Here is a 57671-nt window from a genome sequence, read left to right on the forward strand (position 1 = left end):
ATACTTCCCGGTCATCTTCAACGGCTCACGATATGCCGACCGCCTTCCGATCGGTACACTGGGAGTGATCGACACAGCCAGCCACGAAACCCTGAGGCGTTTCTACCGCGACTGGTACCGTCCGAACCTTCAGGCCGTGGTCGTGGTGGGCGACATTGATCCGGCCTACGCAGAAGCCAAAATCAAAAAACACTTTGGCCACCTCAAAAACCCCAAAAGGCAACGCGAACGCACGGTGTTCGGGGTGCCCGACAACATCGAACCCCTGGTAGCGATGGCCACCGATCCCGAGGCTACCAGCAGCGTTTTCAGGCTGATGTACAAGCATCCCCGCAAAACTGTGCACACCTGGGCCGATTACCGCGAAGTGCTGATGCAGCGCCTCTACAGCAGCATGATGGCTGCCCGCTTTGCCGAACTCAACCAGAAACCCGAATCTCCCTTTATCACCGCTTCATCGTTTTACGGGGGCTTTATGGGGCGGGCCATCAACGCACTTACCTCGTTTGCAGCCATCAAGGAAAACCGCATCGAAGATGCCATCACGCGCCTGGTGATGGAAAACGAGCGGGTGCGTCGCCATGGATTTACCCCTCGGCGAACTCGAACGTCAGAAAACCGAACTCCTTGCCTCGGCCGAACGCCGCTTCCGCGAGCGCGACAAAACCAACTCGGCATCGCTGGTCATGGCCTACACCGCACACTTCCTCCAGCGGTCGCCGGTGCCTGGACCTGAGCTCGAACTCCAGATGATCCGCGAATTGCTGCCTACAATCACCCTGCAGGATATGAACGCCCTTGCCCCGGCATGGATTACCGAACATAACATGGTGGCCGTGCTCACCGCACCCCAGCGCGACGATCTCCCGGTGCCCGACGAAACACGCGTATTGGAACTCATCCAGGAGGCCAGGAAGCTCGGGGTGGAACCTTGATGAAGATACATTTACCGATGCGCCTCTGATGAGTAACAAGCCTGAGCCTCTGGCGGTTATGCCGCAGGCTGAAGACAAAGGCCAGGGGTGCGCGAATATGTGCTGAACAACAACATCAGGCTTGTTGTAAAGCCCACCGACTTTAAAAACGACGAAATCCTGATCAATGCCTTTCTGCCCGGCGGCATCTCGCTGGCTCCGGATGAGGCTGTGTTTGCGGCAAGCGTGATGCCCCGCATGATCCAGGGCAGCGGCATAGGCGAATTCAGCGCCGTTGACCTACAGAAGAAGCTGGCCGGACAACAGCTTAACCTGCAGCCTTTTGCCGAAGAGTTCCGCCATGGATTCCGTGGCAACGCCAGTCCGAAAGACTTCGAAACCCTGCTCCAGCTGCTGTATCTGCATATGCAGGGTGCCCGCCGCGATGCTGATGCATTTGAAGCCCTGCGCTCGCAGCTGATGAGTCAGATGCGGTTTGTGCGCGCCAACCCCGAGTGGTGTTCAGCGACACCCTCACCAGACTGCTCGCCAACAACCACCCCCGCGCATTTGCCGTGCCCGATGCCAGCCAGATGGAAAACCTCAGGCCGGAAGTGGTTTATTCCTTGTACGACAAAATGTTCACCGATGCCAATGGCCTCACCGTGATTGTGGTGGGCAACATCAGCGAGGCGCAGTTGCCCATGCTGGCCGCCTACCTCAATGCTTTGCCGGCCGGCCGCCTGCAATTGCAATGGAAAGACCATGGCATGCGTTTTCCGCCGCAAACTATTGATGCCAAAGTGTTTGCAGGCACTGAGAACCAAAGCCAGGTGGCTGTCAACTTCAACAGTCCGTTCGACTGGAACGACCGCAACCGCCTGCTGATGAACCTGGCAACCAGGGCCTACAACATCAAGCTGCGCGAAAACATGCGCGAAGAACTGGGTGGGGTGTATGGCGTCAGCGCCCGCGGCAACGCAAACAGGCTGCCAGCTCCCACCCTGACCATCAGCGTAGGCTGGGGTACCAATCCATCACTGGTGGATACACTCTCCTCCGTGGTGTTCGAACAGATGCGCCAGATCATGCAGCATGGCCCCACGCCCGAAGACCTTGCCAAGGTGAAAGAAACCGCAATCCGCGAACGCGAAACCAACGAAAAACAAAACAACTTCTGGAGCAGCTACCTCGATTTCAGCTACTTCAACAACACCCCCCTGGCAGACTTCGACGAATTCAGGGCTGCAGTGGAATCGGTGAGCATAGCCGAAATCCGCGAATTTGCATCCAGATATTTCAAACCTGAGCACTACCTGCGCGTTACCCTTTATCCGGAGAACATGCGGGAATAAAACATTAAGTTTCTTCTCATAGCCACACGGAAAATCCCTGGCCGATTGATGTTGACCTGTCGTCCGGCAATCCTGCAAGGGGTTTTCCGTATTTTTATGTGAATTTTGGTGCGTTGCTGTAACTTTCAACAGGCACAGGCGTCTATAATTGCATCGAACAACATCGGATGACCCGGAAGGAATACAATCAGGCGGTGCAGCTTTATGCCGACAACATCTATAGATTTGTCCTGAAAAATCTTCGGGATGCCGAACAAGCCCGCGATGTGGTGCAGGATACCTATGCCAAGGTGTGGCTCAAAGTGGACGATATCGAGTTCAGCAAAGCCAAGTCTTATCTTTTACCACAGCCTACAACACCATGATCGACCTGATCAGGCGCGAAGAACGTCGCAGGGCCAATATGCCGCTGCAACAGGCCGGAGTTGCCTACAACCAGTTCAGCGACCTGCAGGAGGTGCTCAGCCAGGCCCTGGCCACCCTGCCCCAGCAGCAGCAATCGCTTGTGCTGCTGCGCGATTACGAAGGCTACAGCTACGAAGAGATAGGTCAGATCACAGGCCTGAGCGAGTCGCAGGTGAAAGTCTATATCTTTCGCGCCCGCCAGGCCATGCGCAATTATATCAGAAGTCTGGATTACGTTTTGGAGGAAAACCATGAGCATCAAGCTGGAAAATTACGAGGCCTTGCTGCTCGACTACATTGAGGGCAGGCTCGACGCGCAAACCGCCCTTGCATTGCAGCGGTTCATCCAACAGCATCCCGAGCTCGGCAGCTGGGAAGAGCTCACCGGGGAGCTTCCGGAACTTGAAGCCGAACGTGTACTATTTGACCAAAAAGAGGCGCTGAAAAAACCTGAGATCATCGCTTGCGAAGGTATCGACGAGTCGAATTTCGGAGAAATGTTTTCCGCCTGGCACGAAGGCGAGCTGACAGAATCCCAACGGCAGGCAGTTGCCAAATTCCTGTCGCTCAATCCCTCTCTCGAGGATGATTTTCGTCTGGCCGGTATGGTGTACCTCAGGCCGGATGAGAAGATTGTCTTTGCCGGCAAAAGCGAGCTGATGCGCAAAGCTGTTGTTGTTAAGCTACTCACTGCCAGATATATAAGCGCAGCAGCAAGTATTGTCTTAATGTTCACCCTCGGGTGGTGGTGGATGGGCCGGACGCCTACGGACAAGCAATCCCCTGCAGGCTGTGGCGGCTGTTGAATTACCCCCGGAAAACGACAGCCCTGCGACGCCAGCCTATGTTCAGGCCGGAGAAACTTTTGGCAACCCATTGCAATCACAAGTTGAGAAAACTAATGTGATCCGGTATGCAGAAGCCGGATTCCCTGCCGGGAATGAGGAACGGCAATTCAGGGAGTATCTTCCTGAATTGCCTAAAAAACAGGCGGTTAACATTGAGTTTGCCCGTGGAGTACAGCCGTTGCGCATTACCGACGACCTCGAAACACGCCTGATGATCGCCATGTTGTTCGAAAGTGAGCCTCAGATGGGAAGTGTTTCCACCGGGTCAAGGTTCAGTAATCTTATCTCTGGACTCGGTCGTGCAATCAACAAGGTGCAGCTGCCCGAGCAAATCCGGCCGGACAACCTGCTTGCAATCGGGATAGGTGTGTACAATACGCTCACTGACAATAATGTAGCTCTTGTGAAGGAATACGAGTCAGGGCAGTTGCAGGCCTTGATGATCGAATCCGACAGGATGGCAATTCGCAGAACAGTCCCATAAAGGACGCCTCTCAGGTAATTTTTTTGGTCAAATAAGTGTTGAAAACGGATTAACTTTCCGGAAAATTTCTTTTACTTTTGCCCGTAGCTAATTTGAAACCCGAATTATTAACCCAAAATCCGTTGTATGATGAAAAAATCTCTACTCCTTTCAGCCTTTGTGCTTTTGACAGGTGGAGCCTTGCTTGCCCAGAAAGCCTACACCTTTAAACAGCCCTTTCCGGAGCACAAGGCAGTGCAGAAAATGATGGTCGGCATTGAGCCTGTGAAAGAAGGCAATATGGCGCAGCCAAGGCCTGTTGACCTCACACCTTTTATGCCCCAGTACAAAAACACCAATGTGGTTACCGTGATCGACCTTGGTACTTCGGCCAATGCTTACGGTTATGGTTATGCAGGTGGCCAGAAGTCGCTGGTGGCTGCTGTTCCTGAACTGAACATTGTAACCAACTTCCATCGCCTTGGTGGTGCCGCAGGTGGCACAGGCAACCAGCTGGGTTACGACATCTCGCTCAATGGTGGCCAAACCTTCACCAATCAGATTCAGATTTATAACCCAGCAGGTGCAACAGAAAACCCCCGCTACCCCCAGCATGGGCTGTATAATCCAGAAGGCAACACCGACATCAATAATGTCTGGATTCAGTATTTTGCCCCAACCCTCGACGGTTCGAACGGTGGATCGTGGGGTGGATATGGTTTTGGTGTAGGCAAAGTGGCCGACCCGAACGTCAAGACAAAACACAATCAAACCAGTACCCCTCCGGCGATTTACCAGTATATACCCGATGCTTACGACATCACCCGTCAGGGTAAAGTATTCGTTGTGGATGTGAATCAGGACTGGACATCTGGCTCCGTTGTTTACCAGGGAAGCTTACTTATCAATAAAGGCATTTGGGATGCCACCGACAACGATTTTGTCTTTACACAGGAATTGCTGCCTGCCCCGGTGGTTGAGGCAACGACAAGGCCAGCTGATGTAAAGGTGGCATTCTCCGAAGATGGCATGACCGGTTATATCAGCATGCTTGGTGATAACAACTCTGTCAACGTGATCAGTAATTCTCCCGGTTACTATCCTATCATCTTCAAAACCACCGATGGTGGCGAAACCTGGAGCGATGGTGTGGGTATCCAGCTTGGTGGGCCTACCGGTCTTCCCGGAATCGTTAACGAACTGCTCAGTGACGACCAGATTGCAGAGCTGTACAACCCACCGCTCCCTGCCCGTACCGAAATTCCCTATACCACCGCATTCGACCACGACATCGTTGTTGATGCCAATGGTAACCTGCATATCGCCGTAGTTGTGGGTGTGGTTGGTAGCAATGACTACAGCATCGTATCGTCTGATTACCTTTTTGCTGCATACGACATCTACACCACCGACGGTGGCACCACCTGGCATGCTGTGAAGCTGGGTAATATCCGCAAATTCCGCGGAACATGGCCCGACGATTATACCGAAGACAACCGCATTCAGATCAGCGCCTCGCCCGACCGCAACACCATCTTTGTATTGTGGCTCGACACCGACCTCGAAGCTGCCGAAGACAACACCAGGCCCAATATCTTTGCCCGCGGTATCCGTCCCAACGCCTGGGGCACGGCTGACCTTACCTGCGAAAACGGCCAGCCCGTGGCTACCAATGTCACCCTGTTCTCGGCAGGCATGTGGCAGGCCAGCTTCCATGCCGTTTCGGCCAAGAGTCTGTTTGCCGACAACAAATACACCATTCCGATCGCTTACCAGCCCATCGACCCGAGCACCAATCCTGTCGATCCCGTGCAGTTTAAGTACATCACCAATTTCTTCTATACCGACAACGATTTCTGTGTGGTAGGTAACAACGAAATTGCCGCCATCGAAGCACTGCAGGTAAGCCAGAACTTCCCGAATCCTTTCTCCGGCAATACCCATGTAAATATTACCCTTGCCAGAGGCAGCCAGGTGAAGCTGGATGTGTACAACCTCACCGGACAAAAGGTGCTCAGCCAGAACTATGGCTATCGCCCCGGCGGTCAGCACACCCTGCAGCTCAATGCCGATCAGCTGCCCACCGGCGTTTATTTCTACACCGTGGAAGCTAACAGCCAGAAAATTACACGTAAGATGGTTGTTAGGTAATACAACCGAAATATCTTTTTTAAGATTAAAGTAAGGCCAGCTAAACGCGGCCTTACTTTTTTTTGTTCTACCTGATTCATGGATCAGAATAACAATGTGCCAAAACAAAAAAAGCTACCCCTTTATGGCAGCCTTTGCATGTTCCCTGTTTTTTTAATAGCAATTTGTAAGATTGAAAGTATTAACATCAATTTGATAATACTCTCCATGTGTGAAGGTGTCAAAAATGGTGTTGCTTCCAAGATAGTTGCAACCATCAAGTTTGAAGCTGACATTTGCCGTAATATACCCCGAATACTGTCCATTTACCCGAAAAGTTATTTCTTGCGGTAATGTGGAGTAACTTAAGGGTTTTTCGATCGATCCAAAGCTGCCATTTCCAATTAGGACAACTTTTCCCTGGGAGAGATTTTGTCCAAAAGGCATGTCAGAAACAACAACTGTTACAGTATAATAGTCGGGCTTTCTTTGATCAAACGAAGGCTCTTTTGTAAAACCGCTTGCCAGTAGTATAATTGATGATAGCATTAAAATAACGGAGAAAGAACGTTTGTTTTTCATAGTGATTAATTTTTAATTGTTTGCAGTGGGGAACATGCATTGCAAATATAAATGAAAGAATGTTGGGAGAATATTTGTTGTTAATTAATAACACTGGGTATTTTGAGAGGATAAATTGCATATCTTGCTAACCTGTTTAACCAAAAACCTTCATCATGAAAAAAACTTTACTCTGCGGTTTAATTGTCACGTTATCAACCGGTTTATTTGCCCAGACCCCATTGCAGCTTCAGATGCAGAAATGGGCTGGCAAAGCCGGGATGGAAATGGCAGCCGATGCAGAGTCTGTTTCCTTGACAGGAGATCTGAATCCTTATGTTTCCGCCCTGGTTCCTCCGGATGTGGTTATCGGTCAGTGCCGCTACGACCGCCAGTCGAACTACTCCATGCAAAGACGCATGTATGTATATCCCGATGGCACCATTGGAGCCACCTGGATGCGGGCCATGAACGATCCCGGATATAGCGACCGCGGTACGGCTTATAACTATTTCGATGGCAACAGCTGGGGTCAGTGGCCAGCAGCCCGCATCGAATCCGTGCGTACAGGCTGGCCTGCTTATGCTCCTTTCGGACCTAACGGTGAAATTGTGGTGGCCCATACCGGAAATGCTACCGGACTAATCTTTAGCCACAGACCCACCAAAGGCACCGGGCCGTGGGAAAGTTTCACCCTTGCCGGTCCCGAGGGTCTTGATTTGCTGTATCCAAGAATCGTAACCAACGGCCCCAACCGTCAGACCATTCATCTGATTGTGCAGGTGCGTTCCACCACACCCTATCAGGGGCTTGCCGGCGCATTGACCTACAGCCGTTCGCAGGATGGTGGCCAAACCTGGGATATCCTGCATCAGGTGCTCGAAGGTATTGATGCCACCCGCTATCCCGGACATGGCGCCGACCGTTATGCCTTTGCCGAACCGGTAGGGGAGACCCTGGCATTTGTGACAGGAGACGGATATACGGACGTGTGTGTGATGAAATCGTCCGACAATGGCACAAGCTGGGAACGTATCGACTATTACAACAGCATCGACCCGTTCATGGATGGTAATATCGAATATCCGCTGCATGGCAGCCTCGATTCATACCACAGCATCGTGATTGATGATCTTGGACAGGTGCATCTAAGCTCCGGAAGACGGATTCACCGTACCGATGGCACGGGAAGTAAGCTGTATCGCCGCCCTTCGGATGGCCTGATATACTGGAACGAAAATATGCCTGCCCTCGATACCACCATCCTGAAGCATACCGATGCACCCGACGGGGTGCCCGAAAGCATTCTGATTGCCCGTGTTCAGGACAATGGCACCGACAGCATCGTTGGTATTCCAACGTATTATGGTTCGCTCACCTCCATGCCTCAGCTGGTGTTCGACCACGAAACAAAGTTTCTGTACGTCTTCTACAGCGCCCTTACCCTTGGTTTTGTGAACAACGACTATAACTACCGCCACATCTGGATGCGCTACTCCGAAGACTATGGCCAGACCTGGAGCCCACCGGTTGACCTCACCGGCGATATTTTCCACCTGTTCACTGAGTGTGTTTTTCCCTCAGCTTCTCCCACAGTCAACAACAAGGTACACCTGATCTACCAATCCGATGACGCCCCGGGCATGAGTGCCACCGACGAACATGCCGTGCGCGACAACAACATCGTCCATCTGACCATCGACCGCGTCACCGTAGGCCTGAATGAGCAAAAGCCCGCACTCATCGGCGTGGAACAGTTGTTCCCCAATCCGGCCAGCGATATAGCCAATGTGGTGATCAAAACCCGTGCAGCTGTCCCGGTAACCGTTCAGCTTTATAACCTCACCGGACAATTGGTTTCGAGCCAGCAGGCCAATCTGGCCTATGCAGGTCCGCACCGGATACAGATTCCACTCCATGGCCTCGATGCAGGATTGTATGTGGTGCAGGTGCGTGCAGGAAATCAAAAACTTGTGCAAAAGCTTGTAGTGAGGTAATTAACTTCTGACCCAACAAGAGCCGGGGCACTTTCCCGGCTTTTTTGTTTTTGTTTCAACAGATTTCCGAAAAACATGTAATAAAAAAAGCCACCCGGGAGGGTGGCCCAATTATGAAAAACAAACAAAACAAGTGTACTATCATTTTAACAAAATTTATGCCGGAAATGTAAGATGTTCATTTTCAATGAACAATTGAGAAGAATATATATCATCGCCTCTCATTATTGGAAGAAATTTCCAAAAAGGGGAAATTTAATGGTTGGTTCATTTTTTCAGAAGATTATTAAACTTTTTCACAGGCAGTTAGGTTATTAGAGCTTCGTGATGGTTTTCGGGAGCTGGATTCCAGAATTGGGAAAACAGGCAGCTGTGGGCTATGTTGTCAATAGGGGCACCTGTGGCCTTTTTAGTAATTTTGCGAAAAAATTCGCCAGATGAAGAAATTAAGGGGGCTATTTGCTCAGACACTTTTGTTGTGGCTCCTGGCCGGACATCATGTGCTCGACGCCCAATCAACCAAACTGGTCAGAGACCATGTGTTTACCTTAGCATCGGAGCAGATGAAAGGCAGGCAGGCAGGTAGTACGGGCGACCTGCAGGCTGCAAAATATATCCTGGATCAATTTGTGGAACTTGGCCTTACGCCCATGACCGGGGACGGATTTCAGCCATTGAGTCTGGTGGTGTCGGTTGAGCCAGGTAAAGGCAATACGCTTAAAATCAGCAATGAAGAACTGACCTACGGGGCCGATTACAGCCTGTATGCTTTCAGTGCTTCCGCCGCTGTAGAGGCGCCTGTGGTGTATGCAGGTTTTGGAATCGCAATGCAGAACGACAGCCTCTCGCGCGACGATTATCAAGGACTGGATGTGAAGGGAAAGTGGGTGCTTGTGCTTCGTGGCGAACCCATGCCGGAACGCAACAACAGCCCTTTTCTGCCATATGCCGATGCCCGCACAAAAGCTATGCTGGCCCGCGACCGTGGCGCCATCGGGCTTATTGTAAGCTCGGGCAAACGCAATAACCCTCAGGATGAACTTGCCCCGCTCGTTTTCGATCGTTCGGTATCGGATGTGGGAATTCCGGTGCTGGATTTGAAACGCAGTGCAGCTGATAAGTATTTGCTTTCCAATGGTATAGGTGCCGACAGCCTGGAGGCGCTAGCCATAGCCGGACAAAATGCAGAAGTCAGGTTTACAACCGGGGTGTCGGCCACAACCATGCTTGTGAAAAACACCGCAGAAACCCGTAACGTAGTTGCAGCTTTGTATGCCCGGCCCAAGTCGGAGGAATGGCTGGTTATCGGCGCCCATTATGACCATCTGGGCATGGGCGGACCGGGTTCAGGATCGCGCAGACCCGACACCCTGGCTGTGCATTTTGGGGCCGATGACAATGCCTCAGGTGTGGCAGGTATGCTCTGGCTTGCCAAACATCTGACTTCACAAAACGAAAAATTAAAACGCAATGTGATGTTCGTTGCTTTCGGTGCCGAAGAACTGGGATTGATCGGATCGCGTCATTTTATGCGCAACCTGCCCGTGCCCAAGGAAAACATCGTCGCCATGATCAACCTCGACATGATCGGCCGGCTCAACGAAAAGCAATCGGTTATGGCCGGAGGAACAGGCACATCGTCGATGTGGGAATCCATGCTTACGCGACTCAACGAACACATCGGCCTGAGCCTTTCGTTTTCTGCTGAAGGATTTGGCGCATCGGACCACGCATCATTTTATGCCGAAGGCATTCCGGTTTTGTTTTTCACCACCGGTGCGCACAGCGATTATCACACCCCCGGCGACACACCTGACAAAATAAATTTTGAAGGCATGCTCAAGGTATTGGATCTTGTGGGCGCAGTGAGCCTTGAACTCACCCAAAGCGCCGATCGACCCGATTTCAAAGAAGCCGGGCCACGCGAACGCGTTTCAGGCAGGCGCGGTTTCAGGGTTACGTTCGGCATTATGCCCGGATTTGCCGACACCGGCGGAAATGGCCTCAGTGTGGACGGAGTTACCAAGGGTGGTCCGGCCGATTTAGCCGGAATAAAGCGGGGCGACCGCATCACCGGCATCAACGGATTGCCTGTAAAAGATATCTACGACTATATGAACCGCCTCAAATCGCTCAAACCCGGCGAGCGTGTCAATGTGGATATCGTACGCAACGATGAGCCAATGATCCTGATTGTGGAGCTTTAAAACAAAACCTTGCAAAGTCTTTATCTTCAGCTTCTTGCCGACAACTTTCTGCTTAAGTTCATCCGTTTTGGTGCGGTAGGATTCAGCGGATTGTTTGTGGATTTCGGCACCACCTGGCTGCTGAAAGAAGTAGTGCGATTGCAAAAGTACCTGAGCAATGCCATAGGATTTATGGCAGCAGCCAGTTCAAACTACCTGCTCAACCGCTGGTGGACTTTTCAGAGTACCAATCCCAATGTGATGATCGAATACACGGGTTTTATTGTCATCTCACTCATCGGTCTGATCCTCAATACCCTGATGCTTTGGGTGCTGGTAAGCCGGCTGAGGATGAATTTCTATCTTGCAAAAGTTTTTGCCACGGCCCTGGTGATGGTGTGGAACTTTGTAGCCAACCTCGTGTTTACCTTCAACGGGATGTCGCTCTGACAGAAATCTGTCATTTTTTCCCAATGCATTATGAATCAATTATTTAGTGCTGCTAATCGGCCTTAAACCGGGGAGGAGCTAGGTTTCATTTTCGAGGAACTGCTCCGCAAGCTGGCACAGCTCGGGCCAGAAAGCGGCAAACGCATCTCCGACCAGTGTATAGTTCTGAAGCAATACCTTCACTGCTTGATCCATGCCGCTGACGAAGCTTGCCCTGCGGTTCATGCCGTTGAACACCCTTTGCAGGTCGCGCAGATTGGCATAACCGGCCAGCCAGTTTTGCGCCACCATCCAGGGCAGGATGCGCTTTGACCGGGCAGGCAGAATGCGGTAGTTGCGCAGCAGGGTGCGATACACATGCAGGGCAAATTCCGTCAGATCGCCCTTGCCATAGTGCGCCCAGCCAATGGCCAGAAAATGATCGAAATAGATGTCGAGCACCACCGGCGCATATTTCCCGAAATCGGCCGAAAGCTGTTGTGAGGTCTGCCGGACAAGCGGATGGTTGTCGGTAAAGGCATCGATGGCCCGGTGGAGTTGCACACCGCTGCGCATGGCATCGGGCAGCCTGGCCAGCATATCGCCTTTCACATGGTCAGCAACCATATTGCCAGTGAGTATCAGGGGCTCATTGCCCGAAAGCAGCGCATGGGCCAGAAAGTTCAGTGGTCAGATTTTTTTTGGCAAAACTAAGCATTAGGGTGCCAGATCACATGAATTTTTTCTTACCGAAACCGGGCAATACTTCTTATGCCTACTTTTGCACACTTTTTACGCAAATTACTGACTTCACCAACTGCTGAATACATGAGAGACCTGACAGCCGGAAAGGAGGGACAGCTGATCCTGCGCTTTACCATCCCCATGCTCATCGGCAATGTGTTTCAGCAGTTGTACAATGTAGTGGACAGCATCGTCATCGGACGTTACCTTGGCAATGAAGCCCTTGCCGCCGTGGGAGCCAGCTTCCCACTCATTTTTACACTTATTTCATTGGTTATCGGGCTTACCACGGGCGGAACAGTTATCATTTCGCAGTACTTCGGCGCGAAAAATTACCCGATGGTGATCCGGGCCACCCACACCACCTACATCGTGCTGTTTTGGGCTTCCATCCTGCTGATGTCGCTCAGCTGGCTGCTGGGAGGAACGGTTTTCAGGCTGATCGATTTGCCTGAAGAGGTGATTCCCCAGGCCGTAACCTACTTCAATTATTATTCTGCCGGCTATTTGTTTTTTTTTGGATTTCAGGGTACATCGGCCATTTTGCGTGGTCTGGGCGATTCCAAAACACCACTTTACTTTCTGATGATCAGCACGGTGGTAAACATTGTCCTCGACCTGTTGTTTGTGGCTGTTTTTGGCTGGGGCATCGAAGGAGTGGCTGTTGCCACCATCATTGCACAGGCCGGCGCTTTCTTTACACTTGTACTTTATCTGAACAGGCGCAATGAATTGCTGAAATTCAATCCCTTACAAATGCGCTTCGATCGGGCTGTTTTCCTCAGGAGCGTGCAGATTGGTCTGCCCACCGGCTTTCAGCAGACCTTTGTGGCCTTGGGAATGCTTGCGCTCTATAAGGTGGTGAACATGTTTGGTACCACGGTGATTGCCGCCTACGCAGTGGCCATGCGCATTGATTCGTTTGCCAGCCTGCCGGCCATGAATTTCTCGGCAGCGCTTTCTTCGTTTGTGGGCCAGAACATCGGTGCCGGGCAGTTCGAACGCGTTCGCCGGGGCCTCAGTGCAACACTGCGCATGACCACCATCTATTCCTTGTCGGTCACAGTGATTGCCTGGCTGTTTTCGGCGCCCATCATGCGGATGTTTACTTCCGACGAAGCCGTGGTGGCCATTGGCCGCGACTATCTGCATATTGTGAGTATTTTTTATGTGCTGTTTTCCGCCATGTTTGTGCTCAATGGCATGTTGCGCGGGGCAGGGGATACCCTCATTCCCATGTTTGTAACCTTGTTCTCGCTTTGGGCGGTGCGTGTGCCTGTTTCGTTTGTGCTGGCAAAACACTTCGGTCCGGTGGGCATCTGGTGGGGCATCCCAATTGCCTGGGGACTCGGTGCGATTTTCTCCTATATTTATTATCGGACCGGTCGTTGGAAAACCAAACGGGTGATGCGCTGAGCAAAGCAGATTGTTTTCTGCAACACCGTTGAGGTATTATTCAATCTGCTATAATCCATTTTGCACCGGTAAAACCTGAGTGTTTTTACATGGTATATTGCCCATTTGATCGAGTGCAAGATTGGCTGGGTTTTGTTGTTTGGCCAAAGTTGCCCGTGCCAATCCTGAAATGCAAAGCCTTATTTTGTACCTTTGGGTGATAAAACTGAGTTTATGAAAAACATTATTTATCTGATTATCATTGTTATGCTATCAAATGCCTGCGCGTCCAAGCATAAGCCCCTGGTATATCCTGAAACCAAGCAGGTGGATCAGGTGGATGTTTATTTTGGTAATGAGGTGGCCGATCCTTTCCGTTGGCTCGAAGATGATAACTCGGACGAAACAGCTTTGTGGGTGGCAGCGCAGAATGCGGTTACACAGGAATATCTCTCGCGCATCCCGTTCAGGGAAGACTTGCGCAAGCGTTTCGAAACCATCTGGAATTATCCCCGCGTGGGCACGCCGTTCAAAAAAGCCGGGCGTTATTACTTCTTCCGCAACGATGGTTTGCAGAACCAGAGCGTTCTGTACACCATGAAATCGCTCGACGAAACACCTGAGGTGTTGCTCGACCCCAATACCTTCAGTGCCGATGGAACCATTGCCCTGGGTACGGTTAGTCCCTCACCCGGCGGCAGGTATTTTGCCTATGCCATCAGCCGTGGCGGCAGCGACTGGAACGAAATTGTGGTTATGGATCTCGAATCGCGCACCATGCTTGCCGACACCATTCGCTGGGTGAAGTTTTCGGGCATATCGTGGCTCAATGAGGAAGGCTTTTTCTATAGTGCTTATGATGCACCGGCGCCCGGACAGGCGCTCTCGGGCAGCAACGAATTTCACAAGCTCTATTTCCACAAGCTGGGAACTCAGCAAAACGAAGATCAGATCGTCTTTCAAAACAAGGACTTTCCTAAGCGCAACTTTTACGGCGGTGTGACCGATGCCGGAAACTACCTGGTGGTGCGCGAATCGCAGGCCACCTCAGGCAATTCGCTCTATGTGCGGCCCGCAGCAAACTTCAAGGCTCCGTTTGTCAAGGTGGCCGACGGATTCGATTTTGACTACAATGTGATCGATGAACTCAACGGCAGGTTGCTGGTGGTGACCAATTACCAGGCCCCAAAGCGCAAGGTGGTGCTTATCGATCCGGCAGCACCCGCTCCCGAAAACTGGGCGACCATAATTCCGGAATCGGAGCATGTACTCGGATCCGTCAGCCTGGCCGGTCCTTACATCTATGCCGATTATGTGGTGGATGCCAGCAACAGGGCCTATTTCTTTGATTATGATGGAAATATGGTCAAAGAGCTGGAATTTCCTACGCTTGGAACCACGGGAGGTTTCAGTGGCGACAAGGGCGATATGGAGGCATTTTATTCATTCACTTCCTTTACCTTTCCTTCCACCATTTACCGTTACGACCTTGAAAGTCACACTTCTACGAAATATTTTGCCAGCGAGGTGGACTTTAAGCCCGAAGACTATATCACCGAACAGATCTTTTTCAACAGCAAAGATGGCACGCGGGTGCCCATGTTTCTGGTTTACAAAAAGGGCATGCAGCGCAATGGCAAAAATCCGGTGCTGTTGTATGGCTATGGCGGTTTCAACATCAGCGTGATGCCTTCGTTTTCGGTGGCACGCCTGCCTTTCCTCGAGCAGGGCGGTATTTATGTATCGGTCAACCTGCGTGGCGGAGGCGAATATGGCAAAGAATGGCATCAGGCCGGTCAGAAGCTGAACAAACAAAACGTATTTGACGACTTTATTGCAGCTGCCGAATACCTCATTGCAGAGAAATATACCAATCCATCAAAGATTGCCATCATGGGCGGCTCGAATGGAGGTTTGCTGGTGGGCGCAGTCATGACCCAGCGTCCTGAGTTGTTTAAGGTGGCCATTCCAATTGTGGGAGTGCTCGATATGCTTCGTTATCAGTATTTTACCATTGGTTGGGCCTGGGCTGCCGACTATGGACGCAGCGACGAGAGCGAGGAGATGTTCCGTTACCTGCTGGGCTATTCACCTCTGCATAATGTGAAATCCGGCGTGGTTTATCCTTCCACCCTGGCGGTAACCGCCGATCACGACGACCGTGTGGTGCCGGCGCATACCTTTAAGTTTATGGCTGAACTTCAAAGCAAGCATGCAGGAAAAAACCCTGTGCTGGTGCGCATCGAAACGCAGGCCGGACACGGAGCCGGCAAGCCGACCTCCAAACTAATTGAAGAAAATGCTGACATCTATAGCTTCATAATGTACGAACTGGGCATGAAGCCTAAGTTTGCCGGACAATGATGATATTCTTACAAATCTAATAATGAAAACATCATTAAAACAAACGATAGCTATCATTGTGCCTTCTGAACCTTCCTATCAGGAATGCTCCGGATATCGTAAGCAATATTCCTATTCCTGGTGAAGGCACGATTGATGTCTCTATGCCGAAGTAGTTCAATGCGTTGAATATCAATAATATGAGGCCTATTGAAGAAATAAGGTAACCTAGGGATAGTCTTAGCTTTTTCATTGGAATATCACTATTAACAGGGTATTGTTAAAGTCAAAGATATTCCCTATTTGTGATAGGAAGAGCAGGTTTGTTATAAATGAATTTAGATCCGGTTCATCAAGTCTGATTGATTTCTCCTCTTTTCGAGCTTTGAATGGTTTGTTTTTATTTAGAATGATTCCAAATTACAAAAGCTTTGAACTTTCCTTTACGCCAATGTTGATTTTCGCACGATGGTATGGTAAATTTGTGTTTCGAGGGGATAATTGTTCGATTGTATTGTTCTTTTAATTCATAATCAGCAGTTTAAGTAAACATAGTTTTTATCGGATACCAGAACATTGTTTAAAAATTGGTTTGGAGTTATCGGATTGATGTTTGCATTTTTAGATGTTTTGGCATCGGGTTGTTTGGGTAGATGAGTTTTGCCTTGAAAAGTCATAAAGACCACAGCAAATATCAACAAAACCGCAAACCAATGAAAACAAGATCTGTTCTTCTACTTTGCATGTCGATGGTTATTTCCATTCCGACGGTTACATCGCAGGATATTCCTCCCTCATTATCAGGTCATTCGGCGTATTATTCAGCTTCGGAGTCAAAAACATATTTATTTGGGGGTTATTTGAATGGTATGCTGGAATATAGTAATGAGATATGGGTTTGTAATCAATATGGTCAGTTTAGCCGAATTGAGCCAAACCCAGGATGCCCATTAAAGCCTCCAGCCAGGGCAAACCACACATCATGGCTGCATAATGGATTTCTTTATATTTCAGGAGGAGTTAATGCTACAAGTAACTGTATATCAGATACATGGAGGTTCAATCTCAGTACAAGGTGCTGGGAGCTGGTTTCAAACACTGGTCCTTGTTTGTCACGTCAGGCAACAGTGTTACCAGCCGGCAGCTCCTCAGTTTACCTGATCGGAGGGCGTACGGGAGCAAATCAATCCTCAGCTGGCTTCTATTCCTTGAATTTGAATAATCCCGCCTCTGGTTTTAGTTCGCTTCCGGCTTTGCCGGAACCGTTAATGGGAAGCGGTGGTTTTCAGAAAAATGGCAATGCCCATATTTTTGGAGGAATGTGGCATGATTGGGATCCGAATACACCTGGAAATCAGCCCAGCTACTCGCAGAACATCTGGAAGTACAGCGTACAATCAGGATGGGAAATGGTGCCCGCTACCGGAACTATTGATGAGCTTTACGGAATGGCAGGCACTCAGGACCCCGCTGGCACTTATTATTACGTGTTTGGCGGGTATAGCTATAATTACAGCAATAATACCCAGCTGTTTTCGAACAAGATATTCCGGTTAAACACCAACAGCTTCAACTGGATGCAGCTTCCCGTCACAATGCCCGAGGGTATGGCAGATTTCACAGCAACTTATATTCCAAGCAGCACCAAAAATGCCAACGACACTATTCTGCTCATTGGCGGAATATTACAGTCCGGGGCAAATATTCCACTCTACTTTAAGTTCTCGGTGGCCTCGAACACGCTGAGCAGTTTCATCCCAACCGGACTGGACCAGACTGCAACGAAACCATTATTTGAAGTTCACCCCAATCCGGTTCATGATTTGTTGCATTTATCATTGCCCGAAAACGAACTGCCTGATCGATTGACAATTTTCGATGCACAAGGCAGATGCCTGAAGGAAATTGCGAATGAAGTACCTGATGCGGTTGCTGTCGGTTTTCTTAAAGCTGGTGTTTACAAACTTTGTCTGAGCACTGCGAAGCATGTTTACACAACTACATTCGTAAAGTACTGATATTGATTTGCCATACTATAGGCTTGCAGAAGTCCCGGTTAGACTGACCAAATTTGTAGCAACGATGGGCTTTATAGAAGAAAACTGTTGATGTGCAATATCAACGTAAATAACTACTGAAATTTGTATTCAATCGTAAGCCAGTCTTCTTTAGTTCCAGACAAGCGTTGCCACTGACTTTGATGGGATTGAGCAGCTGAAGAACTTATTGCCCTGCCGCACGGTGAAGGTCTTGAAATTATTGTCGTAGTTGCTGATCACCAGGGCTTTTGATCCGTCGGTATTTACGAATGCCACTGCTTCGATATTGGTGAGCGATTGTGCCCAGAGGGCGGACACCCTTACCGCACCCGGGCGGACAAATTTCGAGAAGTGTCCGATGGCGTAGTATTCTTCGTTGAAGGTAATTTGTCGGGTGGATTGGTTGATGGTGACCACGCCGCGGCAGTTCGGACAGCCGTTATTTCGCGGGCCGTGGTATTCGTCCAATGCCAGGTTCCACATCAATGCCGATCGCGACCAGTTGAGGGCAGTGCCTATGAAAATGTTGCGCATATACCACATCAGGTTGTCCGAGAAATCAGGGGCCCATGCACCACCTGATATTTCTGTGAAGTGTAACTCCCTGTCGGGGTGGGCATTATGCACCGCCGACATGGCCGAGACCTGACCACCATAACCATGGAAAGCGCTTCCGGCAGTGAAGGCCTTGGCCTGGGGGTCGTTGAGAATTTGAATGGAGTAAGTCGTATTATCCCAGTTGTGGTCGTAATTGATGATTTTGGTACTCAACCCGGCCTGTGCAAATTTTGGTCCGAGGTGGTCGCGGATAAAGACGAGCTGTTCGCCCGATTGCATTTCCATGCAGGGATAGGCTGCAGTGAAATAAAGTGGCTCGTTTTGTGGAGTTACATGGCTGATGCTGATGCCTTTAGCCTGCATTGCCTGCACGTAACGCACAAAATAATCCGCATACACCGAATAGCAATCGGAGCGAAGTTTGCCGCCTTTGAGGCTGCCATTGGTTTTCATCCAGGCCGGGGCACTCCATGGCGAACCCATGATGAACAGGTCGGGCGCGATGGTTTTCACCTTTTGCATCACGGGGATCACATCCAAAGTGTCTTTGCTCAGGCTGAAGTTTTGCAACTGGAAGTCGGTATGTCCGGCAGGCAGGTCGTTGTAGGTATAGTCGGAGAGCGAGAAGTCGCTGGCGCCCATGGTCAGGCGTACAAAGCTGATGCCGATGCCTTTTTCCGGGTCAAAGAGTTTTTCCAGCAGGCTCTGGCTTTCAGTGGCATTGAGCACCCTGTTGATCAGGTAGGCCGACGAGCCAGTCATTGCAGCCCCGTAACCATCAATGGTTTGCATTTGAATGCTTGTGTCCACTGTGATCAGCGGCCACATGCCATCGTGCTGGCCGATGATGGGCAATCCGGCTTCCTTGCTGAGGAGTTTAAGCTGATCTCCACGGGTGAGCCATACCTGAGCGGTGGGGCCATCCGGACCCGGGGGTTCGGGATCGTCGGGTGGATTTGTTTTATTGCAGGCCGGGGGTAAAAATGAAGCCAGCAAAAGCATGATAATCAAGCTAACAGACATCAGGCGCGATTTTTCAGTCATTTTCATAAAATAATGAACAAAAATGGCCTCCGGCAGTCGGGACCACCGGAGGCAGGTGTGTTTAATATCCCGGGTTCTGGGTAAGCTTGGTGTTGTTGTCAATTTCGCGTTGCGGGATGGGCCAGAGCAGTTTGTTGGGGGTCACATTGTAGTTGAGCGGCGTGTTGTTCGGGCCTTTCACATTGTTCATCACTTCGATGGCCCTTCCGGTGCGTTTAAGGTCGTACCAGCGGTGTCCTTCGAAAGCAAGTTCTAGCCGGCGTTCCTTTTCGATGGCCAGTCTCATTTCGGCCTGGTTGCTGGCTGTGGTCGGAGGCAGGTTTACTCTGGCCCTGATCTGGTTTACGAGTGCGGCTGCGCCCTGCACATCACCCTGGGCGTTGAGCGCTTCGGCCTTGAGCAGCAAAATGTCGGCCAGACGCAGGAGGATGAAATTCTGCGGGCTGGGCATGGTAAAGTTTCTCCATTTGTTCACAAAGGGGAAGTTGGTCTGTGGCCAGTAAGGGTCGCTCCAGCGGCCGCTGACATCGAGAAAGATGATGCTGGCATTTTTGCGGATCATGTCGTTTTCGGCATCGAAGGCGGCAACCAGGTCGTTCGATGGGGTATTGAATTTTTTCCAGTCGAGGCCACGGAACATCGTTGTGCCCCAGTTGCCACTCGAAGGGGTGCCTTCGTAATTGATTTCGAAGATCGATTCGGCCGAGTTCTCGTGCTGGTTGTTCCAGAGCATTTCATAATCCGGCAACAGGCTGTAGCCTCCGGCAATCACGGCATCGCAGTATTGCAGCACCTTGTCCCATTGCGGGGGTTGGATGGTGGCATACACTTTGGCGAGCATGGCATTGGCTGCGCCACGTGTGGCATATCCCTTGTGCGGGGCGGTGATGCGGGCATGGTTGCGTGCCAGCTCGAAGTCTCTGATAATCTGTGCAAAGACAGAGTCTTTAGGTGCGCGGGCCGGAAACATGATGGGATAGATCTCGGGCAGCAGGTCAACACTTACGGTGGTCACTTCTTTGAGCTGCAAAGGCACATCGCCCCACAGCTGCACGGCCTGGAAGTACATAAATGCCCTGATCCAGGCTGCTTCGGCCTTGATCTCGATCTTCCGGGCATCCGACAGTCCTGGTACCTTGTCCACATTGTTGTACACCGAATTGGCCTTGCCTATGGTGCCGTACAAATAGGCCCAGTCGCGGCTGACATTGGTGTTGGTGGCATCAATGCTGAATTCGTCGATCTGAAAGTTCATAGGGTTGTCGGCGCCCGCATAGGCATCGTCGCTCTGGGCATCGCCATTCACATAATAGTCGAGCGAGAAATACTCGTTCCGGAAATCATCATACACCCCTGCCAGTGCGGCTTCCACTTCGGCAGGTGTTTTGTAAAGAATGGAATCAGCCGAAGTGTTCGAAACTGCTATGCTCTGCGACACCGGTTGCAGGTCGAGAAAATCGTTGCAGGCGCTCAGGGCGTAGATTATACCTGTGGTCAATATGATGTTGAGGATTCTTTTCATGGCTGCAAGTGTTTAAAGTTCAAGGTTAAGGCCGATCACAATTGAGCGCGATTGCGGATAGGTGCCGTAATCGATTCCCATCTCCACAGCGCTGTTGCCATAGGCATTCACTTCGGGGTCAAAACCGCTGTATTTGGTCAGCGTAATCAGATTGCGCCCGGTGGCGAACAATTGCAGGCTTCTGATGCCTTTGAACTTGTCGGCGGCAGTCAGCAGGTTGTACGACAGGGTGAGCGATTTCAGCCTGACAAAAGAGCCGTCTTCCACAAATCGTGTCGAGTTGCGCACATTGTTGATGTTTCCTGCCCGTGGGATGTCGGTGACATCACCGGGTTTGCGCCATCTTCGCAGCACGGCAGTGCTCTGATTTTTGCTGTCGAACATGCCTTCGAGGTCGATGCGGGTTGCGTTGTAGATGTCGTTGCCATAGCTGCCCTGAATGAAGATGTTCAGGTCGAAACGTTTGTAGCTCAGGTTGTTGGTAAATCCGAAAACAAAATCCGGATTTGCATTGCCGATGACGGTACGGTCGCCGGTATCGAATATGCCATTGTTGTTCAGGTCTTTATATTTCAGGTTGCCTGTGGCCGGATCCACCCCGTCAGCCACATAACCAAAGAACGACCCGAGGGGCAGGCCGACTTTTACAATGGCCACATCCTGGTTGTTGGAGTAGATGCGCCCGAAATAGTAGATGTCGGTGTATTCAAGTTTTTTTACCTCGTTTTTGTTGAAGGAGATATTGAAATCGGAAGTCCAGCGGATTTTTTTATCCAGGTTTACTGTGTTGAGGTTGAACTCGATACCGCGGTTTTCGATGCTGCCGGCATTGGTTTGAATTGTGGTGATGGGCAGCGAACTGCTCAGCTGCACATTGAGCAGCACATCGTCGGTGCGCTTGATGTAGGCATCTGCAGTAAAGTTGAGCCTGTAGTTGAACATGGCAAGGTCGATCCCGATATTCGACTGGGTGGTTGTTTCCCAGCGCAGGTCAGGGTTGCCATACGTAACCTGAACTGCAGATGGTCCGGACAATGGGTTGGTAGGCGTACGACGGTAGTAGTTGATCAAGCCGTAGCGGGCATAATTGGGGATGCCTTCCTGGTTGCCGTTCTTTCCCCATCCACCTCGAAGTTTCAGGTCGTCGATCAGGGTAACTCCCTGCATAAACTTTTCTGATGAGATGCGCCAACCGGCCGAAAACGAGGGCATAGTACCCCAGTGGTGGGCCAGTTTCGACGATCCGTCGCGCCTCAGGCTCATGGTCAGGTAGTATTTGCCCGACCAATCCCATGCAGCACGGCCGAAAAATGAAGCCAAAGCCCACTCCTGGATATTGGTGCTTGCCGTGATGTTGTTTGCGGCATTGAGGGTGCGGACATTGACATCTTCCGGAAAATCGGTGCCGTAGATGAACGAATTGTTGCCTTTGTATCTTTGTATGCTATTGCCTGCCAGTGCGTTAAGGTTGTGTTTTCCGAATGCCCGGGCGAAACCAATGGTATTCTCCCAGAGCAAGGTGCTGTGTGTGGTTTTGTCGGACTGACCGATGCCGTTGTTTTGTCTTCCAAAATTGGTGCGCACGGGGTCGAGGTAATAATCCCACTGGTGGGTGAGCAGGTCGGCCCCGAACTTAGTGGTCAGGGTCAGTTCCTTGAGTGGATTGGCAGTCAGGCTGAAATTTCCGAATATCTGATTATCTATTGTCTGCTGATCGGGGCCTTCCATGTAAGCAATCGGGTGTTCCCATGATGGCTGGAATGGATTGGGGTCGTACCACCCGCTGCCGTCGTTTTTGTAAATCGACAGGAATGGCGGGGTGTTGAGTGCGCTCATGATGACGCCTCCGCGTCCGGAGCTCAGGTTATCGGGGGTATCCTTGGTGTTGAGGTGCATCACATTGATGCTGGTGTTGGCTTTGAGCCAGGGTTTGAGCTCGTTGTCGAGGTTGGTGCGCACGGTAAAACGGTCGAAGCGTGCCGGTTTGACCATTCCCTGATCGGAGAGCCAGGTAGCCGAGACGAACTGGGATGATTTTTCGGTGCCTCCGGTGTACGACAGCTGATGTGTCTGGGTGGTTCCGGTGCCAAAGACTAAGCCCGGCCAGTCGGTAAATTTTGTTTGTGTCGGGTCGATGCTGCCCGGCATTATCTCGTTCATCAGTTCGCGGTAGGCTTTTGTGCCCAAGACATCAATGCCCTTGCGCAGATTGGACCAGCCGAGATAGGTGTTGTAGCGGATGGTGCTTTCGCCTGCCTGTCCGCGCTTTGTTGTAATAATCACCACGCCATTGGCAGCACGTGCCCCGTAAATGGCTGCTGACGAAGCATCTTTGAGCACGCTCATGCTCTGGATGTCGCCGGGGTTGATGTGTCGGATATCTGTGGTTGGCACCCCGTCAACCACATACAAAGGTTCGTTGCCTGCCAGTACCGATGTGGCTCCGCGCACCCTCACAGCCAAGCCGGAACCGGGCTTGCCCGAAGGTTGAAACACCTGCACACCTGCGGCTTTTCCCTGCAGGGCTTCAGCTGCCGAAACCAGCGGACGGTTTCGCATTTCCTTGTCATCCACCACTGCTACAGCTGTGGTGAGGTCTTTCTTTTTCTGGGTGCCGTAGCCAATCACAACCACTTCGCTAAGCTGGGCGATGTCTTCCAGGAGGGTCACATCAATACGGTTGCGTCCGTTCACAGCAATTACTTGTTCCACATATCCTATATAGCTGAACCTGAGGCGGGCTGTATTCGAAACAACAATCTCATATTGCCCGTCAACACCGGTAATGGTGCCCCGGGCCGTGCCATCGACCAGGATGGTGACACCGGGCAGCGGGTTGGCCTGCGCGTCTTTCACCGTTCCTCTTACCGTAATTTCTTGTGCATGGACCAGAAAGTTAAAGATCAGCAAAATACCGACAGCAAATATCTTACGCATATAAACTTGATGTTATTTGGTGGTTTTGGTGATTTGTGTGATAAAACAGGAGGGGACGATGCCCCTCCTGCCTGGTTTGTATGTGCAAGCGAATGTCAACGTTCGAGCACCATGGTCCACGCGGCTGTTCCGCTGTGGTCGCCTGTGATGTCAACCGATACGATGAGGTATTGTTTTGTGGCTCCGTTGGCAAAGCCAATTACCTCGTAGCGGTTAGTGGGATTTCCGCCATTTGGTGGGTTGGCGCCATTGGTATTTTCGCCTCCGTAGTAGCCTTTGTAGAATCCGATGAATGCGGCACGGTTGGGGCCATTGGTGAGGGTGATGATCGCGCGGCTGTCGGCCGTTGCGGGGGTAAACGCAAAGGTGTGTGCATTTTCGCCAAGGGCACTACCGAAGGCTGCACCATTTCCGCTGGCAGCAATCTGGGCATCCGAGATGCAACCGTTGGGCGAACCGAAGTATCCGTCGTTGCGGGCCGATCCCTTGGTGTCGTATGTGAATTTACCATCGGCATGGAAGGTGAATTCGTCATCAGGCATGCACGACCAGTCGTCGCCCCCAGTGCCAGTTCCATCGAGGAACGACTTGGGCAGCGACCACCACGACGGGTCTCCGAGTCCTGGGCCAACATAAACCGAACGTTCAGCTACACGTACCCTCCAGGGTGCACCAACCAGCAACTCGGCAGTGAGGGGTGTTACCGACACCACTGCATCCAGCTCGGTCGAGCGTGTGCCCATGGCATTGGTGGCGGTCAGCTTGATGGTGTACAAGCCTTCGCTGGCATAAGTATGGGTTGGGTTTTCGGCGGTTGAAGTGTTACCGTCGCCAAAGTCCCACAGATAGCTGTTGGCATAGGTGGAGGTGTTGTTGAACACCAATGTCAGGCCGTCTTGTGTGAATGAGAACGAGGGGTTAGGCATGTTGCCGGGGATGGGCGGTTCTTCGTTGGGGTTGTCGTAGTGTACGAGCACAAAACGCCAGTACCCGCCTGGTTCGGCCGGATTCCAGCGGTAGATGCCTTCCACGATGAGGGTGTCCACCTGTCCGTCGTGCAACTTAACGATGTTGTAGGTAACTGTTTGCTGAGGGGTGTTCACCTCAACGTTGTTGCCCAATTTGTAGAAGCCGATGTAAGCTCCAAGGCCATTGACCTTAACTTTAGGCTGTTCGCCCTGGATGATCTCAAAGGTGTGGTTGCCGCTTCCCCATGCTGCCAGGCTCTGGCCGGTGGTGCTTACCATGTTGTTTTCCGATACACAGGTCCAGCCGGGTTCAAAGATGTTGCCTTCAGCCCAAACATCGCCTTTGGCATCGAAAATCATGCGGCCGTCGCGATGGAAAGTCCACTCGTCGTTGAGCATACAAGGCCTGTTGGCCAGTTCGTCGTTGTTGCGACCCATAGCCCACCATATCTCTGTTCTGCTTTCAGGTCCAACTTCCAGCGGATAGCGTCCTGTACTCACATCGCGGATCAGTTTCCACTTTTTACCATCAGTACCTTCGCCAGCAAGGCGGGTAAGGAGCACATTGGGGTCGCTGATGGTAACCACCTGCGAAAATACGTCGGTGTATGTGCCTTTGAGCGAGGTGGCTTTGAGGGTCACTGTGTATTGACCGGCATTTTCGTAGATGTGTTCAGGGTCGGTCTCTGTCGAAACCGGGCTGCCGTCGCCAAAGTTCCACTCAAGTGCCGAATAGTTCTGCGACTCGTTGGTAAACTTTACTTTCTTCCAGTTTTGCGCATCCACCTGGAAGGTGAAGCTCGGAATCAATTCTGGTTCCGGGTCTTCCTTCTTGCAGGAAGTGAACGGAATGAGCGTTGCCACAAATAGCAGCAACAAAGAGAATCTCAGGTTTTTTTTCATGGCTGAAATTTTTGGGTTAATAAATGAGTAATTGATTTGTGATTGGTTTTCATTGATTTAGTGTATAATTCGGTTAGAAAATTTTTTGTCCGCATTGAGTTCAAAATCAGAGCTCAACGGGCCACACATCAGGCTGAAAGTGCCTTTTTCCAGGGTCCAGAGGTTGTCGGGCCCCACAAAGGCCAGATTTTTAACAGGGATTTCAAATTGTACCTCTTTCGATTCGCCCGGCGACAAACTGATCTTTTCGAAAGCCCGGAGCCGTTTTACTGAGGGTGTCAGGCTGGCATAGTGGTCCGATACAAAAACCTGTACTACTTCTTTTCCCGGTATGGCCGAATTGTTGGTCACCCGAACAGTGGCCCTGATCAGGTCGTCAGGGGCATATGAATTCTTATCCAGCCGCAGATCGCTGTAGGTAAAATTGCTGTAGCTCAGTCCGTAACCAAAATGGTATTGTGGGTTGTACTGGGTTCCGGTGGGTGAACCTGCGATCTCGAGTTGTTCGGCGTGCTTGATGTAGTAGGGTTCGAGGCTGTTGGGGAAGCGCGGGTAGGTATAGGGCAGTTTTCCGGAAGGGTTCACTTCGCCAAACAGGATCTGCGCGATGGCCTGGCCTCCGAAATTGCCGGGGAGGTAGGCATTAAGCACAGTCTTGGCCAGTGGTTCAATTTTTGAGATTACCCTCGGGCGGCCCTGCACCATCACAAGGATGACCGGTTTGCGGCTTGCGGCTGCCAGGCGCGCAAGTTCCTGCTGGTTATCGGATAGATACAAATCCTCAAGGTCGCCAGGCTTTTCGGTGTAGGAGTTTTCACCCAGGCAAAGCACAATGGCATCGGCCTGGGCAGCTTTTCTGCGGAACACATTCAGGTCGTCCACGATTTCCTCATCGTATTTGCCATCCATTTTGTATCGCACGCCTTCGTACAGTTCTACATTGTTCGGACTGGTGGCAAGCTCGCGCAAGGCTTCAAAGATTGTTTTATAACCAGAAGCAAATTCATCGGCCAGCTCGCCCTGCCAGCTGTAGCTCCAGCCGCCGTTGAGCGGCCGCATGCTGTTGGCTGCCGGACCTGCCACCAATATCCTGAAGTTCTTCGGCAAAGGCAGGATTTGTTCGTTTTTAAGCAAGGTTATCGATTCCTGTGCTGTTCGCAGGGCCAGGTTTTCGAATGCCAAACTGCCAAAGTCGGGATACTCATCAAGTATGGTATAAGGTTTGTCAAAAAGGCCAAGCAGGTATTTTACCCTCAGGATACGCGTCACTGCATCGTCGATGCGACTCATGGGAACCTCGCCTTCATTGACCAATTCAATAAGGTGGTCGGCGAAGCGGAAATTGTAAGGCACCATCGACATGTCGATGCCGGCATTGATGGCCAGTTTCACAGCTTCTTTGTGGCTTGCTGCCACTTTGTGGCGGGTATGCAGGTATTCGATATCGCTCCAGTCTGTAAGCACAAACCCTTCGAAGCCAAGCTCTTCCTTAAGTATGTCCGTGAGCAGGTATTTGTTGACATGTACGGGCACACCGTTTATTTCGCCCGAGTTGACCATCACAGTAAGTGCACCCGCATCTACTCCGGCTTTGAAGGCAGGCAGGTGATATTCGCGCAGTTTGTTTTCGGGTATCCAGGCGGGCGTGCGGTCTTTGCCGCTCAGGGTATGCGAATAACCCATGTAATGTTTCAGACAGGCTGCCATCCTGTTGGGGCTGGCAATATGGTTGTCTTCGCCCTGCAATCCGCGGATGAGGCTGGTTCCCATCACCGAGGCGAGGTAAGGATCTTCGCCAAAGGTTTCCCATTGGCGTGGCCAGCGGGGATCCACACCCAGATCGAGCACCGGGCTGAAAGTCCAGCCAATGGCTGAGGCCCGGCTCTCATAAGCAGTTACTTCGGCTCCCTGATGGACAATTTCCGGATTCCACGTGGCGGCCATACCTATCTGCTGCGGAAAAAGTGTTGCACCATCCACATAGGATGCGCCATGAATCATATCCACCCCATAGATGATCGGAATGCCAAAACGGTTGTTTTTCATGGCAAAATCCTGCAGGTCTTTTACCATGTTGTTCCACCAGGCCGGTGTGCGTGCCCTGTTGTTGGATGTGTTGAGCACCGAACCGACAAAATACTGCCTGAAGGCAAGATTCATTTGTTGCGAATCCAATACCGGTGGCTCCTGGCTACCCCCTTTTGGGTCGCTTTTGAGCAACACATCAAGCGTGATTTGAGTCATCTGACCAACTTTTTCTTCCAATGTCATTGAGCTGACCAGTTTTTTGACCTTGTCTTCAATTTCTGGGATTGTGTGCTTCGATGGATGCTGTTGTTCTGGAGCACTGCAGGCAACTACCAGAAAAGCTGCAACGTTCCAAAATAAAGTTTTAATTCTCAAATTCATATCTTTTTGTTTACTGGTGTTATTTCTCAATTTGTACCTGAAATACCCTTACATAATCCACAATCATGGTTTGAGGGAAAACGGTTGTGGCATCCGGATTGCCAGGCCAGTTGCCCCCAACAGCTACATTGAAAATGAAAAAGTGAGGCAGGCGGAAGGATTCGAAACGGATGTCGGTGTCTTTGATTTCGTGATATAACTGATAATCCACATACCATCGGATGGCGTTTTCCTGCCATACGATGCTGAATACGTGAAACTTATCGTTGAAGTTTTCGTTTGTTGAAAGCAAATAGCTCTTTGTGCGCGATTTATGTCCGGCGTCGAAGTAGTGTATGGAACCATGAACACGTTTGGGCTCGTGCCCAAGGTATTCCATGATGTCGATCTCGCCACAGCGCGGCCATCCCACCGTGTTGATGTTTGCCCCCAACATCCAGAGCGCCGGCCAGATGCCTTGTCCGATAGGCATTTTTGCCCTGATGTCGATGCGTCCGTAGCGGAATTCGCGTTTTCCCTGAGTGATCAGGCGGGCGGAGTAATAGGTGCTGTACAACTTGGTGGCGGTGATGTGAAGTTTGCCATCCTGCACATTGGAGTTTTGTGAGGAATTGGTATAGATCTGCAGTTCGTTGTTCCCCCATCCGCCACCGCCGGTATTGTAGCTCCAGTTGTCCTGATTGATAGCGGAGCCATCGAATTCGTCGCTCCAGCTCAGGTACATCTGAGGATACGACATAGGTGTGACCGGGCCGTCGGGGGCCATATCGGGTGTGTAAGTGTCGTCGTTCAGAATGACAACTTTTGTTGAAGTGTTTGGGACCGTGGCATTTAAAACGTCTGTAAGCTCGACTGTAAACTGATCGTCCATTTCGAAGACATCATCCTTCACCAGCTGAACTTCCAGTATCTTCTCAATTTCGCCCGGCGAAAAAGTTACCTGCTGATTGTAAACCGGAATAAAATCTTCGCTGGCTCTGGCCGTCCATTGTACTGTGCTCCATTTGAACGATACAGGTTCCTGAGCCGGACCGGAAAGACGTATGGGAATCCGTGCGGTTACGCTTACAGCCGTTCCTTCTTCAAAGAACAGTCGCTCAGGCACTTGCATCAAAGGAATAAAGATATCATCGTTTTTAATGGTAATGCGTGTACGGTCGTTTCCGAGCCTGGCATTTCGCAGCCCGGCAGCAGCCAGAAAGAAGTATTCGTCTGCCTCGTACTCCTGATCATCAATGATATTCACTGTGATTACCTTGGAGGTTTCCCCAGGTTTGAATACCACTGTGGTCGTGCCTATCGAGTCGTAATCGGCGCCTGCCACAGCGGTTCCGTCGATGGTGTTGTATCTGAGTGTGATTTCTTTTTTGCTTTTGCTGTCGAGGGTGATGGTTACCTCAGCTTTGCCTGCGTCTTCGCTCACCTCCACAACATCCGGGAAGTTTAATACAGGCAGCTCCCCTTCGTCTTTGCTGCAAGCAAAAAGAGATAATATGAGAAAAAGTTTTAATACGTTGTTTTTCATTGGTTTTTAGGTATCATCCGGTAATAGCGCACCCAGTCGATTTCCATGACAGCCGGGAAAATATTGGGGTCAACACCTTGCTGTCCGCCCCAGTTGCCACCAATAGCGATGTTGAATATCAGGTGGAAACGCTTGTCGAACGGCCAGGTTTGGTATCCTGTGCCTTCGTTTACGTGTGTAAAAATGTGCCGGCCGTTGATGTAGCCCCGGATGGCATAAGGTGTCCAGTCGATGCGGTAGGTATTGAATGTGGTTCGGGCGTTTTCCACCCTCATGGTGGCAGTTTTGTTGTTGCCCAGCACCCAATAATAGGCCTCGGTATGGGTGCTGATGTGCACCACATCCGGATCGTGACCCACATGCTCCATAATGTCGATCTCGCCCGATTTGGGCCATCCGCCATATTCCCAGTCGGTGGGCAGCATCCAGATGGCCGGCCAGGTGCCTCGTCCTGAGGGAAGTTTGGCGCTGACTTCGATGCGTCCGTACAAAAAATCGCCTTTGCTGCGCGAAACCAGTCTGGCCGAGGTGTATTCTTTTCCTTCAAAACTTTCCTTGAGTGCCTTGATTTTCAGTGTTCCGTCGGACACTGTGGCGTTTTCGATGCGGTTGGTGTAAAACTGAAGCTCGTTATTGCCCCATCCGTGCCCACCCAGGTCGTAATCCCATTTCGATGGGTCAGGCAGGCCGGTATAGTCGAATTCGTCGCTCCATGCGGGCTCGGTCTCAAACTCCCAACCCAGGTCTTGCGGAGGTCCGGGTAGGATAATCTGGTATTTGGAGCTGTCGGCATTCTGACAGCTCGTAACGACAACCGATAGCAGGAGAAAGGCAAGTGTAAGTGGTAATCGCATTTTGTGTGTTTTTTAAAAAGAGCGGCCGCCGGGGTCATCAGCGGCGCGCTCTACTCACTAACCGCAAAAAATAAAGCTATGAAAAGGTATTAGTAGTTAGGGTCCTGAACAAGTTTGGTGTTGTTGATTTCGGTGAGCGGGATGGGGAGGAACTCGTGTTTTGGGGCCACAAAGCCCTTGAAAGCCAGTGCCTGGGCAGCCCGGCCGGTACGCACGAGGTCGAACCAGCGATGTCCTTCGGTTGCCAGCTCCATCCGCCTTTCTTCCATAATATTATCCATGGTTGCTGGCACGGGTGGCAGGCCTACCCTTGCGCGTACGCGGTCGAGATAGATCTGGGCTTTTGCTGTATTGCCACCACGCAGATAGGCTTCGGCGGCCATTAGTAAAACGTCGGCCAGCCTGATTTCGATGTAGTTATAAGGCCACATAAGCACCGGGTCGCCATTGCCTGTTGACCGGAAAGCTTTCATCGGGATGAATTTTTGGCAGAAATAGCCTGTATTCTGATAGCCTTTTTCGTAAGTGGCCACACCGGCTTTTTCGAGGCTGTCGATATTGGCGACCGTGGCTTTGTATCGGTTGGTGTTCTTGAGTTTGTCAACCAGTTCCGGCCGGATGGGATTGAATCCCCAGCCTGCGTCATACACTGGCCCGACATATCCGCGCGGACCGCACATCTGAGTAAAAATGTGTCCTTCGCCGGCGGGCGGCCAGGGACCCCAATAACCCACGGCAGCATTGCTGTGCGAGATCTCGAAGATCGATTCCTTATTGAATTTGTTGTCGGGACGGAAGATGTCGCCAAAGTTTGGCAGCAACTCATACTGTCCGGAGAGGTCAACCTGCTCAAAGAGGTTAGCTGCTTCGAGCATCCTGCTTTCGTTGTTCTGAAACAGGATCACTTTGCCCAGCAAGGCCATCCCGGCACCTTTGGTAACGCGGCCGCGTTCGGGATCGGGTACATTGAGCGGCAGATCCGGAATGGCGTCGTTAAGGTCGCGTTCGATCTGTGCCCACACTTGTTCACGGGGCGCCTGGGTAACGTTGTAAAATTCGGCAGGGGAAAGAGGCTCAAGGATGAGCGGGATGTTCCTGAAAAGGCGGATGAGGTCAAAATAATAATAGGCACGCAAAAACTTGGCTTCGGCTTTGAAACGTTTTTTCAGGTTTTCGTTCATGGGCACGTTGTCAATCTTCGAGAGCAGGACGTTGGCCCGGGCTACTCCGGCATAGTTGCGTCCCCAAAAGTCGTCTTGCGGCCCCAGTGCAGGGTCGAGGGTGTAAGTGTTCCAGGCTTCCCAGGTTGCGCGGTCGGCAAAGTTGCCGCCGCCTGCCCAGCAATCGTCAGAGGCGGTATTCAGATATCCAACCTTTGAGGAATAATCCTTCACCACATCCCATCCGAGCGGGTCGTACACAGCCACCAGACCGGCAAAAGCCTCGTCGGCGTTGCGATAAAAATTGGCCTCGAGTGTGGTGCCCTTGGGTTTTACTTCCAGCCAGTCCTTGCTGCAACCGGCCAGCATCACCATCAAAATTGCTGAGAAATATATTATTCTTTTCATAGTCACCTGATATTTAAAGTGTTACATTAACTCCTGCCATAAACGACCTGGCCTGGGGGTAATAGCCTCTGTCGATACTGTAGCTCCATCCACCGATTTCGGGGTCGAATCCGGTGTATTTGGTAAAGGTGAGCAGGTTGTTCGAGCCTACATAAACCCTCATGCGCTGGATGCCGGCTTTGCGGCTGAGTTCGCGCGGGATGGTGTAGCCAATCTGCAAGGTTTTCAGACGGACGTACGATCCGTTGCTGAGGTGGAACGTGCTCGGGTTGGCGAAGTTTTTGTTCGGGTCGCCAAGCACCAGACGGGGATAGGTGTTCGAGGTGCCTACGCCTGTCCAGCGGTTCAGGGCATCCGAAGTCCAGTTGGCACCTGGTACGTCGAGGCGCCTTAAACCATTGAAAATCTGGTTGCCGGCTACACCCTGGCCGAACAACACAAAATCAAACTGTTTGTAGGAGGCATTGATTGTGAAACCAAACGACCAGGTGGGTGTGGGGTCGCCGATAACTTTTCGGTCGGCAGCATCAATTTTACCGTCCTTGTTCAGGTCGGCATATTTGAAGTCGCCCGGTCTGGCATTGGGCTGAATGAGCGTGCCGTCAGGATTCTTGTATTTCTGAATTTCACCCAGCGACTGGAAGACGCCAAGCACCTCGAATCCGTAGAATGCGCCCACGGGATAGCCTACCATGAGGCGGGAGATTTCGTAGGTGCTGTTGTGGAAGTTGGCGCCGGTGCGGAATTCCACCGTGCCCAGGTCAGTGATTTCGTTTTTCAGATAGGAGGTATTGCCCCGCAGCTCCAGGTTCAGGTCGGAGATCTTTTTGAAATAGCTGAGCTCCAGCTCAAAACCTTTGTTGGTCATCGAAGCAACGTTGCCTGTTGGCGAGCCGTTGGCACCCACATAAGCCGGCAGGATGATGGGCTGCAACATGCCCGTGGTGCGTTTGTCGTAAAGGTCGAACACCAATCGGAAGTCGTCCATGAGGGTGGCTTCAAATCCGATATTGGCCTGGCTGGTTTGTTCCCATTTCAGGTCGGGATTGGAGGGCGCATTGGGGCTATAGCCAATGATGAGGTTGTCGTAGCTGAAAACATAGTTGCGTCCGCTTCCAACCGTCGAAAGATATTGGAAATCACCAATCTGGTCGTTACCCGTAACACCATATGAACCCCTGATCTTGAGGTAGTTGACGATATTGTTTTTGGGCCAGAAAGGTTCGCTGGTCACGTTCCAGCCAAGCGATGCGGATGGGAAGTAGCCGAATTTATTGTTGGTGCCGAAGCGGGAAGAACCATCGCGGCGTATGATACCTGTGAAGAGGTATTTTCCGTCGTAATTATAAGTACCACGTGCAAAAAGCGATGCAATGCGATGGTCCGGGCTTTCCCAGCCGCCACCGATTTTGTTGGCATCGGCCACGCCATAGTTCATGGAAGCTTCATCAAACGTATTGACAGGCAGGTCTTTATAAGTAGCGTTTACTCCCGAGGAGTTGGAAACATAAGCTGACGTACCCACCAAGGCGCTGAAATCATGCAGGCCTATTTTGCGGGCATAGGTCAGTGTGTTTTCAAAATTCCAGGTGAAACCCATGTTGCGCGCCCTGTAGTAGGAGTTATTCGTGACTATGGTGGCGGCATTCAGATAATGCACGGGAGTAAATGCTTCATCGCCCCAGAAAGCCAGCTTGGTTCCAAGATCGGAACGGAACCTGAAGTATTTGGCAGGTTCAATCTCGGCATAAAGGTTGCCCACAAAATTGTCCGACCAGCCATAGTTGCCGAGTCGGGTAGCAATGTAAGCTATAGGGTTGGTGAGCTCCTGGCCCACATGTTGCGAAATGCCGTAAGGGAATCCGTTGGCATCGCGCACCACGGGCTGGTTGCTGTATGGTGGGGCGTTAATGATAGCCGGGTCGGTGATGATGACCGGTGTCACCGGATCCAGGTTGATGGCCGAACCCAGGGGACCGCCAAACTCGCTGTTGGTATTCAGCGAGCCTTTGCTCTTAATGTGTGAATAACCAAAGTTGTTGCCAAAGCGCAACCAGTTGTTTACTTTGTTGGTGGCGTTAAGCCTGAGGTTCAGTCGCTTGTAATGCGAGATGTCGGTGGCTACAATACCCTCCTGATCAAGGTAGCCAAACGAAAAGTAATATGTTGAGCGATCGTTGCCTCCGCTGATGCTCAGTTCATGGTTTTGAATGATGGCGTTGTTGTTGAAAATAACAGATTGCCAGTCGGTTCCTTCACCCAGGCTTTCCGGGTCGGGGAAAATTTCAGGCAGGCCGGCATTGCGCAGCGATTCGTTGCGCAGCTTGGCATAATCGGTGGCATTAAGCAGGTCAAGTTTCTTTGCCGGCGCCTGTGAGCCCACATAAGCGTGGTAGTCAATCTTCATGTCGCCGGGACTGCCTTTGCGTGTGGTAACGATAATAACTCCGTTGGCTGCCCTTGCTCCGTAGATGGCTGCGGAGGCGGCATCTTTCAACACCTCGATCGACTCGATATCGGCCGCATTCAGATAATCAATTCCGCCGACATCAACAGGTACCCCATCTACAATATATAATGGATCGCTGTTATTGATTGTGGTTGTCCCGCGCACCCTCACGGTAGCTCCCGAACCTGGCTGACCCGAAGCGGCTGCAATGGTCAGCCCCGAGGTGCGGCCCTGCAAGGCCTGCTCCAGCCTTGTAACGGGCATGTTCTGAATATCCTTGGCCCGTACACCCGAAATAGCACCAGTTACTACGCTCTTCTGCTGGACACCATAACCAATGACCACTAGCTCGTCGAGCATAAGCGATTCAGGCTCAAGCTGCCAGTTGAGTGTCAGGCTTTGGCCCTTGCTGATCGTTACCCGCTGCATGGCATTTTTGTAACCTACAAAACTCGCCACCACTGTAATTGTTCCCGGGGAAACTTCGATCTTATAGTTTCCGTTCATATCCGAAACAGTACCAAGCGTGGTACCCTGCACGTAGATGCTGGCCCCTGGCAGCTCCTCTCCGGTAGTTTTGTCGCGAACAACGCCCGTGAGGGTCTGTGCCCACAGGCTTGCCGAGAGCAAAACCATCATCGCACTGATTAAAGTTTGTTTCATGTTGGTTTTTGGTTTCGTTAGTGAATTTCTTTTGCTGCACCGAAAACGGTTGCAAATGGCAGAGCAATGTTACCAACAAAACAAAGGGGAGCGCAAGCAAATGCTTACATCACTGCTACACCCGGTGATGTGATTTACTACATCAAAATTTCTACATCAAAATGTTAACAAATTGATAATCAATTGTTAAACTTGTGTGATGAGGGTAAAATTGACGCAATGATGAACAAAACCACATTTGCGGAAAATTGCGGAAATTTATTTCCCGGCACTGTTGTTTACACAAACGTTTCCGGGTCGTTATTCGGGAGATGGTTGCCCTCAGCAGGGGATTCGGATGGCAAAAGTGCTGCCTTTGCCCACCTCCGAGTTTACTGCAATGGTATAATTATGGGCATCCAGGATTTTCTTGACAATACCGAGTCCCAGACCCGTTCCTCGTTCACCGTAGGTGCCCATGGTCGATTTCCGGGTAAAACTATCAAAGAGTCTTGAAGCAGTTTCCTTGTCCATGCCAACACCTGTGTCGGAAACCTCAATGAGGATATGATCTGCCTCGCGCCTGGCGTGAATGCTTATTTTTCCTCCGGGGGGTGTGAATTTTACACTGTTGCCTGCAAGGTTGTTGAGCGCCTGTCCCATGAGTGTTTCATCGGCGCTGATGTTTAAGCCGGGTTCAATGTGTGTCTCAAAGGTGATTTGTTTTTGTTCGAACTTGGTTTTTTGCATTTTTTCCACATAAACTGCTAAGTTTCTGACCGGAAAACTCTTTGCACGCACTTTGAAATTACCAAGCTCGAGGTTCGACCATTGATAAAGTTTATCGTTGTAGTCCAGCAGCCTGAACATTTCGTTTTTGATGTCCTGTATAAGCTCGAGCTGGTCGCTTTCGAGCTTTTGCAGAACCAGGGGGTCCGTGAGCAACAGGTCGATCAGGCCGATTACAGCACCAATGGGCGAACGCAGGTCGTGAGATATGATCGAAACAAACTGGTCCTTAAAACCAAGCAGCTCCTTAAGTCTCCTTTCGGTGCTGGCAAGCTGGTCGAGTGTCAGCTTTTGTTCCCTTGCCTTTTGCAAAAAACTGTCGCTCAGGTCAGTATGTCTATCTAATGGTTTGATGAGCAGGTAGTTGCGTTGGTCGTAGCGCAGTGCCAGGGCTTGCAGGTAAACCATTTCACCTTGTTGGTTCAGTTCCTGCCATATGTCGCTCACAAGCTTATTTTCTTCATCAGATTGCCAGATTGTGGCTGCCTCTATTTCAAATACTTCGAGATAAGGGAATATTTCTTTGAGGGGAAATACCGGACCTTTTGGTTTGAAATCGATCTGCAGTTGGTTGAACCACAATGGCGCCTTGCCTATTTGCCGGTAAGTATCTCCCTTACGTTCAAAACCCAGAAAATCGAGTAGGTAAAGCGCAGCCAGTGTGTCTTTGACTTCATGCTTTTTCGTGCCAGTGCGTTGTTCGAGGCGCTCCTGATTGAAAAGCTGCACGAAGGGATGAATGATTTCGACCTGCCTGGTCTGGTCGATGAAAAAAATCCAGATATCGTCTTGCTCGTCGGCGTAAACGTGTATATCGGCATAACGTTGTTGACCTACATTTAAATGTGGGATGATCATGGGGTTCACAAGCGGCGGCACAATGCCAAAAAGCATGGGCACACTTTCATCAAGCGCTACCCCAATCACTGGCTTTCGATCGAGGTATCTCTCCCAGGGCCCAAGGTGGGTTTTTACTACCCCATCGCTGTTGGTTCGGATGATAAACAGACCGATGTAGGGCGGTATTTTGTTTAGGATGTATTCGATGACTTCCCGGGTCAAACCGCCCAGTAAACCTTCATTTTTCGGACTTGTCATGGTTGAGGCTTGGATTGTGTGGCTACCATCCTTTCGGTGAGCAGGTAAAAAGCTTCATCCACATTGTGGTTGTTTTTGGCGCTTGTAGTGATCACGGTCCATCCCTTTGCACGCAATTCGTCAAGGCGCAGTTCGGGCACTTCCCACATTTCTTTAAGGTCGTTTTTGTTGACCAGAAGAATGAATGGTGCGCCGTTGGTGCTGCCGGATGCCATTTTATGGAGGTTCTCAGCCACATCAAGCGTTTCAGCCCGGGTGCCGTCGGCCACAAGAAAATAGCCCGAAGCGCCCATGAGATAGCTCGACTTGACTTTCATGAAGTCATCTTCTCCATACAGGTCCCACAGCATAAGTGTGATGTCCTGGCCATTCAAATGGACTGTTTTCTGATCGATCTTTACGCCTATGGTGGTCAGGTATTTTTCGCTGAAAATGCTGTGTACGAACCGCTGAACCAGGCTTGTCTTTCCGACAGCAAAAGCGCCCAGCATTACCACTTTTTTCTTGATCATATTATCTGATTACTGTCAAACACACTAAATGTTACCGTTCGCACCTGATTGCGTGTATTCGATTCTTCGATGAAAAGCACCCTGCCTTCGAGCAGCTCGTCCGGCAGACCTGCTTCCTTAAGTTTTTCTATAAAAGCCTGAACCCTTTCGGTGGCCTTTCGCACATTGGCTTCAATATTTCCACTTCGGTTGGTGTAAACCTGCACAAATATAGCCATTTTCCGGCCGTATAGGGCATTGTAGTCAATAAGCCTGACAGCAGCTTGTATTAACGAATCGAATTGCTGTTGCTGCAAACTGTCAAGGCGGGTGATGTTCACATCGAATGTAAACTGGTGTTTTTCAATTGCCGGAATAATCCAACCCAGGTCGGGTGGCGAGTCTAATACCAATCCGCTGGTGTCCAGAGCGTTTACTCCTGGTATGCTTTCCCATTTTCTCAGCTTTTCGTCCACCCATGCTTTATTGGCCCGTCCCGAAACGTAAAGCTTGCCGTCGGCATAACTCAGGGAAATATTTTTATCGGGTTGGAGTCGTTTTTCGGCACGAAGCAGCACCATGGCTGGTTCCACAGAGATGATTTCGTCGAGCTGGATACTGATTCTGGCAGTATCTGCATTCTTCCAGGCATCCAACTGCCGGAAATCGGGGGCTTCGAAGTCTTTGAATCCCCGAACCAGATAGCCTGAGCCATTTCTGGCCATATCCGAGATATGGTAACCGGGTTGTGCGTCGAGTGCATCAACAAAACGTTCAACGCTCTGCCTGAATGTTATGCGTTGATAAATAAACCAGCCCGCCAGCATTAAAAGCATTAATGCTAAGATGATTAACGGCCAAGGTTTGCTGCCTTGGCTTTGCTTGCGGTAGCTTACCAGGCAGCTTTGCAGAAATTTGCCCGAGTTCGCAAAGATGGATGTGTCACCATCGAACTTGTCCAAATCTACTGCATGGTTAAAGTGCACGGCTTCAATGGCTTCCATGAGCGAAACCCGGTAATCGGCCGGTGGAATGCCTTGTATCACAGCTGCCACGATGGCAAATGGACCTTGCTCAATGAGGATGGTCAAATTGCCCACCTGCACCTGATCCAGCGAAGCGCTTTCGATTTTCTGAAAGGAATCCGACACAAAATCGCGGATGGCAGTCAGCATGGCCGAAATCATATCTGCCTCCAGATCAACGGCTTCTTCGGCTTTTTCCTGATGCAGCAGCAGGCCGGTCTGACGGTGTATGAGCAAAACGTGGCTTACATGGAAGATATATGTTTTGGCCAGGAGGATTTCGGTGTACGACCGGCCGGAAAACAGCGCCTGCAGCCGCCAGGCGAGCCGTTTGGGCGAGAATCCCTGCTCAAGACCAGCATTGGCAGTTTGAATCAGTCTTTTAATATCCTCCGAAACGGCTTTTCTGATGGCCGGTCCCATGACAGGAAAAAGGATATCGGCAAGGCGTTTGGGATTTTTTCTGATGCCATCGTGAAGCGCTTCTTCGATAACAGGCAAAATAGTTTCTATACCTATCTGACCACGCTCCACCATCTTTCGGATTGCCGTGGGAAGAAGCGGACTGATCTCGCCGGCAAATTCGTGCGGATCGCGCAAAAGCGTTTGCAGACGTTTAAGTTCCTCGTTCGAGAGGCCGACCAGCAGGTTTCTCAGCTCGTTGAGCTGTGCCTGATTCAACAGCTGGTCGAAACTTTTATCCTGCTTCTCACTCATGATCAGGCTCAATTTTGTTCGGGAGATTGTCGGAACTGCCACTCAGTTGATAGGCCAATTCGTTGAGCAACAATGCCAGAGCTGATCTGTCCACTTTGGCGGTTTGCATCAGCCTGAGCTTTTCTGTCATCTGTTCCCTGAGTTGAATCAGTGCCGCATTGTGATGGTCGGTGGCGGCAGCCTGCGATGCCCGCAGGTTGTCGGCTGTGTCGCTCAACGACTTACGCAGCTGGGCCAGTTCATCTTCCAGATGCTGCCGGCCCGAAGCTATCCGGTCCGACAGGTTTTGTTCATGCTGTTGAATCAGGCGGCCAGTGTCGGCCAGCTGACTGCGCAGGTCATCCAGCTGCTGCTGAACAACTGTCAATGCGTCAGCAAGTCGCGTCAGCCGATGGCCCAGCTCATCAAGCTGCGATTGAAGCTGCTGTTCGGTGAGCCCGATCCGTTTCTCAATCTCCGACACATTGTGTCCGAAAAGTATCTGCCTGATTCTGGCTATATCGTCTCCCTGGTTTTCCATTTGATCCGTGTTTGGTTAAGCGGCTTTCAATGCTCAAACATATGAAAAGGAGTCCATATTTTGTTTAATTTTGCCGCCCGGCACAAAAATAAGCTTTACAAGCGCATAATCAGCCATTTACAACTATTACAACTGCATGAAAACTGATAATTTGCACCAGGTAATTTCGCTCAGGCACCTCACCGAAAGTGCATATGTTGTGCGAATGACACGCAGGGGCCTGCGTTTCAGGGCTGGCCAGCATATCCTGCTTGGCAAAGCCGGCAGCATCCACAACCGGGAGTATTCGGTGTACAGCGGCGAAAATGACGACTACTTTGAAGTACTAATCAAGGAGGTTGAAGAAGGACTGGTAAGTAAGCAACTCAAAAAACTCAAAGCCGGCGAGATGGTGCAGATCGAAGGCCCCCTGGGCTTTTTCACCATACCCGACGAAAATATCGCAAAGTCGAAGTTTCTGTTCATTGGCACAGGTACGGGCATCGCACCATTTCACAGCTTTGTAAAGAGCTATCCCAACATCGAATACACCTTGCTGCATGGCGTGCGATATGGTTACGAAGCTTACGACCGGCATGAATACGAATCCGGAAGGCATGTTTTATGCACCAGCGGCGATAAATCAGGAGATTTCCATGGCAGGGTCACAGCATGGCTTAATCAAAATCATATTGAAACAGATACCCAGTGCTATTTGTGCGGTAATTTCAATATGATTCACGAAGCCTTCGAAATTCTTGAGAAAAAAGGTGTACCCCCTTCAAACGTACATGCCGAGGTGTATTTTTAACCTGCTTTCTGGTTCGGTTTACCATTGATTTACAGACTCTTTGGATTTGTCGTTTCTTTAAAAACCAAAAATGCGATTCTAACAGAATGAACCCATACTTCGTACCAAAGGCAAATACAGCGCGATTAATCAACAAATACCTCAGACCTGAATCAACGAAAACACTTAAAAAACTTACCACTACCCATAGCTCCGGAATGAATCAGCTATTATTACTAAAAAATTCACATCAAGAACCTATCACACAATGAAATACCACCTGATCTCGCTGGGCTGCCAGATGAACCAATCCGATACCGAACGGGTGCGCACTGTGCTCGGAGGAATGGGATTTTCGGAAACTGAGCACGAAAACGAGGCTTCTATTCTGGGCATTATTGCCTGTTCGGTCCGGCAAAAGGCGATCGACAAAGTATATACGCGCATTGACAAGTGGAACAGGATGAAGCACCAGAAAAGCCTGCTCACCTTTGTTTCAGGATGTATCCTTCCTGCCGACAGGGAACGGTTTCTGAAGCTCTTCGACCTGGTTTTTCCCATGAGCGAATTGCCCGAGCTGCCGAATATGATCAGTCAGTACGGCATTGTAACTCCGGCTGGTCTGCTGCACCAGGATGCCGAACGCCAGCCGGCTACGACTGTGGAGCAGCGTGCAGAGGCATCGTCGCTGCTGCAGGCTGCAAAATCCGGCGCCTCTGTGCTCAAAGGTATCAACCTGAATCCAGCGGCCGGAATCGATGAATTCTGGCATGTTGAACCCACCTATACATCAGGTTTTGAGGCATTTGTGCCTATTCAGAATGGTTGCGACAAGTTTTGTACTTTCTGTGCCGTCCCCTACACCCGCGGTCGCGAGGTTTCGAGGCCTTCGGAAGAAATTCTGGCCGAAGTGGAAAACCTTATTGCACGGGGCTTCAAAACCATTACCCTGCTTGGTCAGAATGTCAACTCATACGGCCTCGACAAAGGAGGTAAGGAGATCAGCTTTGCCGAACTCCTCAGGCGGATCGGGCGGCTTGGTGAGCAAACAGGAAAGGATTTCTGGGTCTATTTCACCTCGCCTCATCCGCGCGACATGACCGACGAAGTGATCGAAGTGATTGCACAATACCCTGTGCTGGCCAAGCAAATCCACCTGCCACTGCAATCGGGCGACGACACCGTGCTGCTCCGCATGAACCGCAAACACGGCATCGACCGCTACCGCCATATCGTGCTCACGATTCGCAGGCTGATTCCTCAGGCTACATTGTTTACCGACATCATCGTCGGATTCACGGGCGAGACCGAAGAGCAGTTTATGAACACCATCAGGGCTTTCGACGAGTTCCGCTACAATATGGCATACATTGCCCAGTATTCGGTGAGACCGGGTGCGGCCAGCGCCCGCTGGGACGACGATGTACCCAAAGCCGTTAAAAAGGAGCGTTATCACCGCCTTACCGAGGTGCTTATGAAACACGCTTACGAATACAACCAGCAACTTATCGGACAGACCCTCAAGGTTCTGGTTCGTGGAAACGACCGCAAACCGGGTTACCTTTCCGGCCATACCGAAGGCAAGCTGGTCATTCGTTTCCGGTCGGACGACCAGTCGCTCGTAGGTAATTTTATTCATGTAAAGATAAGCTCGGCAATGCCACTTTCGCTCGAGGGCGAGCTGGTTACGGTTGAAACGGAAAAACCTCTGGTGGCATGAAAAAGATAGCGTTTAAAACACTGGGCTGCAGGCTCAACCAGTTCGAGACCGACGCGCTGGCTTCACGCTTTCACTTCGGGAGCTATCAGGTGGTCGATTTTGAAGATCAGGCCGATGTGTATGTGGTGAATACCTGTACCGTAACCAACCAAAGCGATCAGAAGTCGCGCCAGACCATCCATCAGGCCCGCAGGCGCAATGCCGATGCCCTGGTAGTGGTCACTGGATGCATGGCCAACAACTATAAGGAATCGCTGCTCGAATCGAAAGCCATCAACTATGTGGTTGATAACGAGCGGAAAGCAGCCATTTATTCCATCATCGAAGAGCATTTCAGGGGGCAGGCGCCCGATCCGGAAGGCTTCGATGTGGATGTGTTCAGCTACGAAACGGCAACGCACACCTTCCATACCCGCAGCATGATTAAGATTCAGGATGGTTGCGACAATTTCTGTACGTTTTGCATCATTCCCAAGGTGAGGGGCAGGGCAACAAGCCGCCCCCAGGACGAAATTCTCGACAACATCCGTCAGGTGCTCGACCATGGCTTCCGCGAAGTGGTGCTCACAGGCGTCAATATCGGGCGTTATGAACATCAGGGGGTGAATTTTGAGCAGCTTGTTGAGCGAATTCTTGAACTTCCCGGCGATTTCAGGGTGCGCATCAGTTCTATCGAACCCGACGGCTTCAGCCATCGCTTCCTCGAACTCTTCGATCATCCTAAGCTCACACCGCATCTTCATCTTTGCCTGCAGAGCGGCTCTGAGGCTGTGCTGCTTCGCATGCGTCGCATGTACACCGCCCGCGAGTTCAGGCAAATTGCCGAAACCCTGCGCAGCCGTTACCCCAATTTCAACCTGACCACCGATATCATTGTCGGTTTTCCGGGCGAAACAGAGGAAGAGTTCGAACAAACCGTCCAAATGGCCAGGGAATTGAAATTCAGTCATATACATACTTTCAAATACTCCGTGCGCAATGGTACACGAGCCGAACGTATGCCCGGTCAGGTGAGCGAAAAGGTGAAAAATCAACGCAGCGAAATCATCCGGGGTATTGCCCTTCAAAATAAACGCGACTACTATACCTCTATGCTCGGACAAACCCAGAGGCTGTTGGTCGAGAGAATATCCGACCAGTTTGTGGCCAGAGGATACGGGCAGCATTACATCCCCATCAGGGTGGAACATGCAGAGCAACTCATTCGAAACCAGTTTGTTGACGTACGACTCGATCGCATCTTCGAGGCCGAAGAACCGGAAGTGGTGGCTACATTGATCTGATCAGATACAACACAATAATTTTTATGCAATAAGATTGTTGTGTTGATTATTTGCTTACCTTTGCAGCCCAAAACGATTTCAGAACATTAAGCTTAAATCAAATGGCAAACCACAAATCATCTATCAAGCGTATCCGCCAGAGCAATGCAAGAAGGTTGCACAACAGGTATTACGCCAAAACTATGCGAAATGCCCTGAAAAGGTTCAGAAGTCTGACCGAGAAGTCGGAAGCCGAAGCCTTGCTGCCTAAATTGCACTCGATGATTGATAAGTTGGCCAAGCGCAACATCATTCACAAGAACAAAGCCGGCAACCTGAAGTCGAAGACGATGAAGCAGCTTACCAGGATGGCCTAAGCGAAAAACAGATCAAGATAAGAAGCCTCAGCTCTCACAAAGAGCTGAGGTTTTTTGTTTTTGGTCTGAGCTATTGCAGGATTTCGACGGCTACACCCATTAGTTCCCCAGCCTGATCAAGCTGCCGGCTTCAATGTGCCTGGGCATTCCCGGATAGTAGTAGCGCGGGTTGCGCTGGCCGGGGGCATTCACAAGAATCATGGAGGCATAGCGGGCATTTGTCAGGTTGTTTGCCTGGAGGTAAAATTCCAGCCCGGTACGTTTCCATTTGGCCGACCACGCTGCGCGTGCATGTAGGAGTGTATAGGAGGTGCTGTAGCGGGTATTGGCATCGTTCATGGCCATTTTTCCGGTGTATTCGCCCAGCAGATTGAGGGAAATGCCGGATTGATGACGCAGCTCGATCATTGAGTTCAGGGTGATTCGCGGAATGCCCGGGATGTTTCGTCCGGCATGGTTAACACCCCGGTCTTCGAAGTCCAGAAACCTGTAAAGGCCTGCGGCAAAGGTGTTTTTCCATTTGAGGTGGAGCAGGTTTGTGCCGGTAAAATCAGTAAGGTTGAGCACAGTAGTAATTTCGGCTCCGCGGTGAAGGGCTTTGCCGGCATTTCTGCCAATCCAGCGGTCGGCATCAATGCGCTCGGCCACAAGCAGGTGGCGGATGTGCATGCTGAAAAACACCAGTTCGGCAAAAAAAGTATTGTTCGGGGTAAGCATCCGCAAGCCGATGTCGATGGTGCGGCTTTGTTCGGGGCGGATATCCGGATTCAGCATGCCCTCGGAGTCGAGGGTTTCGCTGAGGGGCGGGGGCGAAAATCCATGGCTGAAAGAGCCAAATATACTGAACCTTTTATCAAAGCTGTGATTGGCAGCCAGACGTGGTGAGAAAACTGTGCCTGTAAGGTAAGTGTCTGATATTTCACGGTTTAGCACGACCGATCGGTTGAAGAATGTGTTTTTCAGCTGTTGCACGTACAGTCCGGCACTCAACAGGGTTCGCCCGCGGCTTGCATCGGCCTGAAGAAACATGGCCATGGAGCGAATGTTTTCCTTGTTGCGGCTGATGGAATCGCCGATCGAACCCAGTCCGTCGGTATTGCGGAAGTTGACAAAGCCCACTTTTTCGACAAAACCTTCCAGGCCAGCAGAAAATTCCATTTTGGTCTGGTCGAGCAACAGCGGCCGTGTTACCTGAATCTTTATCCCGCCCAGTCGCCTGTTTTCGAAAAAATTATCGAAAGGCCGGAGTTCTTCTTCATGGGTCAGGTGACCATAAAGGGTGGTTTTCAAAACCAGTTCGTCCTCAAATTTCCATATCGAGCTGAGGCCACCCAGCACCCGGTTCCCGTCTTCATAGCCTTTGGTGTTTTTCCAGTTGGTGGCTGCTGCATGCGGATTGTTGCTGAATGTGGCGCTGTCGATGGAGCTCGGGATATACGATTTGAGTTTTTGTGCAATGAGGGTGCTGCGAAGCTGATGTTTGTTACTGATATTGAGCGTTGTGGCATAACCGGCAAACAACCTGCTGTGGCTGTTGTTTTCGCGCCAGCCCTCGGCTGAGCCTGCCGAAAGGAGCAATCGGTGATGGTTCTTCGATTCACCTGTTGTGAACAGTCCGGCAAGGCCTTGCTGACCGTAACTGCCTGCCGAAAGGCGAAGGCTGGCTCCGGTTCCTGCGGGCTGATCAGGTATAGTGCGCAACATAATGGCGCCTCCCAGGCTGCCTCCGTGTGCCATGGTGGTAGGGCTGCGCATCACTTCGGCCTGCGAGGCAAAGGCCGGATCGATGTATTCCACCATGCTGTATCCCGAGCCATTGGTGAGCGGCACCTCGTCGATCCAGCTGCGCAAACGTCCGGTGGCATACGGAACGCGCGCACCTATCCCCCTGATAGTGATGCGGTTGGTATTGAGTGTCCCCTGGTGGGCATATACCCCTGGAGCAATATGGAGCACCGCCGGCAAACCTTTGCCTTCGTGAAGCCTGATTTCGGATGCCGTAATGAGACTCACCGCAACAGGATATTCCATCAACAGGCTGCGGCTTCCAAAAGTAGTTACAACCACTTCCTCGAGCCAGCTTTGCTTTGTAGTGTCTGCAACTAATTGAATGTCAGTCGGAAATACTTCCTGGCTTTGTGCAAGATAGCCTAATCCAATTAGGAGGTGCATCAGTAGCCCATGCCTGAACGTTTTCATTAAGCAATAGGTTTACAAATACAACGGACTGGCAAGATAAGTGTTTATGATGGCAGAAGATTTGCAGGCTTAGAATTCCATCATGAATTCATCATTCTCCATCCTGCGTTCTGGTGCCCGGCGTTTCTGCTGGTTGATGCGGTAGTTAAAATTCACCGTAACCACTGTTTTTGTCCACTGAAACTCTGTTTTTGAATAGAAATTATCCTCAAAAGTTTCGAAGGCCCATTTGCGTGTACCGAAGATGTCGCGAACGTTCAGGGTAATGGTTCCCATGTTTTTCAGCACATCTTTGCTGATGCCTGCATCGGCGCCAAAGGAAGGTAGCCTGTTTCCCTGCGGGGTTTTGGCTTTACCCTGGTAGTTGAGCGAAAGCTGCGCGTCGAGTCCCTTTTTGACGTTGGCCCTGGCCATAAGGCGGCCGGTCCACGAAAAGTCTTCCACATCGTACACCTTGTTCTGAAACTCACCCTGGGTAACGGCCCTGAAGAAATTCAGGCTGCCATTCAGGTTGAGCCACTTGCTAACCGAACCCATTCCAATGATTTCCAGACCGGTATCGTCGCGTTTGGCAAAGTTTTGCGGTCCGGCAAAGGTGATTCCCGTGCTGTCGACCCTTTCCACCCTGATGAACACATCGTTGCTCTGCCGGTAGTAAGCGTTCACGTTGATGTTACCCTTTTTGAAAAAGCGCAGGTAGCCAAGCTCATAGGCATTGGTGTAAACAGGCCTGAGGTTGGGATTTCCCGACATGATGAAGCGGTTGTCGGTAATGGTCCGGAATGGGTTGAGCTGCCAGAAACCCGGCCGGCGGATGCGCCGGCTGTAGCTGGCCTGAATGCTGTTGGTTGGATTAAATTTATAGGTAAGGTGCCCACTGGGGAAAAAGTCAAGGTAATCCCGTGCATTGGTTTCGTTGGTCTCGAGCAGTTTGGTGTTGATATCGGTAAACTCCGACCTCAGGCCCATCTGATACGAAAACTTGTTCAGCTCGTTGGCGTGCAGCACATAAGCGGCAAGAATGTTTTCGCTGTATTCGAAGATGTTGGAGAAATCGGGTAGTTTCTCAAATACACCGGCATCCGAGCGGGTTTCGACCAGGTAGTCGTTCGATACGAAGCGGTTCTGATAACGGATTCCTGTTTCCACCTTTGATTTACTGCCAAGGGGTTGCACATAATCGGCCTGTGCCTGCAACGAACTGTTTTTCTGGTAGGTCGAAACGCGTTGAAACAAGTCGTCGGGATAGGGCAGGGTGGGAGCCAGCTGCACACTTTCCACAATGGTCGAACTTTCGTCGGTCAGGTTGTTGTTGTATCGCAAACTTGCCGAGAAGAGCTGGTCTTTCCGGTCGAACTGGCGCCTGAGGTCGAAGGCGTATTCAAATGCGGGATTTGCCGATTTTTGCTCTTCTTTTCGCATCGATTGTCTGAAAAGATTGTCGTCGGTGTAGTCAAAATAGGTTACGGTTGAAGGGTTTTTTCCATCGGAGGCCCTCAACATGATACTGTTGGAGATGTTGGTTTTCGGATTCAGGGCATAGTCGGCACCAATGCGTATGGTGTTGTTGAGCGCTTTGCGGATGCGTTCGGCTTCCTGACGCGTGGCTATATCGAGGTTGTAAAGTTCGCGGTACACTTTTCCGCCACCTCTGTTTTCGTTGTAGTTGATGTTGTAATTGGCAAACAGATTTACTTTTTTGAAGCGGTAGTTAAAATTTAATCCCAGGCCACCTTGCAGGGGATAGCCTGCATTGAGGTCAATGGAGCCGTTGTAGCCTTTGCGCCTGTCTTTTTTCAGGACAATGTTGATGATGCCCGAGCTGCCTTCGGCCTCATATCGCACGGAGGGATTGGTAATCACTTCGATGCGTTCGATCATATCGGCCGAGATCGACCGGAGCGCGTTGCGGTTGTCGTTGCCTGTGAGGCTCGACATCTTTCCGTCGATCAGAATGCGCACGCCATCATCGCCCCGCAGGCTGACATTGCCATCAATATCCACGGTTACCGAAGGAATGCTCTCGAGCACTTCCACCGCATTGGATGCCTTGGTCGAAATGTCGCGACCGATATTAAACACCCGCTTGTCGAGGGTCATCTCGACCGTGGAGCGCTCGGCAACTACCTCCACCTCCGACAGAATTTTTTCATCCGGACTTAGCCACAGGCTTCCGAGGTCGCGCAGCTGTGTGGTGCGCTGAAGCTGCACATTGCTGATGGTCACCGGCTGGTAGGCGATAAACTGCACATTTATATAATAGGTGCCGGGTTTCAGTTTGATGTCGAATGTGCCATCGGCACCGGTAATGCCGCCGGTAACAAAACTCGAGTCGGCCTGGTTGTAAACCATCACCGTGGCATATTCAAGTCCTTTGCTTGTGGACTTGTCGAGCACCTTGCCCCGCAGTCCGCTTTCGGCAGCCTCTGGATTGTTTGATAGCAAGGTAAAAGCGAACAGCGAGATAAATAATGTTAGCAATGTTGTTTTGCGCATGCTTATTTGGTTAAGTGCATTGAATACAAACAGATGGTGATATTGTTCAAGGGTGTTAAACATGCGGTCATGGGCGGCCTATTCCCGGCACGAATCCGCAGTTTGGTTTTTTTAACAATTGCTCAGTAAGGATCCACGTCAATCTGTACACGAACCTGTTTGAATTCGGCTGTCTTTTGCAAGCTGGCCGTGGCAGAGGCGATGGCGTGTTTGGTTTCGGCCGGGTTTTCGTGGCGGGGGATTTTTATCAGAAATTGTTTGATATACAGGTTTCTGATGCGCGAAACCACAGGATATTCCGGGCCAAGAATCTGGAAGCTGATGAGCTTGCGCAATTCGTTGTTCAGCACAAAAGCCGCCTGATTAAGGGTGTTTGAGTCTTTGTGAAGCAGGCGCAACTCGATGAGTCTGAAATAAGGCGGGTAGTTGTGTTGTTTTCGCTGCACAAGTTGCTGATTGGTAAACTCTTCGTAAGCGTTGTAGATCACGTACCGGAAAATCTCGTTTTTCGGCCTGTAGGTCTGTATCACCACCCAGCCTTCGTTGTTTTTTCGGCCGGCCCTGCCGCTCACCTGTGCCATGAGCTGAAAACTGCGTTCAAAAGCCCGGAAATCGGGGTAGCTGAGCAGGTTGTCGGCATTGAGTATTCCCACCAGGTTTACGCGGTCGAAATCTAAACCCTTGGTAACCATCTGGGTACCTGTGAGTACGTCGGTTTTTCCTTTGCCAAAATCGTCGAGGATCTGTTGAAAGGCGTGCTTCGACCGGGTGGTGTCGAGGTCCAGTCGGGCTATACGCAATCCGGGCATCATCAGTCCCAGTTCTTCTTCCACCTTTTCGGTGCCAAAGCCCTGCATCTCGAGGGCGGTGCTGTGGCATTCCGGGCACTGCTGGGGCACTTCGCGTGCATAACCACAGTAATGGCAGCGAAGCATGTTTTGTTTTTTGTGGTACACCAGGCTCACGTCGCAGTTGCGGCACTCGGGCACCCAGTTGCACTGGCTGCATTCGATGCGCAGCGAAAACCCCCTTCTGTTCTGAAACAGAATGGCCTGTTGCCCGGTTTTGATGGTCTCGCCGAGTTTCTCCAGCAGCACTGAACTGAAATGTGAGCGCAGGGTTTTGCGCCTTTGCTCCTCACGCATGTTCACCACAATGGTCTGTGGTAGGCTGAAACCGCCGTAGCGTTCACGCAGCTGCACAAGGCCATAGCGACCGCTTTTTGCATTGTACCATGTTTCGAGCGAAGGTGTAGCCGAACCAAGCAACACGTTGGCTCCGAATAACTTGCCGAGCACAATGGCGGTGTCGCGCGCATGATACCGGGGAGCGGGATCGTATTGTTTATAGGAGTGGTCGTGTTCCTCGTCCACAATCACCAGCCCGAGATTTGTGTATGGCAGAAAAAGTGCTGAGCGCGGGCCGACGATCAGCCTGCGCGAAGCCGGGTCATCGGCACGCAGCACACCGCGCCAGAGCTCTGCGCGTTCCCCTGTGGTATATCTGGAGTGATACACGCCCAGCATATCGCCGAAATATTTTTTCAGGCGCTGGATGATCTGTGTGGTGAGGGCGATCTCGGGCAAAAGGTAAAGCACCTGCCTGCCCGAACTCAGCACTTCATCTATGAGTTTGATGTAAATCTCTGTCTTTCCGCTCGAAGTCACCCCATGAAGCAGGCACACATCTTTCTGACCGAAAGCTTCTTTCACCTGATCATAGGCTTGTTGCTGTGCCTGCGAAAGGGTGATGTTCCCGGCTTCGGCGGTCTTGCCGAACTGTTCAAGCCGGCTGACGGTTTTATGTTCAATAATCAGTACACCTTTCTCGGCAAGTGATTTTACCTGTGCCGGGCTTGCCCCGCTAAGCTCTGCAATGCGTCCAAGCTCTATTCCGATGGCTTCTCCGGCCGGAAATCTGGTCTCACGCAGGTAAACCATCATCACTTCCAGTTGCTTGTAGGCTCGCCTGGCCAGCTGGTTCAGCAGCTCAGAAAGTTTTTCCTCATCATGGTATGCTTCGCTTAACCTGACGAATGCTTTCTTTTTGGGCACTTCTTTCTGCTCCAGTTCTTCTTCCATGATCAGGTATTTCTTCTCGATCATGGTCTTCAGCAAGGGCATTACCTTTTTGAAACCAACAATGCGGCTCACTTCATCCACTGTAAGCCTGGGCTGGGTTTGCAAGGCCTCAGTCAGGAGGTATTCGTTGTCGCTCAGAGCTGATATATCTGCCTCAAATTCAGGGTGAAGCATCACTTTTGCTTCGCTGCTCAAACGAAGCGCCGAGGGCAAGGCAGCCACCATGAGTTCGCCCGGATGACATACATAATACGATGAAATCCAGTCCCAAAATCTGAACTGCACAGGGGTGACCACTTCCTGTTCGTCAAGAACGCCCATGATATACTTCGGCGTGACCCCCTGCGGGATACGGTTGTGAATTTCGCGCACCAGGGCCGCCATGATTTTTCGCTTGCCAAACTGAACAACCACCCTGCAACCGGGTTTTACCAAACCAACCATATCGCGTGGCACACGGTAGGTGAAAAAACCCGGCAGCGGCAGCGGAACCACCACATCAGCAAATAGCACCAAACTGTCTTCCATCAGCAGATTGCTGTTTTCTAAATCATTTCATAGGTTCGTTTCATTGTCCGGATGATGCTAATGGGCATCTGTCAAAGCATAACCCGCTATTTGATCATAGGCCGTGCCGGGTTGCCTGAAATAAAGAATCATGGTGTATTTGTTCTGGGTGTCCCAAAAACTTCCCTCCGATTCCATGGTGCTGGTGCTTCCTGTTTGTTTGTCGCGCAGCACATACAGATAGTTGTAATAGCCTTGCTTGAGAAACAGGCTGAGTTCATAGCCCCGCAACCCGAAGTTGTAAGTCATCCTGTTCCGGTCGTTCAGCTGCCAGTCGTTGAGTTGTCCTGTCACGTATATTTCATCGTGGGTCAGCGGCGGATCCCAGGGCAGAAAAAACTCTACCCAGGCATAGTCTCCTTCTATATCGGTATTTTGGTCTTGTCGGGCGCGGATCAGTCGGCGGCCGTTGAGGTCGGGTTCCGATTTGTACACCTGCCTGTTGCGCCGGGTATCAGGCCATAAACGTACCAGAAAACCATCGTGTTGTTGTATGATGCGTTGTATCCGTTCCGACTGGTAGCGGTAACTTTTCATGTCGAAATTTCTCCACTGATTGGCGCCCTCGAAGGTGGTTTCGCGAACGTACTCAAAAGTCATCCGCCCGGGCACGACGTGCGATGGCTTCAAACCTGTCACTGCATTGTCGCGGCGGTTGTTCTGGAGGATATCGAGGCTGAAGGCATCTGCCGGGATGCCCGAAAAACGTGCCGGCAGGCTGATCGAAATGTCGAGCATCTGGTGGGTGCGGTTAAGCCCGGCCTGGCGGGTATTCTGGGCAACCGAGGCCCTGATGGGTATCATAGGGTCGATCACCCAAAAACGTCTGCTCAGAATCAGGTTTGGCGCCGAGGGTGTTCCGCGATAAACAACCAACAGATAGTTGCCGGATAGCCTCGGCCTGAGCTGACTGCCCGGAAAACTGAGTTTGTAGTGCACATAGGGCGTCAGGGTGTTGAGCGAAAAGGCATAATCGGTTATTCGGTCGTCGGTAAAACCCTCGATGTATTCCTGCGGCCTGAGCGCGGAGGGTGTCCAGTCGCGATTGCAATGAATGATGGTGTAGTCGAAAATATAGGCCATATCGCCCAGCATATCGAAGGCCAGCGTGAGGCTGCCGGCTTCGTCGGTCCGAAGCACAGGGTCGGAAAGCGGATCATCGCCCCGGTAAAATTGCACCGATTGTATCTCAGGCAGATAGTTGTGATCATCATAAACCAGGTCTTGCGCGCTGAGCATGGAAGTGTTAAAAAAAGCTAAAAGCCCCGCGAGCCAAAAAAGAAATTTTTCTTTGATTGTTAATAGTTTCACGCAAAAAACAGCTTTATAACCATGCAAAGATATACGGATATTGAAATGCAGGGCCTGAGGGGATTTTCAGAAAATCTGTGCGAAAAGCAAGGCCTTGACTTGCGTCAAACAAATGCTTGATATAAAGCCGCATTGCAATACTTTTTTTGTTGCCGTTAATATGCAAACAACACACGATAATTGCTTTTCTTTGCAAATGTTTTCAAAACATATATCAAGGTAGATATGTCGAATGTTATCAAGATCAAAAAGGGGCTGAATATCAACCTTATAGGTGAAGCGGAAAAGGTTGTGCGAAGTCACAGCTCCGAGGTGTACGCCCTCAAGCCCACCGACTTTATCGGTGTTTTTCCGCGCATGCTCGTCAAAGAGGGTGATGAGGTAAAGGCTGGTACGCCCCTGTTTCTCGACAAATATCGTGAGGACATTGTGTTCACTTCGCCGGTGAGCGGACGGGTGAAAGAAGTCAAAAGGGGTGCCAAGCGTGTGCTTCTCGAAGTCAAGATCGAAAGCGACGGCAAGTTCAGCTCGCTCGATTTCGGATCTGCCAATCCGCTTGAACTCGGCCGCGAAGGCGTCATCGAAAAATTGCTCAGGAGCGGCCTGTGGGCATTCATCCGCCAGCGGCCTTACTCGGTAATTGCCAATCCAAAAGACAAACCAAAGAGCATTTTCATCTCCACCTTCGATACTGCGCCCCTGGCGCCCGACAACGATTTCATCGTTCACGGTCAGGGTGAAGCGTTTCAGGCAGGCCTCGACGCATTGAGTGTGCTCACTTCAGGCAAGGTGCATCTGAATATTGATGCCAATGCCACCCACTCTAAAGTGTTTACCAACTCCAAGCGGGTGCAGATCAACCAGTTCGCCGGGCCTCATCCTGCCGGCAATGTGGGAGTTCAGATCAACAAGCTCGACCCCATCAACAAGGGTGATGTAGTCTGGTACCTCTATCCCCAGGATGTAATCAATATCGGCAAGCTCTTCCTCACCGGGCAGTACGACTCCACCAGAATCATCGCCCTTACCGGATCGGAAGTGCTCAAACCAGCCTATTACAAAACACATATCGGTGCCAGCATCGAAAGTCTGGTTAAAGACAATGTAGCTCCGGGGCACAAACGTTTCATCAGTGGCAATGTGCTCACTGGTAAAAAGGTTGAGCTCGATGGTTTTGTCAGCTTCTATCACACCCAGGTCACTGTTATTCCCGAGGGCGATTATTACGAATTTCTCGGCTGGGCACTGCCCGGCTTTAACAAATTCAGTGTATCGCGCACATTTCCGAGCTTCCTGTTTCCCTCCAGAAAATACAGGCTCGACACCAATCTGCATGGGGGCGAACGTGCTTATGTGATGACAGGCCAGTTCGAGAAAGTGTTCCCTATGGACATTTACCCGCTGCAGCTGATCAAAGCCATCCTGGTAGAGGATATTGACCTGATGGAAAATCTGGGTATCTACGAAGTGGATGAAGAAGATTTCGCCCTGTGCGAAGTGATCGACACATCCAAGACCAATATTCAGGAAATTGTGCGCCGCGGCCTCGACCTGATGCGCAAAGAAATGAGCTAAAACAGCATTTGTTTCATACCATAAATCATCTGGATCATGAAATTTTTACGCGACTTCCTCGACAAACAGAAACCCCACTTTTCGAAAGGCGGGCGTTTCGAAAAACTACACTCCACTTTCGACGCTTTCGAAACTTTTCTCTTTGTTCCGAACAAAGTGGCCACCAGCGGTGCCCATATCCGCGATGCAATCGACATGAAACGCACCATGATCATGGTGGTGCTGGCCATGATTCCTGCTCTGTTGTTTGGCATCTGGAACGTTGGCTACCAGCACTTTCTGTCGCATGGCGTGCAAGCCGATTTCTGGCAGATTGTGGGTTTTGGCCTGAGCAAGGTGCTCCCCATTATCATAGTCTCCTACGTCACCGGTCTGGCCATTGAGTTTGCCTTTGCTCAGGTTCGTCATCACGAAGTGAACGAGGGTTTCCTCGTGTCGGGTATGCTCATCCCGCTGGTCATGCCACCGGATGTGCCACTTTGGATGGTGGCTGTGGCCACCGCATTTGCTGTCATTATCGGGAAAGAGGTGTTTGGCGGCACAGGGATGAACATCCTCAACCCGGCCCTTACCGCCCGTGCATTCCTGTTTTTTGCTTACCCTGCCCAGATGTCGGGCGACAAGGTGTGGATTGCTGAAAAGGCTGATGCCTATTCAGGTGCAACAGCTTTAGGTCATCTGCTTGTGGGTGAAGTAGATAAAATACCATCCTTTGCGGATATGTTCTTCGGATTTATACCCGGCAGCATAGGCGAAACAAGCACCCTGGCCATCCTGATCGGTGCGGTTATTCTGGTTGCCACAGGTGTGGGTAGCCTGCGCATCATGTTGTCGGTAGTGGCTGGTGGGCTCTTCATGGGATATGTGTTCAACCTGATCGGCTACAACGACTATATGCGCCTGCCCGCCTATTATCACCTGGTGATGGGGGGCTTTGCATTTGGTACGGTTTATATGGCTACCGACCCGGTATCGGCAGCGCAAACCAATATCGGAAAACTGTGGTACGGCTTCTTCATTGGCGTGATTGCCGTGCTGATCAGGGTTTTCAACCCCGCTTATCCCGAGGGCATGATGCTTGCCATCCTGCTTATGAATGTCTTTGCTCCCCTCATCGACCATTACGTGTTGCAGTCGAATATCAAAAAGCGCCTGAAACGTGCAAAAGCAGCTGTTGCAGCCTGAGGTGAAAAATTAAAACAAAGAAGATATGTACAGCAATTCTTACATTTTCCGCTATGCTGGCATCATGGTCATCGTTGTGGCTGCAGTGCTCTCGGCTGCTGCCATGTTGCTGAAGCCACTGCAGGAGCGCAACGAAGCCGTGGACAAGATGATCAGCATCCTCAGAGCAGCAGGTTATGATGATGTGAACGCTGGCAATGCGATTGAGTTGTTCAACAACACCATCACCAACATGATTGTCATCAATCAGGATGGAGAAGTGGTGGATGATTACACCGGCCCCGGCAAAGAAAACTCCAGGGCATTCAAGATCAACCTGAAAGAGCAATTGTACAACAAATCGGTCAACCGGCCTTTCGAGCTGCCGCTTTTCAAAGCCAGCAAAAACGGCGAAGTGATCTACATTATCCCGATGAGGGGTGTAGGACTTTGGGGTCCCATCTGGGGCAACATTGCCCTGCGCGAAGATTTCAACACCGTCGTTGGCGTAACCTTTGGTCACAAGTCGGAGACCCCCGGACTGGGTGCAGAAATCGTTGAGCCCCTTTTCACGGAACATTTTCCCGGAAAACAGCTCTTCGACGAAAGCGGCAATTTTGTGTCCATCAGGGTTGTCAAAGGCGGAGCTGCCACGCTGGGTGCCGAAATGCAAAACCATGCGGTGGATGCCATTTCCGGTGGGACGATCACCAGCAATGGTGTCAGCGACATGATTCGCAATGTATTGGAAAGTTATGAACCGTTTATCAAAAAACTCGGATAACCATGAGCGCTGCCAAAGAAAAAGAACCCTTGTTTTCGGCTAAAAACCGCAAACTTCTTACTAACCCGATCAACCTGAATAACCCGATTACCGTACAGGTGCTCGGGATCTGCTCTGCACTGGCCGTGACAGCCAAGCTCAAACCCGCATTTGTCATGGCGCTCTCAGTAATTGTTGTTACGGCGTTCTCCAATCTGATTATCTCGCTCCTGCGCAATGGTATTCCACCCCGCATACGTATCATTGTCCAGCTTGTGGTCATTGCCTCGCTCGTTATCCTGGTCGACCAGGTACTCAAAGCCTATGTCTATGATGTGAGCCGTCAGCTCTCAGTTTTCGTAGGGCTGATCATCACCAACTGTATCATCATGGGTCGCCTCGAGGCATTTGCTATGGGCAACAAACCATGGCCCTCGCTGCTCGATGGTATCGGCAACGGATTTGGATACGGTCTGATTTTGTTGATTGTGGGTTTTGTGCGCGAGCTGTTCGGCTCGGGTACAATCTGGGGTTACCATGTCATCCCCCAGGCTTTCTACGAAATGGGCTACCGCAACAACGGCTTTATGATCCTGCCGCCCATGGCACTCATCATCGTAGGCGTCATCATCTGGATCCAGCGCTCGCGCAACCCCGAACTCGTTGAAGAAAAGTAATCGCTAACCGGAAAAACCAACAAACCATGCAAGAACTATTAAGCATATTCGTCAAGTCGATCTTTGTTGACAACATGATCTTCGCCTACTTCCTGGGCATGTGCTCCTATCTGGCAGTGTCGAAGACTGTGAACACATCGGTCGGACTTGGAATCGCGGTAATTTTTGTGCTGGGCATCACCGTTCCGGTGGATTATCTGCTCAACGACTACGTGCTCAAACCCGGTGCGCTCACCTGGGTCAGCGCCGATTTTGCCGACGTGGATCTGAGCTTTCTGAGCTTCATTGTCTTTATCGCTGTCATCGCTTCCATGGTACAGCTGGTCGAGATGGTAGTCGAAAAGTTCAGCCCTGCACTCTACTCCTCACTGGGTATCTTTTTGCCCCTCATCGCTGTGAACTGCGCCATTCTGGGTGGTTCGCTATTTATGCAGGAGCGTGAATATCAGAGTCTTGCCCAGGCCACAGCCTTTGGTCTCGGATCGGGTATTGGCTGGTTTCTGGCCATCGTAGGCATAGCTGCCATCCGCGAAAAGATACGTTACTCTCATATCCCGGCACCGCTGCGCGGACTTGGGATCACTTTTATCATCACCGGACTCATGGGCATTGCCTTCATGAGCTTCCTTGGAATTAAACTGTAATCGTAACCCCTAAGCAGGATAACATGACACTTTTAGTTACCGGAACAGGAACTGTGATCATCGTCAGCATCGTTTTCTTTTTGACGGTGATATTACTCCTGGTGGGCCTTTTGCTGTATGCCCGAAAAAAGCTTACCCCACAGGGCAAAGTAAAAATTATCATCAACGACGATAAAGAGCTGGAGGTCGACCCGGGTTCGACCCTGCTATCCACACTTTCGGCAAACAAAATCTTTTT

Annotated in this window: 41 protein-coding genes and 1 pseudogene (2 of these 42 cut by a window edge); 23 read left to right on the plus strand and 19 right to left on the minus strand. The window is 50.9% G+C overall.

What is annotated here, in order from left to right:
• From IPM52_00425 to IPM52_00455, 7 genes and pseudogenes are all read left to right on the plus strand, one after another.
• Positions 1-736, plus strand: the 3' portion of a protein-coding gene (locus IPM52_00425; GenBank protein MBK9290092.1) for an insulinase family protein. 536 nt of this gene lie to the left of the window's left edge; only the last 736 of its 1272 coding nucleotides appear in the window; its start codon lies beyond the left edge, outside the window; the stop codon is at positions 734-736.
• Positions 687-935 carry a hypothetical protein gene (locus tag IPM52_00430; GenBank protein MBK9290093.1) on the plus strand — a complete coding sequence of 83 codons (249 nt, stop codon included), beginning with the start codon at positions 687-689 and terminating at the stop codon, positions 933-935. Before IPM52_00425 ends, IPM52_00430 begins: the two co-directional genes overlap by 50 nt.
• Before the next feature lie 497 nt (positions 936-1432).
• Positions 1433-2269, plus strand: a complete 837-nt coding sequence (locus IPM52_00435; protein MBK9290094.1) for an insulinase family protein — start codon at positions 1433-1435, stop codon at positions 2267-2269.
• 167 nt (positions 2270-2436) lie between these two features.
• Positions 2437-2975: pseudogene (locus tag IPM52_00440) on the plus strand (RNA polymerase sigma factor).
• The gene (locus IPM52_00445; protein ID MBK9290095.1) at positions 2926-3480 is read left to right on the plus strand and encodes a hypothetical protein; all 555 of its coding nucleotides are present in this window, start codon (positions 2926-2928) and stop codon (positions 3478-3480) included. Before IPM52_00440 ends, IPM52_00445 begins: the two are co-directional and overlap by 50 nt.
• Positions 3467-4006: a hypothetical protein gene (locus IPM52_00450; protein ID MBK9290096.1), complete on the plus strand. Its 540-nt coding sequence runs from the start codon at positions 3467-3469 to the stop codon at positions 4004-4006. Before IPM52_00445 ends, IPM52_00450 begins: the two co-directional genes overlap by 14 nt.
• 126 nt (positions 4007-4132) lie before the next feature.
• On the plus strand, positions 4133-6136 hold the full coding sequence (locus IPM52_00455) for a T9SS type A sorting domain-containing protein (GenBank protein ID MBK9290097.1): 2004 nt from the start codon (positions 4133-4135) through the stop codon (positions 6134-6136).
• A gap of 153 nt (positions 6137-6289) precedes the next feature.
• On the opposite strand, the gene IPM52_00460 is transcribed toward IPM52_00455, so the two are convergent.
• Positions 6290-6697 carry a hypothetical protein gene (locus IPM52_00460; protein MBK9290098.1) on the minus strand — a complete coding sequence of 136 codons (408 nt, stop codon included), beginning with the start codon at positions 6695-6697 and terminating at the stop codon, positions 6290-6292.
• Between the two features lie 155 nt (positions 6698-6852).
• On the opposite strand from IPM52_00460, the gene IPM52_00465 reads away from it, so the two are divergent.
• The 3 genes from IPM52_00465 (at position 6853) to IPM52_00475 (ending at position 11309) form a co-directional block, all read left to right on the plus strand.
• Positions 6853-8673 (plus strand): T9SS type A sorting domain-containing protein, encoded by a 1821-nt coding sequence (locus IPM52_00465; GenBank protein ID MBK9290099.1) that lies wholly within the window; start codon positions 6853-6855, stop codon positions 8671-8673.
• Between the two features lie 437 nt (positions 8674-9110).
• Entirely contained in the window at positions 9111-10880 is a 1770-nt protein-coding gene (locus IPM52_00470; protein ID MBK9290100.1) for a M20/M25/M40 family metallo-hydrolase, read from the plus strand.
• 48 nt (positions 10881-10928) lie between these two features.
• On the plus strand, positions 10929-11309 hold the full coding sequence (locus IPM52_00475) for a GtrA family protein (protein ID MBK9290101.1): 381 nt from the start codon (positions 10929-10931) through the stop codon (positions 11307-11309).
• A 78-nt stretch (positions 11310-11387) separates the two neighbouring features.
• Here the strand turns inward: IPM52_00475 and IPM52_00480 are convergent, their stop codons facing one another.
• Positions 11388-11915, minus strand: a complete 528-nt coding sequence (locus tag IPM52_00480; protein MBK9290102.1) for a DUF479 domain-containing protein — start codon at positions 11913-11915, stop codon at positions 11388-11390.
• A 201-nt stretch (positions 11916-12116) separates the two neighbouring features.
• Between IPM52_00480 and IPM52_00485 the strand changes: the two genes are divergently transcribed.
• The 3 genes from IPM52_00485 (at position 12117) to IPM52_00495 (ending at position 17788) form a co-directional block, all read left to right on the plus strand.
• Entirely contained in the window at positions 12117-13448 is a 1332-nt protein-coding gene (locus tag IPM52_00485) for an MATE family efflux transporter (protein ID MBK9290103.1), read from the plus strand.
• Positions 13449-13661: 213 nt separating this feature from the next.
• The gene (locus IPM52_00490; protein ID MBK9290104.1) at positions 13662-15791 is read left to right on the plus strand and encodes a S9 family peptidase; all 2130 of its coding nucleotides are present in this window, start codon (positions 13662-13664) and stop codon (positions 15789-15791) included.
• Positions 15792-16483: 692 nt separating this feature from the next.
• Positions 16484-17788, plus strand: coding sequence for a T9SS type A sorting domain-containing protein (locus IPM52_00495; GenBank protein ID MBK9290105.1), 1305 nt, complete (start codon positions 16484-16486; stop codon positions 17786-17788).
• Between the two features lie 150 nt (positions 17789-17938).
• Here the strand turns inward: IPM52_00495 and IPM52_00500 are convergent, their stop codons facing one another.
• The 13 genes from IPM52_00500 to IPM52_00560 all read right to left on the minus strand — a co-directional run bounded on the left by IPM52_00500 (position 17939) and on the right by IPM52_00560 (position 39828).
• On the minus strand, positions 17939-19390 hold the full coding sequence (locus IPM52_00500) for a glucan endo-1,6-beta-glucosidase (GenBank protein MBK9290106.1): 1452 nt from the start codon (positions 19388-19390) through the stop codon (positions 17939-17941).
• Positions 19391-19472: 82 nt separating this feature from the next.
• Positions 19473-20933: a RagB/SusD family nutrient uptake outer membrane protein gene (locus tag IPM52_00505; GenBank protein ID MBK9290107.1), complete on the minus strand. Its 1461-nt coding sequence runs from the start codon at positions 20931-20933 to the stop codon at positions 19473-19475.
• Positions 20934-20945: 12 nt separating this feature from the next.
• Positions 20946-23870 carry a TonB-dependent receptor gene (locus tag IPM52_00510; GenBank protein MBK9290108.1) on the minus strand — a complete coding sequence of 975 codons (2925 nt, stop codon included), beginning with the start codon at positions 23868-23870 and terminating at the stop codon, positions 20946-20948.
• A gap of 95 nt (positions 23871-23965) precedes the next feature.
• The gene (locus tag IPM52_00515) at positions 23966-25741 is read right to left on the minus strand and encodes a PKD domain-containing protein (GenBank protein ID MBK9290109.1); all 1776 of its coding nucleotides are present in this window, start codon (positions 25739-25741) and stop codon (positions 23966-23968) included.
• A gap of 57 nt (positions 25742-25798) precedes the next feature.
• The gene (locus IPM52_00520) at positions 25799-27985 is read right to left on the minus strand and encodes a glycoside hydrolase family 3 C-terminal domain-containing protein (GenBank protein MBK9290110.1); all 2187 of its coding nucleotides are present in this window, start codon (positions 27983-27985) and stop codon (positions 25799-25801) included.
• A gap of 184 nt (positions 27986-28169) precedes the next feature.
• Entirely contained in the window at positions 28170-29675 is a 1506-nt protein-coding gene (locus tag IPM52_00525) for a family 16 glycosylhydrolase (GenBank protein ID MBK9290111.1), read from the minus strand.
• Positions 29672-30529 (minus strand): glycoside hydrolase family 16 protein, encoded by an 858-nt coding sequence (locus IPM52_00530; protein ID MBK9290112.1) that lies wholly within the window; start codon positions 30527-30529, stop codon positions 29672-29674. The genes IPM52_00525 and IPM52_00530 overlap by 4 nt, the downstream gene beginning before the upstream one ends.
• A gap of 89 nt (positions 30530-30618) precedes the next feature.
• On the minus strand, positions 30619-32097 hold the full coding sequence (locus IPM52_00535) for a RagB/SusD family nutrient uptake outer membrane protein (protein MBK9290113.1): 1479 nt from the start codon (positions 32095-32097) through the stop codon (positions 30619-30621).
• 13 nt (positions 32098-32110) lie between these two features.
• Positions 32111-35209, minus strand: a complete 3099-nt coding sequence (locus tag IPM52_00540) for a TonB-dependent receptor (protein MBK9290114.1) — start codon at positions 35207-35209, stop codon at positions 32111-32113.
• Positions 35210-35530: 321 nt separating this feature from the next.
• Positions 35531-37075, minus strand: coding sequence for a hypothetical protein (locus tag IPM52_00545; protein ID MBK9290115.1), 1545 nt, complete (start codon positions 37073-37075; stop codon positions 35531-35533).
• Entirely contained in the window at positions 37072-37587 is a 516-nt protein-coding gene (locus IPM52_00550; GenBank protein ID MBK9290116.1) for a GTP-binding protein, read from the minus strand. Before IPM52_00550 ends, IPM52_00545 begins: the two co-directional genes overlap by 4 nt.
• Complete coding sequence (locus IPM52_00555; protein MBK9290117.1) at positions 37584-39308, minus strand: hypothetical protein; 1725 nt, start codon at positions 39306-39308, stop codon at positions 37584-37586. Before IPM52_00555 ends, IPM52_00550 begins: the two co-directional genes overlap by 4 nt.
• Entirely contained in the window at positions 39301-39828 is a 528-nt protein-coding gene (locus IPM52_00560) for a hypothetical protein (GenBank protein MBK9290118.1), read from the minus strand. The genes IPM52_00555 and IPM52_00560 overlap by 8 nt, the downstream gene beginning before the upstream one ends.
• Positions 39829-39964: 136 nt before the next feature.
• Here IPM52_00560 and IPM52_00565 point away from each other — a divergent pair, with 136 nt between their 5' ends.
• The 4 genes from IPM52_00565 to IPM52_00580 all read left to right on the plus strand — a co-directional run bounded on the left by IPM52_00565 (position 39965) and on the right by IPM52_00580 (position 43956).
• Positions 39965-40618: an oxidoreductase gene (locus IPM52_00565; protein ID MBK9290119.1), complete on the plus strand. Its 654-nt coding sequence runs from the start codon at positions 39965-39967 to the stop codon at positions 40616-40618.
• A 247-nt stretch (positions 40619-40865) separates the two neighbouring features.
• Positions 40866-42317 (plus strand): MiaB/RimO family radical SAM methylthiotransferase, encoded by a 1452-nt coding sequence (locus IPM52_00570; protein ID MBK9290120.1) that lies wholly within the window; start codon positions 40866-40868, stop codon positions 42315-42317.
• Positions 42314-43600: a tRNA (N(6)-L-threonylcarbamoyladenosine(37)-C(2))-methylthiotransferase MtaB gene (gene mtaB, locus IPM52_00575; protein ID MBK9290121.1), complete on the plus strand. Its 1287-nt coding sequence runs from the start codon at positions 42314-42316 to the stop codon at positions 43598-43600. Before IPM52_00570 ends, mtaB begins: the two co-directional genes overlap by 4 nt.
• 101 nt (positions 43601-43701) lie before the next feature.
• Positions 43702-43956, plus strand: a complete 255-nt coding sequence (locus IPM52_00580) for a 30S ribosomal protein S20 (GenBank protein ID MBK9290122.1) — start codon at positions 43702-43704, stop codon at positions 43954-43956.
• A 99-nt stretch (positions 43957-44055) separates the two neighbouring features.
• Here IPM52_00580 and IPM52_00585 read toward each other — a convergent pair whose 3' ends face one another.
• The 4 genes from IPM52_00585 to IPM52_00600 all read right to left on the minus strand — a co-directional run bounded on the left by IPM52_00585 (position 44056) and on the right by IPM52_00600 (position 52538).
• Positions 44056-46155, minus strand: coding sequence for a TonB-dependent receptor (locus IPM52_00585; protein MBK9290123.1), 2100 nt, complete (start codon positions 46153-46155; stop codon positions 44056-44058).
• A gap of 69 nt (positions 46156-46224) precedes the next feature.
• Positions 46225-48651: a TonB-dependent receptor gene (locus IPM52_00590; protein ID MBK9290124.1), complete on the minus strand. Its 2427-nt coding sequence runs from the start codon at positions 48649-48651 to the stop codon at positions 46225-46227.
• A gap of 122 nt (positions 48652-48773) precedes the next feature.
• Positions 48774-51260: a primosomal protein N' gene (gene priA / locus IPM52_00595; protein ID MBK9290125.1), complete on the minus strand. Its 2487-nt coding sequence runs from the start codon at positions 51258-51260 to the stop codon at positions 48774-48776.
• A 57-nt stretch (positions 51261-51317) separates the two neighbouring features.
• Positions 51318-52538, minus strand: coding sequence for a DUF5103 domain-containing protein (locus IPM52_00600; GenBank protein MBK9290126.1), 1221 nt, complete (start codon positions 52536-52538; stop codon positions 51318-51320).
• A gap of 297 nt (positions 52539-52835) precedes the next feature.
• Here IPM52_00600 and IPM52_00605 point away from each other — a divergent pair, with 297 nt between their 5' ends.
• The 6 genes in view from IPM52_00605 to IPM52_00630 are tightly spaced (at most 36 nt apart) and all read left to right on the plus strand, a layout consistent with a single transcriptional unit that may run on beyond the window.
• Positions 52836-54185 carry a Na(+)-translocating NADH-quinone reductase subunit A gene (locus IPM52_00605; protein ID MBK9290127.1) on the plus strand — a complete coding sequence of 450 codons (1350 nt, stop codon included), beginning with the start codon at positions 52836-52838 and terminating at the stop codon, positions 54183-54185.
• Between the two features lie 36 nt (positions 54186-54221).
• Complete coding sequence (locus IPM52_00610) at positions 54222-55370, plus strand: NADH:ubiquinone reductase (Na(+)-transporting) subunit B (protein MBK9290128.1); 1149 nt, start codon at positions 54222-54224, stop codon at positions 55368-55370.
• A gap of 25 nt (positions 55371-55395) precedes the next feature.
• Positions 55396-56133: an NADH:ubiquinone reductase (Na(+)-transporting) subunit C gene (gene nqrC / locus IPM52_00615; GenBank protein ID MBK9290129.1), complete on the plus strand. Its 738-nt coding sequence runs from the start codon at positions 55396-55398 to the stop codon at positions 56131-56133.
• A gap of 2 nt (positions 56134-56135) precedes the next feature.
• The gene (locus IPM52_00620; GenBank protein ID MBK9290130.1) at positions 56136-56789 is read left to right on the plus strand and encodes an NADH:ubiquinone reductase (Na(+)-transporting) subunit D; all 654 of its coding nucleotides are present in this window, start codon (positions 56136-56138) and stop codon (positions 56787-56789) included.
• Positions 56790-56815: 26 nt separating this feature from the next.
• Complete coding sequence (nqrE, locus tag IPM52_00625; protein ID MBK9290131.1) at positions 56816-57433, plus strand: NADH:ubiquinone reductase (Na(+)-transporting) subunit E; 618 nt, start codon at positions 56816-56818, stop codon at positions 57431-57433.
• A gap of 23 nt (positions 57434-57456) precedes the next feature.
• A protein-coding gene (locus IPM52_00630; GenBank protein ID MBK9290132.1) for an NADH:ubiquinone reductase (Na(+)-transporting) subunit F crosses the window boundary here: on the plus strand, positions 57457-57671 show its 5' portion. 1048 nt of this gene lie beyond the right edge of the window; the window shows 215 of its 1263 coding nt (coding positions 1-215); it begins with the start codon at positions 57457-57459; its stop codon lies off the right edge, out of view.

Source organism: Bacteroidota bacterium, assembly GCA_016715945.1.
GTDB lineage: Bacteria > Bacteroidota > Bacteroidia > Bacteroidales > F082 > JALNZU01.

What these genes read in the sequence shown, in the direction of transcription:
- IPM52_00445 (MBK9290095.1), top strand. Translation starts at nt 2,926, where the DNA reads ATGAGCATCAAGCTGGAAAATTACGAGGCCTTGCTGCTCGACTACATT.
- IPM52_00620 (MBK9290130.1), top strand. Translation starts at nt 56,136, where the DNA reads ATGAGCGCTGCCAAAGAAAAAGAACCCTTGTTTTCGGCTAAAAACCGC.
- IPM52_00525 (MBK9290111.1), bottom strand. Translation starts at nt 29,675, where the DNA reads ATGAAAAACAACGTATTAAAACTTTTTCTCATATTATCTCTTTTTGCT.
- IPM52_00585 (MBK9290123.1), bottom strand. Translation starts at nt 46,155, where the DNA reads ATGAAAACGTTCAGGCATGGGCTACTGATGCACCTCCTAATTGGATTA.
- IPM52_00490 (MBK9290104.1), top strand. Translation starts at nt 13,662, where the DNA reads ATGAAAAACATTATTTATCTGATTATCATTGTTATGCTATCAAATGCC.
- IPM52_00465 (MBK9290099.1), top strand. Translation starts at nt 6,853, where the DNA reads ATGAAAAAAACTTTACTCTGCGGTTTAATTGTCACGTTATCAACCGGT.
- IPM52_00610 (MBK9290128.1), top strand. Translation starts at nt 54,222, where the DNA reads ATGAAATTTTTACGCGACTTCCTCGACAAACAGAAACCCCACTTTTCG.
- IPM52_00570 (MBK9290120.1), top strand. Translation starts at nt 40,866, where the DNA reads ATGAAATACCACCTGATCTCGCTGGGCTGCCAGATGAACCAATCCGAT.
- IPM52_00535 (MBK9290113.1), bottom strand. Translation starts at nt 32,097, where the DNA reads ATGAAAAGAATAATATATTTCTCAGCAATTTTGATGGTGATGCTGGCC.
- IPM52_00480 (MBK9290102.1), bottom strand. Translation starts at nt 11,915, where the DNA reads ATGGTTGCTGACCATGTGAAAGGCGATATGCTGGCCAGGCTGCCCGAT.
- IPM52_00500 (MBK9290106.1), bottom strand. Translation starts at nt 19,390, where the DNA reads ATGTCTGTTAGCTTGATTATCATGCTTTTGCTGGCTTCATTTTTACCC.
- IPM52_00515 (MBK9290109.1), bottom strand. Translation starts at nt 25,741, where the DNA reads ATGAAAAAAAACCTGAGATTCTCTTTGTTGCTGCTATTTGTGGCAACG.
- IPM52_00560 (MBK9290118.1), bottom strand. Translation starts at nt 39,828, where the DNA reads ATGGAAAACCAGGGAGACGATATAGCCAGAATCAGGCAGATACTTTTC.
- IPM52_00495 (MBK9290105.1), top strand. Translation starts at nt 16,484, where the DNA reads ATGAAAACAAGATCTGTTCTTCTACTTTGCATGTCGATGGTTATTTCC.
- nqrC (MBK9290129.1), top strand. Translation starts at nt 55,396, where the DNA reads ATGTACAGCAATTCTTACATTTTCCGCTATGCTGGCATCATGGTCATC.
- IPM52_00580 (MBK9290122.1), top strand. Translation starts at nt 43,702, where the DNA reads ATGGCAAACCACAAATCATCTATCAAGCGTATCCGCCAGAGCAATGCA.
- IPM52_00555 (MBK9290117.1), bottom strand. Translation starts at nt 39,308, where the DNA reads ATGAGTGAGAAGCAGGATAAAAGTTTCGACCAGCTGTTGAATCAGGCA.
- IPM52_00605 (MBK9290127.1), top strand. Translation starts at nt 52,836, where the DNA reads ATGTCGAATGTTATCAAGATCAAAAAGGGGCTGAATATCAACCTTATA.
- mtaB (MBK9290121.1), top strand. Translation starts at nt 42,314, where the DNA reads ATGAAAAAGATAGCGTTTAAAACACTGGGCTGCAGGCTCAACCAGTTC.
- IPM52_00520 (MBK9290110.1), bottom strand. Translation starts at nt 27,985, where the DNA reads ATGACTCAAATCACGCTTGATGTGTTGCTCAAAAGCGACCCAAAAGGG.
- IPM52_00470 (MBK9290100.1), top strand. Translation starts at nt 9,111, where the DNA reads ATGAAGAAATTAAGGGGGCTATTTGCTCAGACACTTTTGTTGTGGCTC.
- IPM52_00600 (MBK9290126.1), bottom strand. Translation starts at nt 52,538, where the DNA reads ATGCTCAGCGCGCAAGACCTGGTTTATGATGATCACAACTATCTGCCT.
- IPM52_00545 (MBK9290115.1), bottom strand. Translation starts at nt 37,075, where the DNA reads ATGACAAGTCCGAAAAATGAAGGTTTACTGGGCGGTTTGACCCGGGAA.
- IPM52_00485 (MBK9290103.1), top strand. Translation starts at nt 12,117, where the DNA reads ATGAGAGACCTGACAGCCGGAAAGGAGGGACAGCTGATCCTGCGCTTT.
- nqrE (MBK9290131.1), top strand. Translation starts at nt 56,816, where the DNA reads ATGCAAGAACTATTAAGCATATTCGTCAAGTCGATCTTTGTTGACAAC.
- IPM52_00460 (MBK9290098.1), bottom strand. Translation starts at nt 6,697, where the DNA reads ATGAAAAACAAACGTTCTTTCTCCGTTATTTTAATGCTATCATCAATT.
- IPM52_00430 (MBK9290093.1), top strand. Translation starts at nt 687, where the DNA reads ATGGCCTACACCGCACACTTCCTCCAGCGGTCGCCGGTGCCTGGACCT.
- IPM52_00590 (MBK9290124.1), bottom strand. Translation starts at nt 48,651, where the DNA reads ATGCGCAAAACAACATTGCTAACATTATTTATCTCGCTGTTCGCTTTT.
- IPM52_00565 (MBK9290119.1), top strand. Translation starts at nt 39,965, where the DNA reads ATGAAAACTGATAATTTGCACCAGGTAATTTCGCTCAGGCACCTCACC.
- IPM52_00530 (MBK9290112.1), bottom strand. Translation starts at nt 30,529, where the DNA reads ATGCGATTACCACTTACACTTGCCTTTCTCCTGCTATCGGTTGTCGTT.
- IPM52_00550 (MBK9290116.1), bottom strand. Translation starts at nt 37,587, where the DNA reads ATGATCAAGAAAAAAGTGGTAATGCTGGGCGCTTTTGCTGTCGGAAAG.
- IPM52_00505 (MBK9290107.1), bottom strand. Translation starts at nt 20,933, where the DNA reads ATGAAAAGAATCCTCAACATCATATTGACCACAGGTATAATCTACGCC.
- IPM52_00510 (MBK9290108.1), bottom strand. Translation starts at nt 23,870, where the DNA reads ATGCGTAAGATATTTGCTGTCGGTATTTTGCTGATCTTTAACTTTCTG.
- IPM52_00540 (MBK9290114.1), bottom strand. Translation starts at nt 35,209, where the DNA reads ATGAAACAAACTTTAATCAGTGCGATGATGGTTTTGCTCTCGGCAAGC.
- IPM52_00455 (MBK9290097.1), top strand. Translation starts at nt 4,133, where the DNA reads ATGATGAAAAAATCTCTACTCCTTTCAGCCTTTGTGCTTTTGACAGGT.
- priA (MBK9290125.1), bottom strand. Translation starts at nt 51,260, where the DNA reads ATGGAAGACAGTTTGGTGCTATTTGCTGATGTGGTGGTTCCGCTGCCG.